This is a genomic window from Acidipila rosea (genome assembly GCF_004339725.1).
Lineage (GTDB): Bacteria > Acidobacteriota > Terriglobia > Terriglobales > Acidobacteriaceae > Acidipila > Acidipila rosea.
In genome coordinates this window covers 288,357-344,615 of sequence record NZ_SMGK01000004.1, presented here as the reverse complement: position 1 = coordinate 344,615, position 56,259 = coordinate 288,357, and the positions used below count along the sequence as shown (strand labels likewise).

58 protein-coding genes (2 of these 58 running past the window's edge) are annotated in these 56,259 nt (G+C 60.1%); 41 read left to right on the top strand and 17 right to left on the bottom strand.

Annotated features, from left to right (window positions below):
• Positions 1–861: the 3' portion of a sigma-54-dependent transcriptional regulator gene (locus C7378_RS13630; protein ID WP_131997791.1), read on the top strand. The gene continues 606 nt to the left of window position 1, outside the view; 861 of the gene's 1,467 nt are visible here — the last part of the coding sequence; its start codon lies off the left edge, out of view; the stop codon is at positions 859–861.
• Between the two features lie 39 nt (positions 862–900).
• Complete coding sequence (locus C7378_RS13625; RefSeq protein ID WP_131997788.1) at positions 901–1,407, top strand: hypothetical protein; 507 nt, start codon at positions 901–903, stop codon at positions 1,405–1,407.
• Here the strand turns inward: C7378_RS13625 and C7378_RS13620 are convergent.
• The 5 genes from C7378_RS13620 to C7378_RS13600 are packed head-to-tail and all read right to left on the bottom strand — an operon-like array spanning position 1,404 to position 8,964.
• Positions 1,404–2,126, bottom strand: coding sequence for a copper homeostasis protein CutC (locus C7378_RS13620; RefSeq protein ID WP_207901438.1), 723 nt, complete (start codon positions 2,124–2,126; stop codon positions 1,404–1,406). The genes C7378_RS13625 and C7378_RS13620 overlap by 4 nt on opposite strands.
• 26 nt (positions 2,127–2,152) lie before the next feature.
• Positions 2,153–3,706, bottom strand: coding sequence for a glutamine-hydrolyzing GMP synthase (gene guaA, locus C7378_RS13615; RefSeq protein ID WP_131997782.1), 1,554 nt, complete (start codon positions 3,704–3,706; stop codon positions 2,153–2,155).
• 1 nt (position 3,707) lies between these two features.
• The gene (locus tag C7378_RS13610) at positions 3,708–4,649 is read right to left on the bottom strand and encodes a hypothetical protein (protein ID WP_243648255.1); all 942 of its coding nucleotides are present in this window, start codon (positions 4,647–4,649) and stop codon (positions 3,708–3,710) included.
• Positions 4,636–7,281, bottom strand: a complete 2,646-nt coding sequence (leuS, locus tag C7378_RS13605) for a leucine--tRNA ligase (protein WP_131997776.1) — start codon at positions 7,279–7,281, stop codon at positions 4,636–4,638. The genes C7378_RS13610 and leuS overlap by 14 nt, the downstream gene beginning before the upstream one ends.
• A gap of 39 nt (positions 7,282–7,320) precedes the next feature.
• Positions 7,321–8,964 carry a cellulose synthase family protein gene (locus C7378_RS13600; protein WP_207901442.1) on the bottom strand — a complete coding sequence of 548 codons (1,644 nt, stop codon included), beginning with the start codon at positions 8,962–8,964 and terminating at the stop codon, positions 7,321–7,323.
• 147 nt (positions 8,965–9,111) lie between these two features.
• On the opposite strand from C7378_RS13600, the gene C7378_RS17750 reads away from it, so the two are divergent.
• The 8 genes from C7378_RS17750 to C7378_RS13565 all read left to right on the top strand — a co-directional run bounded on the left by C7378_RS17750 (position 9,112) and on the right by C7378_RS13565 (position 14,966).
• Complete coding sequence (locus C7378_RS17750; RefSeq protein ID WP_165876812.1) at positions 9,112–9,285, top strand: hypothetical protein; 174 nt, start codon at positions 9,112–9,114, stop codon at positions 9,283–9,285.
• Positions 9,278–10,057, top strand: a complete 780-nt coding sequence (locus C7378_RS13595) for a septal ring lytic transglycosylase RlpA family protein (protein WP_131997773.1) — start codon at positions 9,278–9,280, stop codon at positions 10,055–10,057. Before C7378_RS17750 ends, C7378_RS13595 begins: the two co-directional genes overlap by 8 nt.
• Before the next feature lie 122 nt (positions 10,058–10,179).
• On the top strand, positions 10,180–11,076 hold the full coding sequence (locus C7378_RS13590; protein WP_131997770.1) for an isocitrate lyase/PEP mutase family protein: 897 nt from the start codon (positions 10,180–10,182) through the stop codon (positions 11,074–11,076).
• Between the two features lie 42 nt (positions 11,077–11,118).
• Positions 11,119–12,351 (top strand): M48 family metallopeptidase, encoded by a 1,233-nt coding sequence (locus C7378_RS13585; RefSeq protein WP_131997767.1) that lies wholly within the window; start codon positions 11,119–11,121, stop codon positions 12,349–12,351.
• A gap of 9 nt (positions 12,352–12,360) precedes the next feature.
• A complete protein-coding gene (locus C7378_RS13580; RefSeq protein ID WP_279388604.1) occupies positions 12,361–12,711 on the top strand; it encodes a histidine triad nucleotide-binding protein in 351 nt (116 codons plus the stop codon).
• 4 nt (positions 12,712–12,715) lie between these two features.
• Positions 12,716–13,345, top strand: coding sequence for a TMEM175 family protein (locus C7378_RS13575; RefSeq protein WP_131997764.1), 630 nt, complete (start codon positions 12,716–12,718; stop codon positions 13,343–13,345).
• Positions 13,346–13,383: 38 nt separating this feature from the next.
• On the top strand, positions 13,384–14,175 hold the full coding sequence (locus C7378_RS13570) for an SDR family NAD(P)-dependent oxidoreductase (RefSeq protein WP_131997761.1): 792 nt from the start codon (positions 13,384–13,386) through the stop codon (positions 14,173–14,175).
• Between the two features lie 14 nt (positions 14,176–14,189).
• Entirely contained in the window at positions 14,190–14,966 is a 777-nt protein-coding gene (locus tag C7378_RS13565; RefSeq protein WP_131997758.1) for a hypothetical protein, read from the top strand.
• Between the two features lie 7 nt (positions 14,967–14,973).
• Here C7378_RS13565 and C7378_RS13560 read toward each other — a convergent pair whose 3' ends face one another.
• Positions 14,974–16,404, bottom strand: a complete 1,431-nt coding sequence (locus C7378_RS13560) for a DUF5666 domain-containing protein (RefSeq protein ID WP_131997755.1) — start codon at positions 16,402–16,404, stop codon at positions 14,974–14,976.
• A 94-nt stretch (positions 16,405–16,498) separates the two neighbouring features.
• On the opposite strand from C7378_RS13560, the gene C7378_RS13555 reads away from it, so the two are divergent.
• The 15 genes from C7378_RS13555 (at position 16,499) to tsaE (ending at position 30,447) form a co-directional block, all read left to right on the top strand.
• Positions 16,499–17,074, top strand: a complete 576-nt coding sequence (locus C7378_RS13555) for an RNA polymerase sigma factor (protein WP_131997751.1) — start codon at positions 16,499–16,501, stop codon at positions 17,072–17,074.
• The gene (locus C7378_RS13550; RefSeq protein WP_131997748.1) at positions 17,071–17,481 is read left to right on the top strand and encodes a hypothetical protein; all 411 of its coding nucleotides are present in this window, start codon (positions 17,071–17,073) and stop codon (positions 17,479–17,481) included. The genes C7378_RS13555 and C7378_RS13550 overlap by 4 nt, the downstream gene beginning before the upstream one ends.
• Complete coding sequence (locus C7378_RS13545; protein ID WP_131997745.1) at positions 17,478–18,041, top strand: periplasmic heavy metal sensor; 564 nt, start codon at positions 17,478–17,480, stop codon at positions 18,039–18,041. Before C7378_RS13550 ends, C7378_RS13545 begins: the two co-directional genes overlap by 4 nt.
• Positions 18,042–18,085: 44 nt before the next feature.
• A complete protein-coding gene (fabZ, locus tag C7378_RS13540; protein WP_131997742.1) occupies positions 18,086–18,613 on the top strand; it encodes a 3-hydroxyacyl-ACP dehydratase FabZ in 528 nt (175 codons plus the stop codon).
• Positions 18,610–19,386, top strand: a complete 777-nt coding sequence (gene lpxA, locus C7378_RS13535; RefSeq protein ID WP_131997739.1) for an acyl-ACP--UDP-N-acetylglucosamine O-acyltransferase — start codon at positions 18,610–18,612, stop codon at positions 19,384–19,386. Before fabZ ends, lpxA begins: the two co-directional genes overlap by 4 nt.
• Entirely contained in the window at positions 19,387–20,244 is an 858-nt protein-coding gene (locus tag C7378_RS13530) for an LpxI family protein (RefSeq protein ID WP_131997736.1), read from the top strand.
• A 58-nt stretch (positions 20,245–20,302) separates the two neighbouring features.
• The gene (locus tag C7378_RS13525) at positions 20,303–20,857 is read left to right on the top strand and encodes a peroxiredoxin (protein ID WP_243648254.1); all 555 of its coding nucleotides are present in this window, start codon (positions 20,303–20,305) and stop codon (positions 20,855–20,857) included.
• 185 nt (positions 20,858–21,042) lie between these two features.
• Entirely contained in the window at positions 21,043–22,005 is a 963-nt protein-coding gene (locus C7378_RS13520) for an aldo/keto reductase (protein WP_131997730.1), read from the top strand.
• A gap of 58 nt (positions 22,006–22,063) precedes the next feature.
• Complete coding sequence (locus tag C7378_RS13515; RefSeq protein ID WP_131997727.1) at positions 22,064–23,101, top strand: aldo/keto reductase; 1,038 nt, start codon at positions 22,064–22,066, stop codon at positions 23,099–23,101.
• A gap of 175 nt (positions 23,102–23,276) precedes the next feature.
• On the top strand, positions 23,277–24,407 hold the full coding sequence (locus C7378_RS13510) for a cell division protein FtsQ/DivIB (protein ID WP_131997724.1): 1,131 nt from the start codon (positions 23,277–23,279) through the stop codon (positions 24,405–24,407).
• A complete protein-coding gene (gene ftsA / locus C7378_RS13505) occupies positions 24,404–25,621 on the top strand; it encodes a cell division protein FtsA (protein ID WP_131997721.1) in 1,218 nt (405 codons plus the stop codon). The genes C7378_RS13510 and ftsA overlap by 4 nt, the downstream gene beginning before the upstream one ends.
• A gap of 22 nt (positions 25,622–25,643) precedes the next feature.
• Complete coding sequence (gene ftsZ / locus C7378_RS13500; RefSeq protein WP_131997718.1) at positions 25,644–26,960, top strand: cell division protein FtsZ; 1,317 nt, start codon at positions 25,644–25,646, stop codon at positions 26,958–26,960.
• A gap of 163 nt (positions 26,961–27,123) precedes the next feature.
• Positions 27,124–28,338, top strand: coding sequence for a penicillin-binding transpeptidase domain-containing protein (locus C7378_RS13495; RefSeq protein WP_131997715.1), 1,215 nt, complete (start codon positions 27,124–27,126; stop codon positions 28,336–28,338).
• A 64-nt stretch (positions 28,339–28,402) separates the two neighbouring features.
• A complete protein-coding gene (locus C7378_RS13490) occupies positions 28,403–29,992 on the top strand; it encodes an NAD(P)H-hydrate dehydratase (protein ID WP_131997712.1) in 1,590 nt (529 codons plus the stop codon).
• Positions 29,989–30,447, top strand: coding sequence for a tRNA (adenosine(37)-N6)-threonylcarbamoyltransferase complex ATPase subunit type 1 TsaE (tsaE, locus tag C7378_RS13485; RefSeq protein WP_131997709.1), 459 nt, complete (start codon positions 29,989–29,991; stop codon positions 30,445–30,447). Before C7378_RS13490 ends, tsaE begins: the two co-directional genes overlap by 4 nt.
• A gap of 3 nt (positions 30,448–30,450) precedes the next feature.
• On the opposite strand, the gene C7378_RS13480 is transcribed toward tsaE, so the two are convergent.
• The 6 genes from C7378_RS13480 to C7378_RS13455 all read right to left on the bottom strand — a co-directional run bounded on the left by C7378_RS13480 (position 30,451) and on the right by C7378_RS13455 (position 35,349).
• Positions 30,451–31,077, bottom strand: coding sequence for a YukJ family protein (locus C7378_RS13480; protein ID WP_131997706.1), 627 nt, complete (start codon positions 31,075–31,077; stop codon positions 30,451–30,453).
• 11 nt (positions 31,078–31,088) lie between these two features.
• Positions 31,089–31,856: an enoyl-ACP reductase FabI gene (locus C7378_RS13475; protein ID WP_131997703.1), complete on the bottom strand. Its 768-nt coding sequence runs from the start codon at positions 31,854–31,856 to the stop codon at positions 31,089–31,091.
• A 35-nt stretch (positions 31,857–31,891) separates the two neighbouring features.
• Positions 31,892–32,692 (bottom strand): glutamate racemase, encoded by an 801-nt coding sequence (gene murI / locus C7378_RS13470; RefSeq protein WP_131997700.1) that lies wholly within the window; start codon positions 32,690–32,692, stop codon positions 31,892–31,894.
• Complete coding sequence (locus C7378_RS13465; protein ID WP_131997697.1) at positions 32,689–33,300, bottom strand: GerMN domain-containing protein; 612 nt, start codon at positions 33,298–33,300, stop codon at positions 32,689–32,691. The genes murI and C7378_RS13465 overlap by 4 nt, the downstream gene beginning before the upstream one ends.
• Positions 33,297–33,908: an N-acetylmuramoyl-L-alanine amidase family protein gene (locus C7378_RS13460; RefSeq protein ID WP_207901437.1), complete on the bottom strand. Its 612-nt coding sequence runs from the start codon at positions 33,906–33,908 to the stop codon at positions 33,297–33,299. Before C7378_RS13460 ends, C7378_RS13465 begins: the two co-directional genes overlap by 4 nt.
• A gap of 106 nt (positions 33,909–34,014) precedes the next feature.
• The gene (locus C7378_RS13455) at positions 34,015–35,349 is read right to left on the bottom strand and encodes a DUF1015 domain-containing protein (RefSeq protein ID WP_131997691.1); all 1,335 of its coding nucleotides are present in this window, start codon (positions 35,347–35,349) and stop codon (positions 34,015–34,017) included.
• A gap of 122 nt (positions 35,350–35,471) precedes the next feature.
• Between C7378_RS13455 and C7378_RS13450 the strand changes: the two genes are divergently transcribed.
• The 3 genes from C7378_RS13450 (at position 35,472) to C7378_RS13440 (ending at position 39,253) form a co-directional block, all read left to right on the top strand.
• Positions 35,472–37,016 carry an ArnT family glycosyltransferase gene (locus C7378_RS13450; protein WP_131997688.1) on the top strand — a complete coding sequence of 515 codons (1,545 nt, stop codon included), beginning with the start codon at positions 35,472–35,474 and terminating at the stop codon, positions 37,014–37,016.
• 85 nt (positions 37,017–37,101) lie between these two features.
• Positions 37,102–38,166 (top strand): VWA domain-containing protein, encoded by a 1,065-nt coding sequence (locus tag C7378_RS13445; protein ID WP_131997685.1) that lies wholly within the window; start codon positions 37,102–37,104, stop codon positions 38,164–38,166.
• Between the two features lie 55 nt (positions 38,167–38,221).
• Positions 38,222–39,253, top strand: a complete 1,032-nt coding sequence (locus C7378_RS13440; RefSeq protein WP_243648253.1) for a VWA domain-containing protein — start codon at positions 38,222–38,224, stop codon at positions 39,251–39,253.
• Positions 39,254–39,271: 18 nt separating this feature from the next.
• Here C7378_RS13440 and C7378_RS13435 read toward each other — a convergent pair whose 3' ends face one another.
• Positions 39,272–40,960 (bottom strand): GGDEF domain-containing protein, encoded by a 1,689-nt coding sequence (locus C7378_RS13435; protein ID WP_131997679.1) that lies wholly within the window; start codon positions 40,958–40,960, stop codon positions 39,272–39,274.
• A gap of 176 nt (positions 40,961–41,136) precedes the next feature.
• On the opposite strand from C7378_RS13435, the gene cysK reads away from it, so the two are divergent.
• The 3 genes from cysK to C7378_RS13420 are packed head-to-tail and all read left to right on the top strand — an operon-like array spanning position 41,137 to position 43,916.
• Complete coding sequence (gene cysK / locus C7378_RS13430) at positions 41,137–42,090, top strand: cysteine synthase A (RefSeq protein ID WP_131997676.1); 954 nt, start codon at positions 41,137–41,139, stop codon at positions 42,088–42,090.
• Positions 42,091–42,102: 12 nt separating this feature from the next.
• Entirely contained in the window at positions 42,103–43,257 is a 1,155-nt protein-coding gene (locus C7378_RS13425) for a trans-sulfuration enzyme family protein (RefSeq protein WP_131997673.1), read from the top strand.
• Positions 43,254–43,916: an adenine nucleotide alpha hydrolase gene (locus C7378_RS13420; RefSeq protein ID WP_131997670.1), complete on the top strand. Its 663-nt coding sequence runs from the start codon at positions 43,254–43,256 to the stop codon at positions 43,914–43,916. The genes C7378_RS13425 and C7378_RS13420 overlap by 4 nt, the downstream gene beginning before the upstream one ends.
• A gap of 60 nt (positions 43,917–43,976) precedes the next feature.
• Here the strand turns inward: C7378_RS13420 and C7378_RS13415 are convergent, their stop codons facing one another.
• Entirely contained in the window at positions 43,977–45,050 is a 1,074-nt protein-coding gene (locus C7378_RS13415) for a glycoside hydrolase family 172 protein (protein ID WP_165876811.1), read from the bottom strand.
• A 249-nt stretch (positions 45,051–45,299) separates the two neighbouring features.
• On the opposite strand from C7378_RS13415, the gene C7378_RS13410 reads away from it, so the two are divergent.
• Positions 45,300–46,493: an acyl-CoA dehydrogenase gene (locus C7378_RS13410; protein WP_131997664.1), complete on the top strand. Its 1,194-nt coding sequence runs from the start codon at positions 45,300–45,302 to the stop codon at positions 46,491–46,493.
• A 25-nt stretch (positions 46,494–46,518) separates the two neighbouring features.
• On the opposite strand, the gene C7378_RS13405 is transcribed toward C7378_RS13410, so the two are convergent.
• Positions 46,519–46,983 carry a superoxide dismutase family protein gene (locus tag C7378_RS13405; protein ID WP_243648252.1) on the bottom strand — a complete coding sequence of 155 codons (465 nt, stop codon included), beginning with the start codon at positions 46,981–46,983 and terminating at the stop codon, positions 46,519–46,521.
• Positions 46,984–47,204: 221 nt separating this feature from the next.
• Between C7378_RS13405 and C7378_RS13400 the strand changes: the two genes are divergently transcribed.
• The 9 genes from C7378_RS13400 (at position 47,205) to C7378_RS13360 (ending at position 54,391) form a co-directional block, all read left to right on the top strand.
• Positions 47,205–48,980 carry a DUF885 domain-containing protein gene (locus C7378_RS13400; RefSeq protein ID WP_131997658.1) on the top strand — a complete coding sequence of 592 codons (1,776 nt, stop codon included), beginning with the start codon at positions 47,205–47,207 and terminating at the stop codon, positions 48,978–48,980.
• 3 nt (positions 48,981–48,983) lie between these two features.
• Positions 48,984–49,952 carry a methylmalonyl Co-A mutase-associated GTPase MeaB gene (gene meaB, locus C7378_RS13395; protein ID WP_243648251.1) on the top strand — a complete coding sequence of 323 codons (969 nt, stop codon included), beginning with the start codon at positions 48,984–48,986 and terminating at the stop codon, positions 49,950–49,952.
• Positions 49,953–50,360 carry a methylmalonyl-CoA epimerase gene (gene mce, locus C7378_RS13390; RefSeq protein ID WP_131997652.1) on the top strand — a complete coding sequence of 136 codons (408 nt, stop codon included), beginning with the start codon at positions 49,953–49,955 and terminating at the stop codon, positions 50,358–50,360.
• Positions 50,353–51,018: a tRNA (adenosine(37)-N6)-threonylcarbamoyltransferase complex dimerization subunit type 1 TsaB gene (tsaB, locus tag C7378_RS13385; RefSeq protein ID WP_131997649.1), complete on the top strand. Its 666-nt coding sequence runs from the start codon at positions 50,353–50,355 to the stop codon at positions 51,016–51,018. The genes mce and tsaB overlap by 8 nt, the downstream gene beginning before the upstream one ends.
• Positions 51,015–51,482: a ribosomal protein S18-alanine N-acetyltransferase gene (gene rimI / locus C7378_RS13380; protein WP_165876810.1), complete on the top strand. Its 468-nt coding sequence runs from the start codon at positions 51,015–51,017 to the stop codon at positions 51,480–51,482. Before tsaB ends, rimI begins: the two co-directional genes overlap by 4 nt.
• 63 nt (positions 51,483–51,545) lie before the next feature.
• A complete protein-coding gene (locus C7378_RS13375) occupies positions 51,546–51,767 on the top strand; it encodes an HP1242/YdcH family protein (RefSeq protein ID WP_131997643.1) in 222 nt (73 codons plus the stop codon).
• Between the two features lie 67 nt (positions 51,768–51,834).
• Positions 51,835–52,515, top strand: a complete 681-nt coding sequence (locus tag C7378_RS13370; RefSeq protein WP_341539150.1) for a phosphatidylserine decarboxylase family protein — start codon at positions 51,835–51,837, stop codon at positions 52,513–52,515.
• Between the two features lie 38 nt (positions 52,516–52,553).
• The gene (gene pssA, locus C7378_RS13365; RefSeq protein WP_131997637.1) at positions 52,554–53,366 is read left to right on the top strand and encodes a CDP-diacylglycerol--serine O-phosphatidyltransferase; all 813 of its coding nucleotides are present in this window, start codon (positions 52,554–52,556) and stop codon (positions 53,364–53,366) included.
• Positions 53,366–54,391: an Asd/ArgC dimerization domain-containing protein gene (locus C7378_RS13360; RefSeq protein ID WP_131997634.1), complete on the top strand. Its 1,026-nt coding sequence runs from the start codon at positions 53,366–53,368 to the stop codon at positions 54,389–54,391. Before pssA ends, C7378_RS13360 begins: the two co-directional genes overlap by 1 nt.
• Positions 54,392–54,398: 7 nt before the next feature.
• Here C7378_RS13360 and dgt read toward each other — a convergent pair whose 3' ends face one another.
• Together dgt and C7378_RS13350 are read right to left on the bottom strand one after the other, a co-directional pair.
• Positions 54,399–55,535, bottom strand: a complete 1,137-nt coding sequence (gene dgt / locus C7378_RS13355) for a dGTP triphosphohydrolase (RefSeq protein WP_131997631.1) — start codon at positions 55,533–55,535, stop codon at positions 54,399–54,401.
• Between the two features lie 2 nt (positions 55,536–55,537).
• Positions 55,538–56,259: the final stretch of a tetratricopeptide repeat protein gene (locus C7378_RS13350; RefSeq protein ID WP_131997628.1), read on the bottom strand. 1,378 nt of this gene lie beyond the right edge of the window; only the last 722 of its 2,100 coding nucleotides appear in the window; its start codon lies off the right edge, out of view — the gene reads right to left on this strand; it ends in the stop codon at positions 55,538–55,540.

The window sequence follows — 56,259 nt, the reverse complement described above, 5'->3', positions numbered from 1 at the left end:
CTGATTGCGAAGACCATCCACGCCAGCGGGCCCTATGCCAGCAGGCCGTTTCTGCCGGTTGACTGCGGCTCGCTGGTGCCGACACTGATGGAGAGCGAGCTCTTCGGCTACGTAAAGGGCGCATTCACGGGTGCGAACCGCGCCAAGGACGGATTACTCGCAGCCGCCGAGGACGGCACCATCTTTCTGGACGAGATCGGCGAGTTGCCCCTCGACCTGCAGGCCAAGCTGCTGCGCGCCCTGCAGGAGAAGGAGATCCGCCCGGTGGGCGCAACCCATCGGATTCCCATCCGCTGCCGTATCCTGGCGGCGACCAACCGCGACCTGGTGGCGATGGTCGAGCAGGGACGCTTCCGCAAAGACCTCTACTATCGCCTGAATGTCGTGAATGTCCGGCTGCCCGCGCTGCGCGACCGCAAGGAAGACATCCCCTTGCTGGCAGCTCATTTCCTTAAAAAGAACGGCCCCGAATACAAGAAGGACTTCACCCTGGACGATGAAGCGCTCCGGCTGGTGAACCTCTATCCGTGGCCAGGCAATATCAGGGAGCTCGAAAACGCCATCACCGCAGGCTGCTCGACCACGTCGGGCGCCCGTCTGCAGGTGAGTGATCTTCCCTCGCCGTTGCAAAACTTCTGGATGCACGCGCGTCATCACGTCATCCGGCCGGCGAGCGACGGCATTGCGTCCGATCTTCCCGTCACGACCCTGGCGGAGCTGGAAAAGAAGACCATCCTCACCACCATCGATCAGCTGCGCGGGGACAAGCTGATGGCTGCCAAGCTGCTCGGCATCGGCAAGACGACCCTCTACCGGAAGCTGAAAGAGTATGGCATCGGTGAAGGCGCAGCCGAAGCATAAGCTATCCCCTGCTGAACATTGACCGAGGAGAATAAAGTGATGAGTCAGAGTGTTCTGATGATTACAGGAATCAGCGGCGCGGAGAACTGCGCCGCCAGCATCGCCAAACAGCTGGGCTTCGCGGTTGAGATCGCCCCCAGCCGCCGCGCCGGTCTCGCCGCGCTGCGTCGCCGCGAGTACACGATCGTGGTCGTCGATACCTCTGTCGCCGAGTCAGACCCGGAAGGGGCGGAGCTGCTGTGGAAGCATACGGGGCTGGCTATTCCCCTCGAAATCAACTTTGCCATCTCGGGGTCGAACCGGCTGGTGCGTGAGGTGCGCGCTGCACTTGTCCGACGCGAACAGGAGCAGGCCCTCGCCATGCGTGCGGCTGCGACAGCGATGGAGAGCGAGCTGCGCGATACGGTTGCCGGGCTGCTGCTCCAGTCCCAGCTGGCGCTTTCAGAGCCGTCTGTGCCGCCCCAGATCGCAGTCAAGCTGCGCGCCGTGGCGGAGCTGGCCGGAAGCCTGCGCCAGCAGCTTGAACGGCCGCATGTCGTCAACTAGCCGCTAATAGTCGCAACCAGCTCCGCGACGGCTGCCTGGGCGGTGAGGAAGCGCAGATATTCGCGGCCTTCGACGCCCCCCATCGGAATCTCCGGCTTACGATAGGTCATGCCGCTCGGCAGCGGCTCTTCAAGAGCCACATGCACTTCATGCGCACCGGTCGTGGCGAGAATGCTCCGCACATTCCCCGTGGTGATACCGCAGCCCGGCATGACAAGGATGCGGTCTCCGGCAGCACGCACCATGCGGGCAACAACTTCGGCTCCATCGACCACCGAGGGCTCACCCCCTGAGGTCAGCACGCGTGCACATCCGGTCGCGATCACCGTCTCCAACGCCTCCATCAGGTCGCGCGAGACGTCAATGGCGCGATGGAAAGTGACTGGCAGCGGTGCAGCCAGCTCCACCAGGCGGCTGGTGCGCTCGCGGTCGACCGTACCGTCGGCGTTCAGCAGGCCAAAGACGATTCCGTCGGCGCCAAGGTCTTTGGCTACGCGAATATCGTGCTGCATCGCCTCGAACTCCGCATCGGTGTAGAGAAAATCACCGCCACGGGGGCGAATCATGACCTGGATCCCAAGCTTCACCCGCGCCCGTGCCGCAGCGATCGTACCGGCGCTGGGGGTCGTGCCGCCTTCAAGGAGGTTGGCGCAGAGCTCGACCCGCTGCGCGCCGCCAAGGTCGGCAGCAACGGCTGACTCTACGGACTCAATACACATTTCCAGCTTGATTGGCTCCAACTCTCTCACTCCCACTCGATGGTTCCGGGCGGCTTCGACGTGATGTCGTAGACGACGCGGTTGATACCGTGAATCTCATTGACGATGCGGCTGGAGATCCGCTTGAGCACTTCGTAAGGCAGCGGCACCCAGTCCGCGGTCATGCCGTCTTCCGAATGCACGGCGCGGATCGCGCAGGTATACGCGTAGGTCCGCTGATCGCCCATAACACCGACGCTCTTCACCGGCAGCAGCACGGCGAAGGATTGCCATATCTGCTGATAGAGTCCTGCGGACTTGATCTCGCTGACAACGATGTCGTCCGCCTCCTGCAGCAGGGCCACGCGCTCCGGCGTTACTTCACCAAGGATGCGGACAGCAAGTCCCGGGCCCGGAAACGGCTGCCTCTGAAGAATATCTTCGGGCATCTGCAGGTCGCGGCCGATGCGCCGGACCTCATCCTTGAAGAGATCGCGGAGCGGCTCGATGAGCTTGAGCTTCATATTCTCCGGCAGGCCGCCGACGTTGTGGTGGCTCTTGATGGTCTGCGAAGGCCCCTTGACCGACGAAGACTCAATGACGTCCGGATAGAGTGTTCCCTGCACCAGCCACGCCACTTCATCGTTGTTGCTCTCAAAGATGCGGCGCGCTTCGTCGTCGAAGACGCTGATGAATTCGTTGCCGATAATCTTGCGCTTGCCCTCCGGATCGGTCACGCCGGAGAGACGCTGGAGGAAGCGTGAGCTTGCATCGACTGCGACCAGGTTCAGCCCGAGCTTGTCACGCATTGTCTGCTGAACCTTCTCGAATTCGTTCAGCCGCAGCACGCCGTTGTTCACGAAGATGCAGGTGAGCCGGTCGCCGATGGCGCGCTGGACGAGAACAGCAGCGACCGAGGAATCGACGCCTCCGGAGAGGGCACAGATGGCGTGGCCATCGCCTACCTTTTCGCGGATTGCTGCAACTGTTGATTCGATAAAGTGCGCCGGCGTCCAGTCGGGCTTTGCTCCGCAGATGTTGAAGAGAAAATTCCGCAGCAACTCGGTTCCCTGCCTGGTGTGGTGAACCTCAGGGTGAAACTGCACGGCCCAGATGCGCCGTTCAGGGTCGGCGATGCCCGCCACTGCATTGGCCGTCTGCGCGGTGAGATGGAAGCCGGGCGGCAGCTCCAGCGCCTCATCGCCGTGCGACATCCATACGCTGAGCGACGCTGTCAGCCCGCTGAAGAGCGCATTTCCACTGTCCACCAGCGAAACCTCGGCGTGGCCGTACTCACGCTTTTCAGCAGAGCGGACCTTGCCCCCGAGATGGTGGGTGATGAACTGGAGCCCGTAGCAGATGCCAAGCACCGGAACGCCGAGCGCGAGAACACGCGGGTCTGCCGGCGGCGCATCGGCGTCATAGACAGAGCAGGGGCCGCCGGAGAGGATAACTCCGAGGGGCTTGAGGGCCTTTATCTCGTCGAGCGAGGCCGTGCAGGGAAGCACGGCGGAAAAAACATTCTGTTCACGGATGCGGCGCGCGATGAGCTGCGTATACTGCGAGCCAAAATCAAGGATGACGATCGAGGACGTGTCCACACTACGAGTTTTTCAGGGATGAGGACGCATGTAAAGCGGGGTCGCTCTCCACACCCGCTCTCAGGAACTCGACAAAGGCGATCGTACGTGCGACCTGGAAATAATCAGAGGCCACACAGTAGAGCAGAGTGACGAGAATCCACCAGGCGTATAGCGGCCAGCCGTTCACCACCGACTCAAACGGGAGCGGTGTGGCGGAGAAGACCATGGCGAGTACGATCAGGGCGAGTTTGACGATGCCCATGACCAGGTTGACTTCAACCAGCTTGCCCTTGAGCGAGCCCAGGCGAAGGCTGCGGAGGAGGCTGGATGCGATGCCGCGGCCCTCTACAATCGCGATCAGGGGCGCAATCGAGAACACCCAGCTCAGAAGCGCCCAGAGAGTAAAGATTCCGAGCGAAAGACAGATGACCCAGATGGAATAGCTGACCAGATCGGGTTCGACGCCACGCAGCGAATTTGCACCTGCCCAGCGAACGGCAACAAACCAGAGCAGGTAGCTCCCGACAAACATGCCGATGCGCAACAGTTGCAGTGCGACCAGCGTCACCGGGCGCCACGCAAGGACCGGGTCATAGCGGCGCAGAACGACATTGCGGCCAAAGCCCGAGGCGAACGAGGATACCGCCAGCGCGAGCGGCGCAAACCACAGAAGCAGGTGCAACGCCGGCGGCCATAGGATACCGAAGGCATTCGCCACCAGGACTGCCCCCTTCATAGGCTCGGCGAGCGAAAACTGGTCAAGGATTCCCGTAGCAGCCAGCGGCGCCTCTATCTGACGCCAGAGGCGGAACAGCTCATAGCTCAGCAGCAAGAGCAGCGGCGTCCCGGCAAGCCAGCGCCACAGCACTTCGATCGCAAGTAGCGACTTGCGCTTCCAGCACAACGCGAGTACGTGCACGAAAGACTGTGTCCCGCGCGCGATGCTGCTATTTGACGACAAGATTGACCAGCTTACCTGTGACGATGATGACCTTCACGACTTCTTTCCCCTCGATGGCCGCCTTGATCTTTTCATCGGCGAGAGCGGCATCGCGGATCGTATCCTGATCAGCCTCGGCTGCCACGCGGACGACGGAGCGCAGCTTGCCGTTGAGCTGAACGGGCACCTCCAGCTCATCCTCCTTCGCGAGCGCCTCATCGAACTGTGGCCACGGAGCGCGGAGCAGGTCACCCTGCCGACCGAGCTCCTGCCATAGCTCACAGGCAATGTAAGGCGCGAACGGAGCGAGCAGCAACACCAGGTTTTCGAGCAGGACGGCGACAGTTGCCGGCGGAACCTCGCCCGACGCAATCTTTTCGTCGGCTGCAGTGAAGGTGTTCACCATCTCCATGACGGCGGCGATGCAGGTGTTGAAGTGCCAGCGGCCGCCAAAGTCCTGAGTAATTTTGCGGATGGTCTGGTGAAGCTTGCGCAGCAACTGCTGCGAAGCCGGGTCAGAACCTGTGGCCTGGGCTGTGACGCCTCTGGCGATCGCAGCGTGACGCATCACGAAGCGGTAGACCTTGCCCAGAAAACGGCTCACGCCGGCGACGCCATCCTCCTGCCAGTCAAGATCACGATCAGGCGGCGCGGCAAAGAGAGCGTACATCCTGGTCGCATCTGCGCCGTAGCGGGCAATCATGTCATCGGGCGAGACCACATTGCCCTTCGACTTCGACATCTTTGCGCCGCCCTTGATCACCATTCCCTGGGTAAAGAGCCTGGCTGCGGGCTCGTCATTCTTCACCAGCCCGAGGTCGCGCATCACCCGCGTCCAGAAGCGCGAATAGATGAGGTGCAGGATCGCGTGCTCGACGCCACCGATGTACTGGTCGATGGGAAACCAGTAGGCAACTTTTGCCGGATCGAAGGGCGCGGAGGAGTTTTTCGCGTCTGTGTATCGGTAGAAATACCAGGACGAATCGACAAAGGTGTCCATGGTGTCGGTTTCGCGGCGCGCCGGGCCGCCACACTTCGGGCAGGTCGCATTCACAAACTCTGGCACGCGCCCCAGCGGCGAGCCTCCCTGCTGGGTGATCTCGACCTGCGGCGGCAGGATGACCGGCAACTGATCTTCCGGCACCGGCACAATCCCATCCTTCTCGCAGTAGAGCATGGGAATAGGCGTGCCCCAGTAGCGCTGGCGGCTGACGCCCCAGTCCTTCAGGCGAAAGGAAACCGTCGCCTGGCCGAATCCATGCTCCTGCGCGTAGGCGGCCATCCGGTGCTGCGCCTCTACACAACCCAGCATGTTGAAGTCGCCGGAGTTGATCAGCAGGGAGTCTTCCTCGGTATAAGGCAGCAGCGTTTCCTGCGGGCCATCGGTCTCCACCTCAACCGTGCGGCGCGGCAGCACGACGATGCGCATCTCAATGCCGTACTTCTTCGCGAACTCAAAGTCACGCTCGTCGTGGGCGGGTACGGACATGATGGCGCCCGTGCCGTAGTCGGCAAGAATGTAGTTCGCGACCCAGACCGGCAGCCGCTCATTGCTGAAGGGGTTGATGGCGTACCTTCCTGTAAAGACGCCATGCTTCTCGATGGCGCCGATGTCGCCGGTTTCGCGCGCCTTCTTCTGCTGCTCGATAAGGTCTTCAACTTCCTTCGCCAGCCTGGGGTTTTCGGCGGTGAGGGTCTTTACCAGCGCATGTCCGGGAGCCAGCTGAAGGCTGGTCGCACCGAAGATCGTATCGATGCGCGTGGTGAAAACCGCGACCTTTTCTCCAGAAGCCTTCACGTCATCATGCGCGGGAAGAACGTGGGTGCCAGCATGGCGCGTCAGATGCTTCTCATCTTCCGGAGCAGTTGCCGGATCTTCCATCGCGAACTCGACCGCCGCGCCTTCGCTGCGTCCGATCCAGTTGCGCTGCATGGTGCGGACCTTCTCAGGCCACCCATCAAGCTTGTCCAGCCCATCGAGAAGCTCCTGCGCGTAGTTGGTCGTCCGCAGGAACCACTGTTCCAGATCGCGCTGCTCGACAAGCGTGTCTTCATGGCGCCAGCAGCGGCCGTTGATCACCTGCTCATTGGCGAGCACGGTGGCGCACTCGGGGCACCAGTTCACCTTGCTCTTCCTGCGATAGGCGAGCCCCTTGTTGAACATCTGGATGAAGAACCACTGATTCCAGCGGTAGTACTCAGGCAGGCAGGTAGTGACCTCGGTCTGCCAGTCGTAGCTCAGGCCCAGCCGCTCCATCTGCCGCTTCATGGCGGCGATGTTGCTCAGCGTCCACTCACGTGGCGGGGTGTTGTTCTTGAGCGCGGCGTTTTCGGCGGGCAGACCGAATGCGTCCCATCCCATGGGGTGCAGCACGTTGTAGCCCTGCATCCACATGTAGCGCGCGAGCGCGTCGCCGATGGCATAGTTACGCACATGGCCCATGTGGAGCTGACCGGAGGGATAGGGCAGCATCTCCAGCACATAGTATTTCGGCTTGCCGGTTTCGCCCGGTTTCGGGGCGGCCTCTGCGGCGTAGAGGTCCGGCTGTGCAGCCCAGATCTGCTGCCAGCGCGGCTCGATCTCCGCAGGGTTATAGCGGACTTCATCAGCCGCGTGCGTCGCGGCCCCTTCACCTGACCTGTTCTCAACCATAGCTTGTTCTGATTCTAACCGGGAGCCGGGAAATGCCCCTTAAACCCCGACAGGAAAAGGCTTCGGAGACGACTCATCCGTATTCGCCCCTCCCGATCGCCAGCGCTCGAAGCGGCCTTGCAGCAGCGACAACAGCCCGGTGTACCAGTATCCGACGACAAACAGCAGCAGAAACGGGATCGTGAAGTAGTTCTCATTCACGATGGCGTACCAGATGGTCAGTGCGAAGTAGCAGCCAATGAGCAGTTCAATCCAGGGCACGATCCCCAACCGCTTACGATACTTCGCCGCCTGCGACTTCTCACCGCGCTTCTGGACACGGTATTTTGGAGTCCTCTTAAAGGAGCTTTGAATGCCGAAGAGGGCTTCCATGACGGCGCGGGTGTTTGTAACGGTCAGGCCGATGCCGAGCGACATCAGGAAGGGCAGATAGAGAAAGGTCTTGTACCACTGGCGCGGGTAGAGCTCCCGCTGCGACACCAGATAAAAAGACGAGATCGAGAACGTAGACGCCATGAAAAGCGGCAGGTCGATCAACAGCATCTGAAACCAGCCCTGGTAAAAGCGTATGACCATGGCGGGCATGAGGAGGGTGGAAAGCACCACCATGAGCGGATAGCTGAGGTTGGCCGTCAGGTGATAGAAGGCCTCGATCTTGGTGTGCAGCGGGGCATCGCTCTTGAAGACGCGCGGCAGGATCTTCTTCGAGGTCTGGATAAGCCCCTTGGCCCAGCGCGCCTGCTGCGTCTTGAAGGCCGTCATCTCGATGGGCACTTCTGCCGGGCACTCGACATCCTGCAGATACTTGAACTTCCAGCCGATCAGCTGCGCACGATAGCTCAGGTCGGTATCTTCAGTAAGCGTGTCATGCTGCCAGCCGCCGGCCTGGCCAATGACTTCGCGGCGCCACATGCCTGCCGTGCCGTTGAAGTTGAAATAGACTCCGGCGCGCGAGCGGCCGCCATGCTCCAGCACGAAGTGGCCGTCAAGCAGAATGGCCTCGACCTGGGTGAGAAAGCTGTAATCGCGGTTCAGGTGCGTCCAGCGTGTCTGCACCATGCCGACTTCAGGCTCGGCAAAGTGGTGGATCACTTTCATCAGCCAATCGGGCGGCGGCACAAAATCAGCGTCAAAGATGGCGACAAACTCGCCCTTGGCGCTCTTAAGCCCGTGGTCAAGGGCGCCGGCCTTATAACCATAGCGATCGGTGCGATGGACATAGTTGATGTCGTGACCGAGTTCGCGATAGCGGCTGACGATCTCCGATGCGACAACCGTGGTCTCGTCGGTGGAGTCATCGAGCACCTGGATATCGAGGAGCTCGCGCGGATACTCCAGGTTGCAGCAAGCCTCGATCAGCCGGTCGATGACGAACTGCTCATTGAAAATCGGCAGCTGGATGGTGACACGCGGGAGCTGCTCAAAATGGCGCGGCGGCTCCTTCGTCGCGTTCTTCTTGTGCTTGTAATAGAGATAGACGAGCTGATAACGGTGCATGCCGTAGAAGGCAAGAATCACCATCACGACGAAGTAGGGCACCAGCAGCATCGCATCGAAGGCATTCAGTTCGTAGAGCCCCTGAAAGGTGCGGTCGCCGTAATGGGTGTGCAGGTAATGCCCCAGCCCATGCTGCGTGAGCATCGCGATAAGTGACGGAATCGATGAAGGATAGGCCAGGGACATGGGCGGCAGCGCAGCTACTTGATCCTCATTGTACTTGTAACCTGCACGATTACCGATAGGGCACACCCAGTCAAAAGAGGTCCTGATCCTCCATTGACTGCTGCCGGAGCCTCACCGAATATTAGAAAAGCTGTCAAGGGGGATTGCATGATCGAGAGTGCGGCGCAACGCATCGAAGCCGAGGTGAAGAAGGTGATCTCCTACCTGAACGACGAAGTAGTGCCGAAAGTCCGGCAGGACTCCTCTGAGGGGCTGCGCGTGGTTGCGGGACAGCTTAGACGGCTGGCCGATCATCTGGAGCACAGCCAGAAGAATGACTAGGAACTGCCGCCTCTCCTTCGCCGTGGCGCTCGCCTCCGCCGCGATCTTCATCCTCACAGGCTGCAGCCACAGAAGGCCGATCACCGCATCAGCCCCCCCGCCACCCGTCTTGACGCCGGGCCCTGCGGCCGAACCGGTTCCTCCAGCGCCCGGCAGTGAGGCTTCTCCGATTGGAAGCTTGCCGGCGGGGAATCCTACCGACGCGGAGTTTGTCGCCTCGCACAAGCCCGTCTACTCGGAAGTAGGGATGGCCAGCTGGTATGGGCCTCCGTATCACAATCGCAGGGCTGCCAATGGCGAAATCTATGACGAGCACATGCTCTCCGCAGCGCATCGCACGCTGCCCATGGGCTCACTGATCCGTGTGACCAACCTTGCAACCGGACAGTCAGCCGTCATGCGAATTACTGACCGCGGGCCTTTTGTGCCGAATCGTATCCTGGACCTCTCGCTCGCCTCCGCCAAGGCGGTTGATGTATGGCGCCCCGGGGTTGCCAAGGTCCGGGTGGACGTCTACGCCGCGCCGAAACCACTCGATACCGGTGGCCGCTGGTGCGTCCAGATTGGCGCCTTCAAGAGCGAACATGACGCGACCAAGCTGGAACAGCACCTTGAGCGGAAATATCACACAGCCAATGTCATCGAATTTCACGGGCCTACTGGCTACTGGGTGCGTATCCGGCCTGCCGCAGACGAACATGGCCGTGCCGTCGAAATCGCGAAGTCAATTGCGCCTTCTGAAGGCGAAGCGTATCTGGTCCGGCTGGACTAAGCAGCACATCGTCCCTCAAAAAACTTCATTCAGACTTCATGCTGGGTTAAGTTCAGCAGCCTAGGCTGGAACTTGTAAGCCGCTGCATGCCAGTCTGCCGCGGCTCGAAGAAGCGAGGGAATATGCATTCTGCCAGCCAGCTGCGCCGCACCCTGAACGGGCCGGGGCTCACCATCGCACCCGGAGCCATGGACTGCCTCTCTGCTGCCGCGGTCGAACAGAATGGCTTCTCGGCCATTTACATGACGGGCATGGGAACGTCAGCCAGTCGGCTCGGCCTGCCCGACTATGGACTGGCCACCATGACAGAGATGGTGACCAACGCTTCCGCAATGGCCTCCACGGTCAATATCCCGATCATTGCCGATGCCGACACGGGCTATGGCAATGAGCTGAACATGACTCGCACGGTGATGGAGTTTGAACGCAGCGGAGTCGCCGGAATCCATATCGAGGACCAGGTCTTCCCGAAGAAGTGCGGCCATCTCGATCGCAAGCAGGTCATCCCGCGAGAGAACTACATCCGCAAAATAGCAGCTGCCGTTTCTGCGCGCAGACATCCTGACTTCCTCATCATCGCCCGCACGGATGCGAATGCCGTTGTCGGCTTTGAAGAGGCTATCGCTCGCGCCAACGCGGCCCTGGACGTGGGCGCGGACCTTGCCCTGGTGGAAGCGCCGGAGTCTGTCGAGCAGTTGCTGCGAGTGCCTCAGCTGGTTCACGGCCCCTGCGTCCTCAATATTCTCTACGGCGGCAGAAGTCCCCTGCTCTCCTTCGCGCAAATCGAGGAGGCCGGCTACAAGCTCGCCTTTCTCTCAGACGTACTACTCGGTTCCGCGCTGGCGGCCTATGACAGCGTGCTACGTACCGTTCACGGGGCGAGCCACTCCACCAGCGCCTTGAACCTGCCGCATATTGTCAGTCCGCGCGAGGTCTTCCGTCGCCTCGGTTCGGAAAGATGGGATGAACTTCGAGGGGTGGAGGATGCGGGGAAGACGCCTCTCCGCCGCGGAGCCTGAAAAAGATCACCCTCGCGGCGCGCGCTGGTGTACCTTGTCGCCATGACAGCCGCTGCCCTCTTCTGCCTGGTTAACCCCTCGGGCATCTACACCCTGCCGCCCGAGAAGCTCGCGAAAGCCGTCGAGCTCTACCAACTGCATACAGCGATTCATTTCGGCGGCACAGCATGGAGCATTCTCCTGCTCTGGCTGCTTTTACGTCGCCGGGTGGGCGCGCACGTGCGCTCCTGGGCCGCGAGGCACACCGCCAGCCCGTGGCTGCAAGGTTTTCTGGTTGTGCCAGCGTGGCTGCTGCTGCTCTCCGCGATCGCGCTGCCGGTGGATCTCTTTGCGCAGCATGTCGAGCGCCACTTCGGACTATCCGTCCAGAGTTGGCCTAGCTGGTTCGGAGACTGGGGCAAGTCACTGCTGCTAACCCTGGCGATCGGCACGCTGGTCGTGTCTGTCCTCTACTGGCTGATGCGCCGCTCGCCGCGACACTGGTGGGTGTGGTTGTGGCTGCTCTCGATTCCCTTTGAGATCGCGGCCATCTTCGTCATTCCGGTCTTCATCGATCCCATGTTCAACCACTTCTCTCCGCTGGCCAAGGCCGACCCCGCGCTGGTGCAGCAGCTTGAGAAGGTCGTCGCGCGCGGCCATCTCGACATTCCCCCCTCGCGGATGTTCCTGATGGACGCCAGCACCAAATCCACGGGACTCAACGCGTATGTGACGGGCATCGGCGCGACCAAACGCATCGTGGTGTGGGACACGACCGTCAAGGCGGCGCCCACCGACGGCATCGTCTTCATCTATGGCCATGAGCAGGGACACTACGTGCTCAACCATATCTGGAAGGGGATTCTTTTCACCGCGCTCCTAACGCTGCTCTTCTACTGGCTGACCTATCGACTGATGCAAGGTCTGATCCGCAGCCGCGGACACGAGTGGCACATCCTCGCCACTGACGATTGGGCGTCGCTGGGGCTGCTCCTGCTGCTCTTCACCGTGCTCGGCTTTCTCGCAGAGCCCATCGGCAACAGCTTCAGCCGGGTGCAGGAGCATCACGCCGACATCTACGGCCAGGAGGTCATTCACGGGCTGGTGGCCAATCCGCAACAGACTGCCGCCAACGATTTCCAGCTTCTCGGCGAGGTCTGGCTGGAGACTCCCTATCCAAATCCATTCGTCCAGTTCTGGACGGGCAGTCATCCGTCCACGGCGGAGCGCAAACTCTTCGCGGCGCACTATGACCCGTGGCGTCCGGGGCAGCATCCGCGCTACTTCACAAAATGATCTAAGCTGATGCCATCGACTATGGATTGCCTCTTCTGCAAAATCATCTCCGGCGCGATCCCCTCCAAGAAAGTCCACGAGGATTCGCTCGCCTATGTCTTCGCCGATATTGATCCGAAAGCCCCGGTTCACCTGCTGCTGGTGCCGAAGAAGCACATCACCTCCCTGGCACACGCTGAGGCTGAAGACCAGGCTCTGCTTGGGCACCTGCTGGCGCTCACCACCAAGCTGGCCGCCGAACTGAATCTCGACCGCGGCTACCGCACTGTCATCAACACGGGCGCGGACGGCGGTCAGACGGTCGATCATCTTCACCTGCATCTGCTGGGCGGACGGGCGATGCACTGGCCCCCGGGCTAGCGCGATGGCCACGCCCTACAACCAGATTGCCGGGCAGAGTGTTGAGCGGCTCGCCGCGTTGAGCGACGGCATCTTCGCAGTCGCAATGACGCTGCTCGTGCTCGACCTGCATACGCCTCTCAGCGAGGCCATTCACGGCGATGCGGCGCTGTGGCACGCACTCGCGGCAATGGCTCCTCAGATGGTCGCCTACCTGATGAGCTTTCTGACGCTGGGTATCTTCTGGACCGGGCAGCAGGCACAATTGAACTGCTTCGAACGCAGTGACCGTCACCTGAGCTGGCTGCATCTCGCCTTTCTGTTTGCCGTCACGCTGATGCCCTTCTCGACGCACCTGCTCGCCGAGTTCATCACTCTGCGTGCGGCACTCATCGTGTATTGGGCAAATATTCTGCTGCTTGGCGCTGTACTCTTCGCAAGCTGGCGTTACGCCCTCCGCGCCAAACTCCTCAAGCAGGAGGTTTCACATGAGATCGAATGCGCGGTCGAGCGCCGCATCGTCGTCGCGCAGGCGCTTTACGCCGCCGGAGCTGCACTTTGCCTGGTAAACACCTACATCAGCATCGCGGTCATCGTGCTGGTTCAACTCAATTTCGCCATTGCACCCCGCGTCCGCTACCTTCAAGGGATCTAAACTTGCGCGCTACCCGTCACTCAATTAGCGTCTGAAGCATGAGCGTTGAGCTGTCTCTTACGGGCAAGGTTGCCCTTATCACCGGGGGGTCGCGCGGCATCGGCGCGGAAACCGTCCGGCTCTTCCGCAAGGCTGGTGCGCGAGTGGCTTTCAACTATCGGGCGGCGCAGCCCGCTGCACAGGCGCTGGTGGAGGAGTGCGGCGGCCCCAATAACTGCATTGCCTTCAAACAGGAACTGGCCTCGCCTGAAGAGGGCCGCGAGCTGGTCTTCAAAGCCATCGCCGCCTTTGGACGTCTGGACTGCCTGATCGTGAACCACGGCATCTGGCCGCCGCACGACGCGCCCATAGCAGAGATGACGGATGCGCAGTGGCGCGAGACGCTTGGCGTCAATCTCGACAGCGTCTTCGGCCTGGTGCAGACGGCTACGGGGCAGTTCCAGAAGCAGGGGCGTCCGGAGCCGGGTAAGGCTGCGGGGCATATCGTGCTTATCAGCTCGACCGCCGGGCAGCGAGGCGAGGCCTTTCACGCAGACTATGCCGTGACCAAGGGCGCGCTTATCAGTTTCACCAAGAGCCTTTCGAGCGAGCTCGCTCGCGATGGCATCTATGCAAACTGTGTTGCGCCGGGCTGGGTGGCGACAGAGATGTCCGCTCCAGCGCTGGACCACCCGGAGATTGGACCGAGGGTCTTTGCAGGGATCCCGGTGGGCCGTGCCGCAACGCCACTTGAGATTGCGGGGCCTATTCTCTTCCTCTGTACGCCCTATGCGGGGTTCATGAGCGGCGAGATCGTAAACGTCAATGGAGGGGCGGTGCTGGTGGGATGAGGGCGCTCCGGGTGATGGCCTTAGGTTTGCTGCTGGCCCCGTTGCTCTGTGCGCAGACTCCTGCGCCCCCTGCGGCGTCGGCTCCTACGGACAACTCGAAGCAGGCCCGCGCCGTACTCGATGCGATGGTCAAGGCGCTCGGCGGCGATGCGTGGCTCAATCTGCAGGACACCTACTACGAGGGCCGCACTTCAAGCTTCTATCAGGGCAGGCCAACCGGCATCGTCATCGACTATTACGCCTTCCATGAGTTTCCAGACAAAGATCGTACCGAGCTCACGAAGAAAAAGAATGTCATCGAGATGTTCGTCGGCAACCAGGGCTGGGAGATTACCTATAAGGGCAAGCGGGCGATCCCGGACAAAGACCGCGACGAATTTCTGCGGCGTCGCGACCACTCCATCGAAATCGCAATTCGTGTCTGGCTCAAAGATCCGCATACGCTGCTCATCTACGATGGCCAGAAGCTGGCCGAGCGCCACCTGAGCGACCAGGTGACGCTGATCTCTTCAACCAACGACTCCATCACGATCCAGACCGATGCGGATACGCATCTGCCGCTCAGCCGCACCTTTGAATGGCGCGATCCGGTCTACAAGGACAAAAACGTCGAGGTCGAGGAATACGCGGATTACCACACGATCCAGGGCTTCCCGACAGCGTTTTCGATCACCCGCTTCCACAATGGCGATATGACCAATCAGCGCTTCCTGTCAAAGGCCGGATACAACTTTCCGATGCCGACCTACATGTTCAATCCCGATGCTGCGGCGGCGAAGATCCACCGCTGAATCGTCTCTAATTCCCCGACTCCTGGTGAATGATCTTCGCTGCCTTGCTGTCGGCTGTGCGCAGCATCGCCAGCACCTCCTGGTACTCGGCTTCCCTGGTCTTCAAGCCGGCAAAGTCGGCGGCATCGTAGTTCCTGGACAGCACGCCCTCGAGATAATTCGGGAGGAGCGGGAATTGCTTCAATGGATCACTCTGGAACTTCTCAGGATGCTTCGCGCTGAGTCGCAGCATCGCGACGGGAGCTTCTCGGGGATCGTAGCCTGCATCGATGACATAGTGCAGGCCTACGCGGTACGCGCTCTCCGTCAAAGGTACCCAGTAATTGTGCTGATAGAGACCATTCGTCGCCACCATCGCCAGCGCACTTCCTTCCAACATGAATGGCATCATGGCGACATTGATCGCCTCTTGAGAGCGTGCCGTCGAGAGGTTGGAGTAGATGTATCTTTCCAGGACAACTGCAATGTCGGCCGACAACAGACAGGCCAGTTGCGCTTCATTATTCAGCCGGGCCAAAACATTGGCAGGAATCAGTATTGTGCCCGCCTGATCCAATGTAGTTACTGGAAAGGTCTTATTCGCCTCAAGCACGATGAAGTGAAAGGAGATCTTTGCAGGATCATTATCCGGAAGGTTTTTCTGCCACTCCGGAATAAGCTTGTTTCCGACAGCGGCTACACGCTTCTGCAAAGCGAGATCCGGCAAGATCCGGATACTATGCAGCAGAAATTTTACCCGTCCGTACTGGTGATGATCGTAGTCGGGATCCTGGATGTGGAAGTCACTCGACTGCTGAAAATGATGCTCCTTTTCACCCAGATCCAGTCTCATGAAATTTACTTTGGTTGCAATGACCTGCCCATTCGCATGGAGTTCCGCTGTATAGCGAATCTGCACATGCGGATCCAAGGTGGTCAGCTCCTCGCCTGTCGGCAAGAGATTTAAAACTGTAGCCGGTGTCACCCGAATCGCGTTGCCGTCGGCATAGATGGTGCCACTCAGATGGCCGTTCTGAACAACCAGTTGCGGCGCCCGATCTTCGATGGCAGCGCCATTTATATGCCGGGGAGCAGTGGCGTGGATTTCAACCTTCGACGCCAGGAACTCATGCGACTTCTTATCAACCCGTCCATAAACTGTGACCTCAGTGCCCCTGCGTAGAAAAGGCGGCCCGCTTTTTCGTTGTTCAATCCGAGCCCCCTGGGCGCCTTCTCCGTTGTCTGGGAGGGAATATGCGGTTGCCTCGGTGAGCCGCACCGGATGTAAGTTGACCTCGATTTCTTCAGCGGAGTGGATACTTGTCACGTAGCCCGTAAAGTTAGGGAGTTGGTCTTCATCCTGTGCAGATACCGGAATTGCAAGGCAGAGAAAAACCAGGAGTGCAGATAAAGGAAAGCGGTTCGCCATAAGTTGACGCGAGTATAAAGGCTCACACATCTTGTATTGCTACTTTTTTCGCCGCCAGCGTTACCAAAGTTGACCTGCATTTCTGCGTAAACTTGCCTGCGGCCTTCCGCGTCTATGCCAGTGAATGGAAGAGATTGCCATCACGGACGCACAGCTCCTACCGCAGGCTGCCCTGCTGAACGCGGCGAACTTCGACGAGGTCTTTCGACTCTACAGTCCTCGCGTCTTCCGCTTCCTGCTGGGGGCGCTCTCTGACCGGGACGCAGCGGAGACGCTGACCCAGGAATGCTTTCTTAAAGCCCATTTGGCCGCAGACGGCTTTCGTGGCGAGTCGAGCCTGCAGACCTGGCTGATGAAGATTGCCGTTAACCTGCTCCGCGATCACCTGCGCAGCCAGCGCTTCCGATTCTGGCGGCGGGCCCAGTCTTCGGCGCTCGACCCGGCTGAGGTAAGCGACTGGCTTGCCGACAGGCAAAGCTCTCCCGAGGCAGCATGCATGGCTCGCGACCAGGTAGCAGGGCTCTGGAGCGCGGTCGCACGGCTGCCCGCAAAGCAGCGCACCGTCTTTGTGCTGCGCTTTATTGAAGACATGGAACTGCAGGAAATCGCCGCAAACACAGGTATGCAGCTCAGCACCGTCAAAACTCATCTCTACCGCGCGACCGCAAAGCTGCGCGAGCAGCTGAAAGGAGGACTATGAAGCACGCCGGACAGCAACTCGACAATAACGTCGAGCGCGCTATCGAACTCTTTCGCGGCGCAATCCATCACGCCGCGGCCCACCCTTTGCCGCAGGCGCCCAGCGCAAAGCAGCTGCAGGAGTATTCGAGCAGAAAACGGCGCCGGCATGTGTCTCGGATGGTGATGACGTGGACGCTCGGACCTGCACTGGCAGCCATGCTGGTGATTGGCATGGTGGTGCGGCCACGGCCAGCTTCGCAGCCAGCTGCCTCGACTTATGCCTCCGACTCTGCACTTCTGGAGCAGGTCAACGAGGACCTGTCGCAGACTGCGCCGGACTCTCTCCAGCCGCTCTATGGACCCTCCGACGGGTCCGCAACCTCAACCACCCACGAGAACGCAACCAATCAAAAGGTGACCCGATGAACGTACTCTTCTCGCGGAAAACACTCACGGCTTTCGGCCTTGCACTTCCGCTCGCTGCCTCTTCCCTTTACGCCCCTGCACTGATGGCACAGATGGGGCCCGGACCCCGCGGAGGCGGTCCGCCGCTGGATCGCGCCCTGGCCGCAGGCCGGCATGGGCGATGGTGGGACAACCCTGCCACAGCTCAGCAGATCGGCATCACCAGCCAGCAGCAGGCGAAGATGGATTCGATCTTTCAGGAGCACAGGCTCAAGCTGATTGACATGCAGGGTGCTCTCGAAAAGCAGGAGACGATCCTTGAACCCCTGCTCCAGCCATCGCAGCTTGACAAGTCCAAGGTGCTGTCGCAGATCGACGCGGTTGCCGACGCACGGGCGGCGCTCGAAAAAGCCAACGCACGCATGCTGCTCGACCTGCGCGAGGTGCTGAGCCCGGAGCAGTGGCAGAAACTGCAGGCCATTGCCCCCATGCCGCCGATGCGGGGACCCGATTTCAGGCATCATGGGCCCGGCGGACCGGGCGATGGCCCGCCGCCTCCCCCTGCTCCACCGCAGCAATAAGGTCTCCACCGCTGCAAGGGGATTTATAATCGCCCCTTGCAGCCATGGATAACCTGAACTTACTCGCCGACGGACGCCAGACGCTCGACATCAATGACCTGATGGCGATTCTGCCGCACCGCTACCCTTTCCTGCTGATCGACCGCGTAGTGGAAGTCGAACGCCGCAAACGCATCGTCGCCATCAAGAACGTAACCATCAACGAGCCTTTCTTCCAGGGTCACTTTCCCGGTTATCCCATCATGCCGGGCGTACTCATGGTTGAGTCGATCGCGCAGGCAGGCGGCGCGCTGCTGCTCACCGAGATTCCCGATCGCGAAGATAAGCTCATGGTTTTCACCGGCATCGAGCGCGCAAAGTTCCGCCGCCCCGTGACCCCCGGCGACCAGCTCCGCATTGAGATCACGGTACTCAACTGGAAGTCACGTGCGGTGCGCATGGAAGGCCGGGTGACGGTCGAAGGCAAACTCGTCTGCGAGGCTATTGTGATGTGCCAGCTGGTACCGCGCCGCCGCGAGGCCGCACCAGCCGAAGTCGCAGAGCCCGCAGCCGCAGTCGTGACTGAAGCGTGAGTATTCATCCCACAGCGATCCTTGCCGAGGGAGCACAGGTTCCCGCGTCGTGCATTGTCGGCCCCTATTGCACGATCGGGCCGAATGTCATCCTCGGTGAAGAGTGCGAACTGGTCTCGCACGTCGTCCTCGATGGACATCTGACCGCCGGGGCGCGCAACCGCTTCTACTCCTTCGCCTGTGTCGGGATTGCGCCGCAGGACCTGAAGTACAGGAACGAGCCCACCGGCGTCGAACTCGGCGACGACAATGTCATCCGCGAATACGTCACTATTTCGCGCGGAACGGCGGGCGGCGGCGGAGCAACACGCATCGGCAGCAACTGCCTCATCATGGCCTACGCGCATATAGGCCACGACTCGATCATCGGCAGCCACTGCATCCTCGCGAATGCTGCAACCCTCGCCGGTCACGTAATCGTCGAGGACTTCGCCACGGTTGGCGCACTCTGCCCAGTTCACCAGTTCTGCCACATCGGGCGCTACGCCTACATCGGCGGTGGCACGACGATCACCCAGGATGTGCTGCCCTATTCGCTGACATCAGCCAGGCGCGAAACCCACGCCTACGGGCTCAACAAAGTGGGGCTTGAACGGCGGGGCTTCTCACGCGAACGCCTGCGAGCGATCCAGCATGCGTACCGGCTGCTCCTCGCCGCGAAGATGAACACTTCGCAAGCCATTGAGAAGCTTCGGAGCGATGGCATTGCCAATGAAGATGTTGCTTACCTGGTCGAGTTCATTGAACGGTCCGAGCGCGGAGTGCTGAAGTAAATGTCGCGCAGGCTCGGTCTAATCGCCGGTAATGGACGCTTCCCTTTTCTACTCCTCGATGCGGCCCGCGCTCGCGGCGTCGAGGTCGTGGTCGCGGCGATCAAGGAAGAGACGGATGCGGAGATGGACGCGCGCGCCGCTGCCGATCCGGGCATCCGCGTCCATTGGCTTTCACTCGGCGAGCTCTCGAAGCTCATCGACACCTTTCATAAGGAAGGTGTCGCAAACGCAGTCATGGCCGGGCAGGTCAGGCACAAGCAGATATTCTCGAGCATCCGGCCGGACTGGCGGCTGGCCAAGCTGCTGCTCTCGCTCAGCACCCGCAACACGGATATGCTGCTCGGGGCGGTGGCCAAGGTCCTCGCCGATGAAGGCATTGAACTCATCTCCTCGACTGCCTACCTGGAACCGCTGCTCGCGAAGTCCGGCGTGCTCACCGCTCGCGCTCCCAGTGAGAATGAAGGCCGGGATATCGAATATGGCCGGAAAGTCGCTGAGGCCATTGCCGGCTTCGATATCGGCCAGACGGTCGTCATCGCCAGCCAGGCCTGCGTGGCGGTCGAGGCTATGGAAGGCACCGACGATGCCATTGCCCGCGCCGGAGCAATCATGCGCTCCCTGTCCGGGGAGGCGTCGGCGCTCGATCGCTCTCTGACAGTCGTCAAGACAGCCAAGCCCCGGCAGGATATGCGCTTTGACGTTCCGGTAATCGGGCTGAAGACAATCGAAACCATGAAGAGTGCAGGAGCAACCTGCCTGGCCATCGAAGCAGGCCGGACCCTGATTTTTGATATGGAGATACTTCGTTCGACGGCAGACGCCGCAGGCATTGCGATTGTAGCCACCGAACGCCGATAATGGAGCGCGCCCGGAAATAGTCGCCGCTATGCGTTCCCGGGCCCCAAGGAGAACGACCGTGTCCAAGATTTCCGCTTTGTTTGCAGCCATCGCTCTGGTTGTCGTCGGCATTGGCGTCTTCACCGTACGCGCCCGCGCCGCTGATGACAACATGCCCCAGGTCGGCCAGATGGCCCCTAATTTCAGCCTGCCTTCGCAGGAAGGCAAGGACGTGAGTCTCAGCAGTATGAAGGGTAAGTGGGTTGTCCTCTATTTTTACCCCAAGGACATGACGACCGGCTGCACCATCGAGGCGCATAACTTCCAGAATGATCTTCAAAAATATCGCGCCATGAATGCCGAGATCGTCGGCGTCAGCGTTGATTCAGTCAACAGCCACAAGCAGTTCTGCGCGAAGGACAGCCTGAACTTTACCCTGCTCAGCGATCAGGACAAGAAGGTCGTAGCCGAGTATGGCTCGATGGCGAACTACATGGGCATGAAGATCGCCAAGCGCAACACCTTCCTCATCAACCCCGAGGGCAAGATTGTGAAGGTCTGGACCGGCGTTGACCCGAACCACCACAGCCAGGAAGTGCTCGCAGAACTCAAGAGCATGCAGAAGAAGTCGTAGAGCCAACTCCTCCGGGCGACTTCGGCAGCGCTTTACCGAAGTCGCCGGATGTATCTCCGCCTCGCCGACCAGAGCCGCTCCGCACTTTATTCGTTTTCGCCCGTGACGCAGGCAATTCAAATCTGAGACAATTCCTCCATAGGCAAGCAAGCCCCGGCCGACCTCCATTTCATGAGGTGTCAACCATGCAACGCCGCGATTTCCTGAAGCAAGCCGCACTCACCACCGCCGCAGCCACCGCCACCAAGCTTTCTGCCGATACAACCTCGGCGTCCCAGGGCAAGATCCCGCGCCGCCCGCTTGGGAAAACGGGCGAACACCTCTCGATCATCGGCTTTGGCGGCATTGTCGTGATGAACGAAACCTCGGACCAGGCCAAGAACATCGTCGCCGAGGCGGTCGATCGTGGCGTCAATTATCTCGACGTGGCCCCGAGCTATGGCGATGCTCAGGAGCGTCTGGGACCCGCACTCGCTCCCTACCGAAAGAATTGCTTCCTCGCCTGCAAGACCGATGGCCGCATGAAGGCGGACTCCCAGGCAGACCTCGATAACTCGCTCAAGCTGCTCAAGACTGACTATCTCGATCTCTACCAGTTTCACGCGCTTACCAAGATGACAGATCTCGATAAATGCCTCGGCCCGGGTGGTGCAATCGAGACGATGGAGGCGGCCAAGAAGGCAGGCAAGATTCGCTACATCGGCTTCTCCGTTCACTCGGTTGAAACGGCGATCGCCGCCATGGATCGCTATCCTTTCGACACGGTCCTGTTCCCGCTGAACTGGGTGCTGGTTTCGCAGGCGAACTTCGGACCGCAGATTGTCGAACACGCGCAGAAAAAGGGCGTAGGTATCCTTGCATTGAAGTCAATGGCCAAAACCGTATGGCCTGCGGATATGAAGAAGGACCACCCGGAGCCGAAGTGCTGGTATCAGCCGGCGAGCTACCCTCACGAGGCATCGCTCGGGCTGCGCTGGACGCTTGGCCACCCCATTACCGCGGCTCTGCCGCCCGGCGACGAACGCTACTTCAGGCTGGCGATGGATGTGGCGCAGAACTACAAGCCGCTCGACCACGGCGAAGAACAGGCCCTGCTTGGGCGCGCGCCCGGGGTGGAGCCGATCTTCCACCTCGGCAACGACGTCTGATCCCTTCGGATCAGACGTCTCTTGCATCGCAGCGGCGTTTCGTTTCATCTATCCAGCTATGGAATACAGACAGCTTGGCGGTTCAGGATTAAAGGTACCGGTGCTCTGCTTCGGCACAGGAACCTTTGGCGGCAGCAACGAGTTCTTCAAGGCATGGGGCGAGACAGACGTCGCAGAAGCGACACGGCTGCTCGATATCTGTCTTGAAGCCGGCGTAAACTTCTTCGACACGGCAGATATCTACTCCGATGGAGTCTCTGAGGAGATTCTCGGCAAGGCGATCGGCAAGCGCCGCGCAGATGTCTTGATCTCGACCAAGACTACTTTTCGCTTTGGAAAAGGCCCAAATGACGCGGGTTCGTCACGGCACCACATCCTGAAGCAAGTGGAAGGCAGCCTCAAGCGGCTCGGCACCGACTATATCGACGTCTACCACCTGCACGGCTATGACGCGCTCACCTCCCAGGAGGAGACGCTGAGCACGCTGAACAATCTCGTGCAGAGCGGGAAGGTACGCTATCTTGCCTGCTCCAACTTTTCCGGCTGGCACCTGATGAAGGCGCTGGGCATCTCGGATAAGTTCGGCTGGGAGCGCTACACCAGCTACCAGGGTTACTACTCCCTGCTCAACCGCGAGTATGAGTGGGAGCTGATGCCGCTGCTGCTTGACCAGAAAGTCGGGACAACCGTCTGGAGTCCGCTGGGCTGGGGACGTCTGACCGGCAAAATTCGCCGGGGACAGCCCATTCCTGAACAGAGCCGCCTGCACAAAACCGCCGACTACGGTCCGCAGGTCTCAGAGGAGCACCTCTATAAGGTCGTCGACGCGCTCGACGAAGTGGCAGAGGAGACAGGCAAGAGCGTTCCACAGATTGCGTTGAACTGGCTGCTGCAGCGGCCGACGATTTCCAGCGTCATCATCGGTGCACGAAACGAGGAGCAGCTGCGACAGAACCTTGCCGCGGCCGACTTCACACTGACTGCCGAACAGGTGGCGAAGCTGGACAAGGCCAGCGAGGTAAAGCCTATCTACCCCTACTGGCACCAGCGCCAGTTCGTGGAGCGGAATCCAACACCGGTCAAGTTTGAGCTATAAACGCAGCGCCTGATGGATCTGTCCGGGGATGCGGAAGCCGATTTCCGCGTCCCTGGGCGGACAGCACATTCCCATCGGAATGTTTCCTCTGCAGATTCCCCGACGCATTTCCTTCAGACACTGCCCCGGCTCGGGTTATAGTCGGAAGTGGCGACTCTCCTGACCTGGCTCGTGCGTGGCAAAACTTAGTGCATTCCCAAGCCGTGCTGCAGCGCTCGACGAAGACGGGCAGCTGGACGATTATCTCCGTCCGGAAGAGGCCTCTACTCCGCGTTCCCGCCGCAAAATTCCTCGTGTGGATGAAGCCTTCGCTGACACTTTTGCCGATACAGATGACGTCAGTGCACTTCCTCGCCCGCGCCGCCGCGTGCCTGTCCGCAAGGGATTTTCTGTAGCGGCGTTTGCCCGCACCCGTGCCGGGCGAATCATGGCAGCCGCATTGGGGCTGGCGGTGCTCGGAGCGATCGCAGCTGCTCTCTTCGCCTTTCACTACTTTCTCGATACTGATCCGCGATTTCTCATCGACTCCTCCGCCTCAATCCAGATTCAGGGCAACAGCGAGGTCACGCGGCCTGAGCTTCTTTCCGTCTTTGGCTCCGATATCGGGCGGAACATCTTTTTCGTGCCTCTGGCCGAGCGCCGTGCGGCACTTGAGCAGCTACCCTGGGTGGAGCATGCGACCGTGATGCGCATCCTGCCCGACCAGCTCCGCGTGGCGATTACCGAGCGCACGCCGGTGGCCTTTGTCCGGCTGGGAAACCATATCGAACTGACCGACGCGCACGGCGTTATCCTGACGATGCCCCCGGCCACCCTCGCCGCGATGCACTACTCCTTCCCGGTGGTTACCGGCATCAATCCCGGCGACCCGGCCTCGATCCGCGCTGCACGGATGAAGATCTATCAGCAGTTCATCGCTGCCATTAATTCCGGGGGCGAACGGCTCTCCGAGGAGCTGAGCGAGGTCGACATCTCAGACCCCGAAGATGTTCGCGCACTGGTACCTGCCGCTGGCTCCGATATTCTGCTGCACTTCGGCGATGACGACTTTCTCGCCCGCTTCCACAATTACCAGGCGCACCTGGCCGAGTGGCGGCAGCAGTATCCAAACCTCGCCGCAGTCGATCTTCGCTATGAACGGCAGGTCGTCCTGAAGATGGCGGACGGCACCGTACCCGGCGACAATTCGCAGCAGGCCGCGAATCCGCCGGCTGCAATCAAACCGAAGGCCGCCGCGGCGCCGGTCCACCATGCGCGCGCGGCACAAGCAGCTCCACGACACCACCCCACAAGGAAGCACGCATGAGCCAGAAGACCAGCCACCTTCTCACCGTGCTCGATGCCGGATCCTCAAAGACCCGGGTTCTCGTGGCAGAAATTCATGAAGGCGCACTTCGCTACCGCAGCCACGCCATCCTAGATGCAGCCGGAATACGCCGTGGGGTGGTCGCAGATCTGAAAGCCGCAACCGGCTCGATCAACAAGGCAGCCATGCTCGCTGAGGAGCAAGCCCAGGAGACCATCGACCAGTGCGTGATCGGGGTGGGCGGCGCGCATGTGCGAGGCCTCAACACCAGTGGCGGCATCAGCCTGGGCAGCCGTCTGCGGGAGATTACCCGCGAAGACGTCCGCGCTGCCGTGGATCGGGCCCGCTCCATTTCCCTGCCGGCCGAGCGTGAGATCCTGCACCTGTTGCCGCAGCAGTTCATCCTCGATGAACAGCCGGGAATCCATGACCCCGTCGGCATGGTGGGCAATCGTCTTGAGGTTAACCTGCACCTCTCCACCTGTTCGGCAGGCGCGCTGCAGAGCATCGTCACCTGCGCCAACAAAGCCGGACTTGAGGTTACGGAGACCGTCTTCGAGGGCGTGGCGGCAGCCGAATCCACTGTCTCCTCCGATGAGCGGGAACTCGGTTCCTGCCTGGTCGATATCGGCGCCGGATCGACCGAACTGGTTGTCTTCTTCGAGGGCTCGGTCGCACATACTTCCGTCATTCCCATCGGGGGCGACCACTTCACCAATGATCTGGCGGTCGGACTGCACCTCTCAGTCGAAGAGGCTGAGTGGATCAAGTGCCGCTACGGCCATGCGGTCGTCACCTCGGTTCCATCGGAAAATGAGCTTGAGGTCACCGGCCTGCCCGGCCAGCAGCCCCGGATCGTGCGCCAGCGCAACCTTGCTGAAATCCTCGAGCCCCGGGCGCGTGAGCTTTTCCACATGCTTCGCGATAACCTGAGACAAGGTGGCGTGCTCGAAGCGCTGGGAGCCGGCTGCATCCTTACCGGCGGAGGAGCGCAGTTGCCGGGCATGCTCGATACTGCCGAGAGCCTGCTGCGCGTGCCGGCTCGTATCGGCACCCCGGTGCCGCTTTCGCGTATGCCGGAAGAATTGATGACGCCAGAATGCTCGGCGCTCGTAGGATTACTGCTGTATGCCCACCGCACCAGTGTGACCCGTGCGGCGGAAGACCATAGTCTGCGCGCCAAGCTGCGCGCCATTTTTGCCGGGAGCATCTAAGCCCCGACCGGAGTTTTTGCCCATGAGTGAGTCTGAAGAGATCCGTATCCAGTACCAGGACGAGATGCCCCGCGGCGCGAAGATCAAGGTCATCGGCGTGGGCGGCGGCGGCGGCAATGCTGTCAACCGTATGATTGCGGCCCGCGTCGAAGGCGTTGAGTTCATTGCTGCCAACACTGACGTGCAGGCGCTGAAGCTCTCCCAGGCACCCGTCAAGCTGCAGCTCGGCGTCAAGCTGACCAGCGGCCTGGGCGCAGGCGCCAACCCCGACGTGGGCCGTCGTGCAGCCCTGGAAGACTCCGAGAAGATCATCGAAGCCCTCGAAGGAGCCGATATGGTCTTCGTGACGACCGGCCTCGGCGGCGGCACCGGCACCGGCGCCGCGCCAGTCATCGCTTCGCTTGCAAGCGAAATGGGCGCACTCACCGTTGCCGTCGTTACCCGCCCCTTCGGCTTTGAAGGCAAGCGCCGCATGCAGCAGGCCGAGCGCGGCATGCAGGAGCTCCTCGACGCGGTCGATACGATGATCGTCATTCCCAATGAGAAGCTGCTCGATGTTGCCAAGGATGCGGGGTTCTTCGAGTCCTTCCGCATTGCCGATGACGTGCTTCGCCAGGGCGTGCAGGGCATTTCAGACATCATCACCATCCCCGGCATCATCAACCGCGACTTCGCCGACGTGAAGACCACCATGGCCGGCATGGGCTATGCCGTCATGGGCACCGCAGTCCGCTCCGGGCCAAACCGCTCGCTCGAAGCAGCGCAGGCGGCAATCTCTTCCCCGCTGCTCGAAGACGGCGCAATTGACGGCGCTCGCGGCATCCTGATCAACATCAGCGGCTCCAGCTCGCTCAAGCTGAGCGAGGTCAATGAAGCCTCTACGCTCATCCAGAACGCTGCCCATGAGGATGCGAACATTATCTTCGGCGCAGTCCTGGATGAAACGATGGGCGACGAAATCAAAATTACGGTCATCGCCACCGGCTTCCGGCTGGAGGCTGGGGAGCAGCGTAATGTTGAGCGCCGCGACCACTCGATGGGCAGCCCGGCCCGCCCCACGCATGCACCGGCACCGCACTATGAGCCCAAGGCTGCGCCTCGCTTTGCCAGCGAAGACATGGACGAAGAGCCGGAGCCCGTTCGCACGGCTGTCTATGCAGAGCCTGAAGACGAGTTTGTGCCGCTGCCGCAGGAGCAGATTTCGACTCCCGCAGCCACTTCGACTGCTGCCGCTGAGCCTGCAGCTCCCGAGCACCACGGCAACTTTGAAGAACGCCACGAGGACGATCGAGGCCAGAGCCTTGACATCCCCGCTTTCCTGCGCCGGGGTGGACTGTAAAGCCGCCCTCGGAGGAAGATACTTTGCTGCCCTGAGAATGTTCCCGTACCGGGACGATTCACTTTTGGGGTATTGCTTTTCTACCCCAGGTCATGAAGACTGCGCTTAGTATTCTGTTATGAAATAGCGGACCTGGAACCGCCCACGCGAAGCAGGAGTGCGGATGAAATATTGGATCAATCTGATTGCGGTGCTGTTGACCCTGCCGGTCTTCGCCTCCACTTCCACCGTCACCACCCACCATCATCGACGGGCCCATACCTCCGCCTCCGTCCAGGACCCCAAGGCAGCCCACACCCACCTGGCCAAGTTGCAACACAGCCGTCGCGTGGTCCGCACGGGCCGCTCTGCCCACCTGCGGCGCACTCATTACACTCACCGTCACCGCTACTATGAGCGCTTTACCGGAAACTCATTTGCGGATGGTGACCTGACGTCCGGCGATATCGTTACAGGGGAAGATCCCGTGGTGCGCCAAGCTGCAATCGATGCGCTCGGCAACATGAACGGCACCGCCGTGGCAATCGACCCGAGCAATGGGCGCATTCTGGCGATGGTGAACCAGAAGCTCGCTTTGTCCAGTGGCGCTGAGCCCTGCTCGACTATCAAGCTTTCAGTAGCACTGGCCGCTCTTGAAGAAGGCATCGTCACCAAAGACACCCCGGTCAACCTCGGCGGCCACTACCACATGAACATGACCGAGGCCCTGGCCCACTCGAACAACCTCTACTTCGAGACGCTCGGGCGCAGACTCGGTTTTGAACGTGTGCGTCACTATGCCAATGAGTTTGGCCTTGGCGAGCTGGCTGGGTATAACATTCCCGGCGAGCAGCTCGGGGTCTACCCCAGCCAGGTACTGCCTGCAAGCGAAGGCGGCGTTGGCCGGATGTGCTCGTTTGGCGAAGGGGTTTCGATGACTCCGCTGCAGCTCGGCGCCATTGTCGCAGCGATCGCCAACGGAGGCACCCTCTACTACCTGCAGCATCCGACCACTCCGCAGGAGGTCGCCAATTTTCAGCCGCGGATCAAGCGCACGCTCGACATTGGAAAGCTGATCCCGGAGATCAGCGACGGCATGCACGCTGCCGTGGAATATGGCACAGCACGGTCGCTCAAGGCGAACTTCAACCAGTTCCCGGTGATGGGAAAGACCGGCACCTGCTCGAATAATGGCACCCGCTTCGGCTGGTTCGCCTCCTATGCAGACACGCAGTACGGCCGCATTGTCACCGTATTCTTCCTCGAAGGCGGACGACCGACCTTCGGCCCCAAGGCCGCTGAGCTTACCGGCTACTTCTATCGCAACCTGTGGGACCACAGCTACTTTGCCGAGAAGCAGACGACCGATGTTCCAACGGCCTCGGCTCCCATGCCGTAACTTTGGCATCCAAATGTAAACAACAGGCCTCCGGATCAAGGAGGCCGTTTTACTCTGTGCCTATATGAAGATCCTCTCTGCGGAAGAAATGCGCGTTACCGACCGCGTCACGATGGAAGCTCACGGCGTCCCCTCGCTCTCGCTGATGAACCATGCTGGTGAAGCGGTTGCAAGGTTCATCCTGCGTGAGTTCCCTGCAGCACGGTGCATTACCGTTCTCTGCGGCAAGGGAAACAATGGTGGAGACGGGCTGGTCGCTGCCCGCGCGCTTGCAACTGCGGGCTGTGACGTAGGCGTCTTGTTACTGGGGAATCCGTCGGATCTCAAAGGTGATGCGGCTGAGATGTTCCGGCGCATGCCGCTGCCTGTGACGATAGTGGAAGAAGAGGCGGCGCTTGCAACCCCTGAGGTCGGTCGGCTGCTTGACAGTACCGAGCTACTGGTCGACGCAGTGGTCGGCACCGGCTTCAAGCCACCGCTTCGAGGACCGGCAGCCGCGCTTCGCGACCGCATCCGAACACTCACGAGTCCGATTGTCGCTGTGGACCTACCCTCTGGGTGGGATGCTGACTCGCGTAATTACGACGCCGAGGGAGCTTTTCGAGCAGATGCTGTCGTTACCTTTACCGCACCTAAGCTGGCGCACGCCTGCGGGAACCTGACAGGCAGCGCCTACAGGCCAATCGTGGTCGCGGCCATCGGCTCGCCGGAAGCCGCTGTCCGCTCCGACCTGAACCTTACCTGGGCTGGCTCCTCAAAAAAAATAGCTGCGGCTCCGCGGGCTGCCGACGACAACAAGGGGCGCCACGGTCATGTACTGGTCATCGGCGGCTCCCATGGCAAGGCAGGAGCGCCATCCATGGCGTCGCTCGCCGCCCTGCGCACCGGAGCTGGGCTGGTCACCGCAGCAGTTGCCGGATCCATGCTTTCTCTGGTCGCGAGCACGACTCCGGAGCTGATGACGGTCGGCCTCTCTGAGGGGCAGCGCGGCGAGATAGACGCTCGCAACCTGGAATCCACTGCACTGGATGCGCTGCTTGCGCGAAAAACCGTCATCGCGCTGGGGCCGGGTCTCGGGCAGGAGCCCGCTACGGAAGAGTTTGTTCTCGGACTGCTTGCGAGAACGCGGTTGCCGATGGTCATCGACGCGGACGCCCTCAATATTCTGGCGAAGCATAGAGAGCTTATCGACGGACGCGATCGCACGCTGATACTGACTCCTCATCCCGGCGAAATGAGCCGGCTCGCCGGCCTCAGCGTGAAAGAGGTGCAGTCGGAGCGCGAGCCGCTGGCACGTGAGTTTGCCACTCGGCATCAGTTGACCCTGGTGCTCAAGGGATGGCGCACGCTTATCGCACACCCTGACGGCTCCATCGCCTTCAACACTACCGGCAATCCCGGCATGGCGAAAGGCGGCAGTGGAGACATTCTTACCGGCATCGTTGCGGCAATGGTGGCACAGTACCCGGATCAGCTGGCCGATGCTGTCAACGCCGCCGTCTATCTGCACGGCCTGGCTGCCGACTTTGCGGTGCGCGAACAGGACGAGCACACCTTATTGGCCACGGACACCATCGCGCATCTTTTTCGCGCATTTCGCTTCAATCCGCACGACCCGGCAGGGTATGTTTGGTTTGAGGGTTTGCCGCGATGACAGCTGCCAGCACGATGCGCCAGTTTGAAACCGATAGCAGCGCGGCGACCATTGAAGCCGGCCAGGAGATCGCAAAACTGCTCCCGCCGCCGAAACTGCTCATTCTGCGCGGCGATTTAGGTACAGGCAAGACCACGCTGGTGAAGGGAATCGCGCAGGCACTCGGCGCTGCAGACCCTGATGAGGTCACAAGCCCCACCTTCACGCTTATTCACGAATACGAAGGCACTCGCGACGGCAAGCCGGTCCTGCTCTACCACCTCGACCTCTATCGCATCGAGACAGAACGGCAACTGGAATCGCTCGGCATCGACGAACTCACAACGCCGGATGCACTGGTGCTGGTCGAGTGGGGAGAAAAGTTCCCCAGCATCGTGAGGCGCAGCAACGGTGAAATCATGATGCAGACCACCGGGGGAGATTCACGCAGGATCACGTTGACGCTGCACAGTTGAGCTTCAAGCCGGCTCGCCGTTCCCATCGGTTGACCATGACTCAGACTGGAAGGCGATGAAGACTGCCGCCCACTGATTGCTTCCGGGCATGTGAAAGACCAGCATTCCATCCTGCCAAACGCCATTATCCCGCGCATAGTTGACGGGATTGCCCTGGTTCAGGTGGATGTCATGGATGCCGGTGCCATCCGTGTACTGGCTGCCGAAGGCATAGATGGTGCCGTTCTGATCAGCGACAGCCCGGTTCAGGAAGTCGATCACCGCATTCTGCAGATTTCCGGAGCCTGCTCCACCTGGCAGGGGCAGCAGCGTCATGGCGGACCTGGTGACGATCGGGCGCCCGCCTGCACGGCTGCGGACGTAGTCGACAGCAGGATTGCCATCGACTCCGGCCAGCTGGGTCATGCCGGGGGGCAGCGTGGTCAAGGCAGAGGTATCGGGCGGCGTGTAGGCATCGTTGATGAGATACAGAACCTCGGAACCATTCGCCGACTCGATGTTCACCGCCACCTGATATCGCACACCACCTGCGAGGACCTCAATGTGGTAGTGCGGTGGCTTGTCTGCAGGTCCTGCAACGCGGCCTGACTGCGGATCCCCCTTGAGCACGCTGTACTTGTAGACCGGCACCGTTCCTCCGTTTAGAAGCCCATGATGTTGTAGCCGCTGTCGACGTAGATTGTCTCGCCGGTGATCCCGCTCGCCATATCCGAGGCGAGAAACGCCGCCGTGCCGCCTACTTCAGACTGCTCTGTATTTCGATGCAGCGGAGCGCGCTCAGCGTGTGCCTTGAGCATGTCGCCAAGGCCGCCAATGCCGCGAGCCGCCAGCGTCTTGATCGGACCGGCGGAGATGGCATTCACGCGGATATTCTGCGCGCCGAGGTCGGCGGCCAGGTAGCGCACCGTCGCTTCGAGCGCAGCCTTGGCGACGCCCATTACGTTGTAGTGCGGCACTACCTTTTCCGCGCCGTAATACGTCATGGTGATGATGCTGCCGCCATTCGTCATCAGCAGAGCAGCTGCGCGGCTGACCGCGATCAGCGAATAGACGCTGACGTCGTGCGCCATGCGGAAACCCTCGCGCGTCGTCATCACGAAGTTATTCTTCAGCTCTTCCGCAGGCGCGTAGGCGACCGAGTGCACCAGCACGTCAAGCCTGCTGTAGCGCTCTTTCAGTTGCTCGAAAAGGCTCGCTATCTCGGCGTCATTGGAGACATCGCACTGAAACGCCTCCGCGCCCGGCAGATCGGCGATAAGTCCTTCAGCCTCAGACTTCATGCGCTCGTTCTGATAGCTGATGGCAAGCTGTGCGCCCGCCTGCTGCAGCTTCTGCGCGATCGCCCATGCGATGCTGCGCTTGTTGGCCAGTCCAAAGATGACCGCGACCCGCCCACTCAAATCAATCATGATCACTGCTCCTTAAAACGCAAGAAACAAGGATATCAGCCTCCCAGGTCAACAAGTTCCACGTGGAGAACCGGCTGCCCCAGAAACCTTGAACCCAGGCGACGAAACTTTTCAACTGAATCGGTAGCGTAGAACCTGCAGACGGCCCCGGTATCCCCAGCGGGAGTCTTTACGCCCAGCCTCGCGGCTACGCCCTCTGCGGTCGCCTCGGCGGAATCAATCACGCTGATGGAGGAGGGCACCGCGCGCTCGATCTGCTCGCGCAGCAGCGGATAGTGCGTACAACCGAGCACCAGCGTGTCGGGATTCATACCTTGCCGGGCTGTATCCTGCATCAACTCTGACAGGTAAATCTCGAGCACCTCCCGCGTCACCGGGTGGTCGATCCAGCCCTCCTCGACCAGCGGCACCAGCAGCGGGCAAGCTTTCTCGATTGCATGCAACCCTCGCTCGCGACATGCGGATGAATAGGCATGGCTGGCGACCGTTGCATCGGTTGCAATGACCATCACGTCGGCGGTAGAAGAGCTGCGCCGGGCTGCATCCGCTCCGGTCTCAATGACTCCCACCACGGGCACAGAAACTGCCTGGCGAATGTCATCAAGCGCCAGCGCACTGGCGGTATTGCAGGCAATTACGAGGAATTCAGCTCCCCGTGCGGCGAGAAACTGGGCGCTCGTGGTGGCATAGCGCGCGATGGTCGCCTGCGACTTCGAGCCATAGGGCAGCCGCGCCGTATCGCCGAGATAGATGTACTCTGCTGAGGGCATGCGCGGCAACAACGCCCGCAACACGGTCAGGCCGCCCACTCCCGAATCAAAGACGCCTATCTTCATGGTTGAGCAGCCTTCGGCTCAGGCCCTGCTGGAGTTGTATCCGTCGCCAGGTAGATGCGCGTCAGGTCAGCATGTCCGGCAAGGGTCTGCCGCTCGCGGCCATCGACGAGAAAGCGCACCTCAGTGATGGAAGGAATATTTGCATGCAGTGTCGAGATGATCGACAGCAGGGTAAGCGTCTCGGGCTCGATGCCCGAAGGATGAGCCTCCACAAATGACTCGGTAAGATTCACAACGGCCGTTCTTCCACCCTTGGTGGGCATCAGATAAATTTCTTCAAGGCCTGCCGCATCTGCAATCGGATGCGGCGATTTCGCAGCTGCATACTCTGCGAGCAACTTGCCGATCAGCACTCGGGCGCGCTCATTCTCATCCTGCGGCATGGGATAGCTGCGCTCGACCTCAACCAGAGAATCATCCAGATCGTTCGCGAGGAAAAGCGTAACCTTTTGGGGAGCAGACCCCGCCGGAACCGTAAGCGGCACATCGTCCACGACGGCTGAGAGCCTATCCTGCGCCCCCTCGCGCAGGCGTATCAGGATCGCAGCCATCACCACCACTGCCAGCAGCAGCAGCGCGAAGAGTAGACGCTGAGCGCGGGATATCATGGCTGCTGCCGCCAATCGCTACGCCACTGCTCAAGCGCAGCAGCAAGGGCTTCCACGATACGGGTCTGGTAAGCAGAGTCAGTGAGCGGCGCTGCCCTGGTCGTGTTTCCATGGGCGAGTGGCGCAAGTTCAACGGCAACTGCCGGGCAGGTGAAGTTATCCATGGGAGGCACAGAGGCGCGCCCCAGCGTAACCGGCACCTGAACGTGGCCGAGCGCGGAGGCAATCTCCGACGACAGACGCAGACTTTGCGGAGTGTAAGCTGCCTGCGCCGTCTGCCAGGGCAGAAAGCGCCCATTCGGAACAGCCGCAAGCGAAGAGGTGAATAGATGAACTCCGCTGCCGGTCGTCGTCGCGTGCAGCATAATGCAGGCGGCTGCCATGGAATGATTGGCAAGACCGGCTCTGTCATCCGCTGCCACGGTCGTGTCCGACTCCCGGGTAGTGATGACTGAGATGCCGCGGGCAGCCAGGAGCGAGCGCAGCCGCACGGAGAGCGCCAGCACCAGGTCCTTTTCCATCAGGCCGGAGGTTAGCTTTGCACCCGTGTCCGCTCCTCCGTGGGCCGCGTCAATCACCACGGAGAATCGAGGCTGAACGGATGCCATGGGAGACGGGGGAACCACCGGCTGTGTCTGCGCCGCCACAGAGGCGAAGCACAGCAGCAAGGCGCCGAGTGCCGCGAAGGCGCTACACCACCGTCCGTTCCCACTCTCAGTCCAACGCATAAATGGCAAGACCGCTCAGTAATTTGGGATAGAAATCCGTCGACTTCTGCGGCATCACTTCTCCGGCAAAGGCGACCTCTCGCAACTGGTTCAGCGTCACCGGGTTCATCAGCAGGCTGACATCCGCCGCTCCGCGCACAGCCTGCTCCACGGCCTCAGCCGCATCGCGCAGATAGCGCAGGTTGCGCTGTTCGCGGATCGCCTCTGGCGTGATGCCGAGCAACTGCTCCAGCACCAGCGCATGCAGTTGTACTACATCAAGTTGCCGCTGCCGATCAGAAAGGTCAGCTAGCGCCTCTGCGACCGCCTCAGGCTTTGCAGTCAACAGGTAAGCGCCTTCCCTGGTCACGGCTGCGAAAGCGGTTGCGCCATTGCCCACGGCGGCGAGCTTCGCGGTCAACGCCGAAGCATCTGAGGTTTCGCATGGTTCAATGGCAAAGTAAGCCTTGGCCTTGTCGAGGAATGCCGCTGTCTTGAAACTCTCAAGCCCGGAAACGACACGGTGGGTCGGCAGAATCACCAGACCTTCGGCATCCATATTGACAAACGTCATCATCACGGCGGCTTCAGGATGTGGCGGCTGTGCGATGGTATTCGTGTTGCGCTCGGTGCGTTCCGCGCCTGCGGCGGGAGCGCACTCCCTGGAGTAGTTCAGCGCCGTCTCATACCGATGGTGGCCGTCGGCAATGATCAGCTTCTTGTCCTCGAGTGCCCCGGCAAGCATATTGATCGTGGAGGGATCGCTAACCTTCCAGACCCGGTGCTGGACGTCGTACTCATCGGTCACCTCAATATCCGGCACATAATTGCCGGAGAAGAGCAGCTTCTCTGCAGTTAACCCCGGGTCGGAGTAAAGCATGAATATCTGTCCGAAATGGGCACGTGTGGCCCGAAGCAGGTTCAGCCGGTCGCTCTTCGGCTTGGAAAGCGTCTGCTCGTGGCGAAAGATGACATTCTGGGCGTAGTCATACAGTTCGCCCAGCGCGATGAATCCGCGTCTCTCTGCGACCGCGCCGTTCGATCCAGGCACCGTAAAGCGCTGGGAATAGGCGAAGATGCACGGCTCAGGTTCCGCGGCCAGCACACCACTCTCGCGCCACGCTGTGAAGTCGCGCGCCGCGCGCGTATAGACATCGCCACCATTTTCGTCGAACAGTTCGGGCAGCCCGAGGATGATTCGCACCAGGTTGTAAGGGCTCTTCTGGTAATACGCCTGCTGCATGGCGGGCGTGATCTTGTCATACGGCTGAGTTACGCAGTCTTGAACTCGAACGATGGTCGGATTGTAGCGCAGGCCGCGAAAGGGATAAATACGAGCCATGAGAAAGATTGAACCCCGGGTTTGCCGGCTACGACCGGACTGATTTAACAGTTGCTTTGCTCCTGCGATTGTAGCGCAGCGGCTTGGCGAAACTATTCCCAGTCAACTAACGTAAGGGCTTGATGCGCCTGTTCAAGATCGTGATGAGCACCGCGCTGGCCGCCTGCGCGGCATGGTTCGTGGCGCACTCCTGGCGCTGGCCGCTGGTCAGTGACGCATCGGTCATCCACTATGTCGTTTTCCTCACGCACCATGGTTTCGCGCCCTATCGCGACATCCTCGACATGAACTACCCCGGCTGCTACCTGATGGAAGATGCCGCAATACGCATCTTCGGCGGCGGCGCGATGGGCTGGCGGCTTTTCGACTTCTCCCTCCTGGCTGGGGCTGCTGCCGGAATGATGGTCCTCACAAAGGACTGGTTCGGAGGCATCCTGGCCGCCTCGCTCTTCGCCCTGCTGCATGGGCGCGATGGCATGCCGCAGGCTGGCCAGCGCGATCTATCCATGGCGGTGCTGCTCATCCTGGGGCTTGCGTGCCTCTTCCTTTGCCTCCGGCAGAAGCGTTGGGCGTGGATGCTGCCCTTCGGCTTTCTCACCGCCCTCGCGGGCATCGTGAAGCCAATTGGTCTCCCGCTCGCCGTTGGCCTGCTGGCGCTGGCAATCCACGAGCTACGCCGCGGCGGCACACCTTGGCAGAAATACCTGCTGGCCGCCTGCGCCGGATTAGCATTGCCGCTGGCCATCGGACTCGTCTATCTGGTCCACTATCAGGCTCTTCTGGCTTTTTTCGAGATGCAGCGCCATCTCGTCCCCTACTATGCCTCCCTCGGCAGAAGACCCCTCGCTTACCTGCTGCAGCATTCAGCCGCACCGGCATGGCCGCTGCTGCTGCTGTGGCTGCCCCTGGCCCTGTTCCCGGTCCCGGCCCGCAAGGAGAGGAACTGGGAACGGACGGCGCTCTTCACCACTGCTGCCTTCGGGCTGTTGTCTTACTGCGTACAGGGCAAGGGCTATCCCTACCATCGCTATCTTCTGCTTGCCGCACTCCTCACGCTTGCAGCACGCGATCTGGCTGCCTGCCTTGCGGAGAAAAATTGGCGGCGCACCCTGGCCGTCGTCACCGTCTTGTTTGCCGTCTGCTTCCTCGCGCCTGTGTCTGCCGCAAAAACTGGACGCTTCACTTACTGGAACCAGCAATTTCTGGCGCACATGGAAGGAGACCTGGCGACCATCGGCGCTCCCCGGCTCTCGGGAAATGTCCAATGCATGGACATGACGGTCGGCTGCATTACGGCGCTCTACGATATGCGGCTCGTCCAGGCCACTGGCATGATTTCCGACTGCTATGTTCTCGCATCCGATGCAACGCCTGCCATCGAGGCTGTACGCCGCCGCTACTGGGCCAGACTTATACTGCATCCGCCCTCGGTCTTTGTCGTGACCGATGAGGATTGCGCCACCCGCGCCGGTGCATTTCAGGTGAGCCGCGACCCTGACTACCAAAAACTGCAGGCATGGCCGCGCTTTGGGCGCTATCTGGCAACCCACTACAAGCTGGTACGCGCCTGGACACCCCTGCCGCCGCCTGTCGACCCTCGCCAGGTTTCGCCCTTCGGATACAGAATGTACGTCCGCAACGACTTAGCGTCGCAACCTGCACCTTGAACCTGAACACATTGTCATCTCGCCGCAAAACTACGCCTCCGTCCACTTGAAAAGCGTGCTACGCTACCGCCAAGAGGGCAAAACGATGCCTCTCACATGCAAATTCCTCCGCAATGCAACTCGCAGTTCCCTTCCTAAACTGAGGCGGCTACACCCTGTCGCACTGGCGTTCGTCCTCGTTTTCACCGCTGGAAGGTCCTTTTGTCAGGAAGATCAGCTCAACCGGGTTCACGTAAGCCCACCTCCCCCGGTCGTACCTGCGAATCCTGGACCACCACCGCTGGAGGGACGGGCTGCGCTCAACGCCCGCTCCAATGAACGCATCCGCGTGGATGTGAACCTGGTGCTCGTGCCGGTGACGGTCACCGATGGCGCCGATCGACTGGTGACGGGTCTGGAGAAGGAAAACTTCTTCCTCTATGAAGAAAATCGTCCTGAAACGATCAAAACCTTCTCCCAGGAAGACGCCCCAGTTTCCATCGGCATCATCTTTGACATGAGTGGCAGCATGGCCAACAAGATCAATCGCTCACGCGATTCCGTCTTCCAGTTCATGAAAACGGCAAACCCTCAGGACGAGTTCTTCGTGATCGCCTTCAACGACCGCCCGGAACTGGTCTCGGACTTCACCTCTTCGGTCGATGACATTGAGGAACAGCTCACCAACGTGCATCCCGGCCATCGGACCGCACTGCTCGACGCAATCTATTTTGGTATCGCAAAAATGAAGCAGGCGAAGTATGAGCGCCACGCACTGCTGATCGTCTCCGACGGCGGCGACAACCGTAGCCGATACACGGAAAATGAGGTGCGCACCGCCGTGCGCGAATCCGCCGTACAGATTTACTCCATCGGCATCTTTGACCCGTATGCCCCCACCACAGAGGAGCGAATGGGACCGCAACTGCTCGCAGACATAAGCAACGAGACGGGCGGCAGACTCTTCAAAGTGGATGACGTTGCCGAGATGGGCGACATCGCCACCAAGATCAGTGCCGAACTTCGCAATGAATATGTACTCGGCTACAAATCCGACGATGCGAGACGGGACGGCAAGTGGCGTAAATTAAAAGTAAAGCTCGTGCCCCCTCCGGGACTTCCGCAACTCGCGGTGCACGCGCGTAACGGATACTATGCGCCTTTGCAGTAGCTTTCTGGGTACCTTGCTCCTCGCCGCCTTCACCCTCCCACTCGCAGCTCAGCAGGTGCCCATACCTGTGCCTGCCGAAAAGCAGCCCTCGCTGACCGTCGATACCGACCCTGTACCGTCGCCCGATGCAGCGGTTCCCGCACCCCCTATGCAAAAAGAGCAGCAGGGGGGAGCAGCCGTCCAGCGCGGCGCAGGAGGCGGCTACACGATACGCCGGGATGTGGAGGAGGTTGTTCTTAACGCCACGGTGCTTGACCAGAACGGCCGCCTCGTCAACACGCTGACCAAGGACGACTTCAAGGTCTATGAAGACAATGTGTTACAGACCATCGCGGCCTTTCAGCACTCCGACCTTCCCGTTTCCATGGGCATCCTGGTGGACAACTCCGGCTCGATGCACGATAAGCGGGGAGCGGTAAATGCTGCGGCGCTCGACCTGGTAAGAGCCTCCAACCCGGAGGACGAAGCTTTTATCGTCAACTTCTCTGACGAAGCATTTATCGATCAGGAATTCACTTCGAATATCTCCAAACTACAGGATGGCCTGTCACATATCGACGCCAAGGGAGGAACAGCGCTCTATGACGCAGTCGTCGCGTCTGCCGACGAACTCTCAAAGGGCGCAAAACAGCCGAAGCAGGTGCTGCTCGTCATCACCGATGGCGAGGACAACGCCTCCAGCCTGACCCTGGAACAGACCATCAGGCGCATCCAGGATCTGCAGGGACCGGTGGTTTACTCCATCGGGCTGCTCTTCGGCTCCGACAGCAGCCGTGAATCGCACCGCGCCCAGCGTGCGCTGCAGCTGCTTTCGGACGAAACCGGTGGAATCGCCTTTTTCCCTAAGAATCTCGGCCAGGTGGACGCTATCGCCAATGAAGTAGCGCGCGATATTCGCAGCCAGTACACCATCGGCTACCACTCCACCAAGCCGGCCAGTCTTGGCGGATACCGAGTGGTTCGTGTGGAAGCGCACGCTCCCCATATGAAGCTGATCGTACGCACTCGCAGCGGCTATTATCCCAGGTCGGCTGGCAGCAAAACGGCGCAGGGGAGCGGGATAACCCTCCAGAGCGGCCAACAGTAGCGCCGCACAGGAAAGCGGCTATGCGTTGACCCTGCTTTGCGCTGTCACCACGCAGTTGCGCCCGCGATGCTTCGCATCATAGAGCGCGCGATCTGCCTCTCGCAGTAGCTCCTCCAGCGTGTCGGCATCCGCGGGATACATAGCCAGCCCTAGAGAGATCGTGACCTCCCGCAGGCTCTCTCCCCGATGCCGCACACGAATCTCTCCCACCTTGCGCCGCACAGCTTCCGCGCGCTCCCAGGCTTCGCTCGTAGTGATCTCCGGCAGAATGATGACAAACTCTTCGCCGCCGTATCGGCAGATAATATCCTCGGCGCGTACACACTGGCGGAACGTTTCAGCTACCTCACGAAGCACGTTGTCCCCCGCTTCGTGCCCATAGGTATCGTTGAACTGCTTGAAGTGATCCACGTCGAGCATGAACACAGCCAGGGAATTCCGCGACCTGCCTGCGCGCAGGATCTCGCGCTCGAGGGCAATCTCCATGAAATGACGGTTAAACAGGTTTGTCAGCCCATCGCGGATGGACTGATTCTCCAGGCGCATGCGCAGGTTGAGTCCGGCAATCGCCATCGAGGCCGTCTCCACAAGCTCCTGCAGTGCAGCCTCCTGCGACTCAACAATCGTCGCCATGCGGCGGTTGGGACACTCCACGTAGACAAAGCCCAGCGTGTCTCCCTGCGCCGCGAGGGGAATGCAGAGATAGTTCTCGGGCTGCTCGCCATTAAAATGCGTGCAGTGCACCTCAGACTGACCGTCCTTGCGCCAGCGTGCGCGACCCGAGCGAAGTCCGCAGCAGGAGTCCAGGGCGAAGCAGTCAATCAGAGCCTCAGGATCGCCCCAGGATGCCCTGAGTTCAACCATCTGGCGAGAATTGTTGATGACCAGCACGCCGCCGCGTGTCCCCGTCAGCAGCCGCTCGCAGTAGCGTGCAGCGCAGGTGTGGGCATCCGACGGGGAGATGCAGAGCTGCATCTCATCGCGCGCGGCAGTCAGCAGAGCAGCTTCGCGGGCGCGCGATTCCAGCTGACCGATCGTAAGCTCGAGCTGCGAATTTGCGCGTGACAGCTGATCTTCAAACTGCTTACGCCTCAAAATGTCGCGGAGCAGACTGCCGAAAAGCATCAACACCACTGCCAGCGAAAGAAGGACATAGGCTATCGCCGTCCCCAGACTGCGATAACTCTGCTCGCGGGCCTGGCGCTTTCTGGCGGCGAGCAGGGCCTGCTCATACACCTCCATCTGGCTGAGGGCCTCGCGGGCCAGCATCAACTGATGCACAGGAAAGGAGGACTTCGCATCCAGGTCTTCCAGGCTTTCGTTCAGGGCATGTGCTGCCCCGACAATCCTGTTAGCTCTCTTCTGCTGAGACACGTCATCCGCCACGAGATTTTGCAGCTGAATGGAGGCAGCTTCCAGCTGAGCGGCAGTCCTCTGTACATTCTTCAGGTCGCCATCGGAGCTCGTTTTCTGATAAAGACGGATCGTCAGGTCGATATCGCCGATGCGCCGCGAGATGAGCTGGAGTGCAGACAGCACGTCATTCGAGTGGTCTTCCAAATCACGCCGTACGATCAACTGCCTTGCGCTCGAATAGACAAGCACGCTGCCGGCGCAGATAAATGCAGCAGAACCCAGCGCCGCCAGGATGACGAGCATCACGGCGCTGCTTCTCTTGCGGATCGTGTTGGGGTAGACCAGATTCATCCTTAATCGGCATAGCCCTCCAGATGGAGAGGTTTAATCCGAAGAGTGCTTGCCAAAATGTTATTTGAAAAAGAACCTAATCCCTCTCTATTTGCAATCGAAGAACTACATCTTTTGTGTGAGTTCGCTCCTGACAGGTGGCCGGCCCCTCGCTCCTGCTAAACTTAAGAGTTTTTATGCGTATCGTCGAAAACTCAATCGCCCCTCTCCGCGTTGCAGAAGACATTACCGAACTCATGGGTCACACTCCCATGCTGCACCTTCGCCGCGTCGCCACCCCGGAAATGGCCGATGTCTACGCCAAGCTTGAATTTTTGAATCCCGGTGGCAGCGTCAAAGACCGCGCCGCCCTGGGAATCATTCTCGATGCGGAGCGACGCGGGCTGCTGCATCCCGGCTCCACGATCGTCGAGGCCACTGCGGGCAACACCGGGGTGGGACTCGCCCTGGTCGGCGTGAACCGTGGCTACAAGGTCCTGCTCTTTGTGCCGGAGGGCTTTGCCGAGGAGAAATGCATGCTGATGCGCGGCTTCGGCGCCACCGTGGTTCGCACTCCGGAGGCCGATGGGATACGCGGCGCCATCCGCAGCGCCCTCGCCGTTGCCAAAGAAGACCCCAATGTCTTTCCCTCCATGCAGTTCGACAATCAAGCCAATCCGCAGTTTCATCACGATACAACCGCGGTTGAAATGTGGGATCAGATGGAGGGCCGCATTGACGCCTTCGTCTCAGGTGTAGGCACCGGCGGCACCTTCACAGGCATCGCCCGGCTGCTGAAGGAGAAAGACCCTTCCATCCTGACCGTCGCTGTAGAAACACAGGGTTCGGTGCTCGAAGGCGGCGAACCGGGACCTCATAAGGTCGAGGGCATCGGCGTTTCCTTCATTCCGAAGACTTTTGACCGCTCAGTTACGGATGAGATCGTCCGCGTAACCGACGAGGATGCGTTCGCCATGGTCAAGCGCCTGGCTGCGGAAGAAGGAGTGCTCGCGGGGTCGAGCGCGGGCGCTATCGTGTTCGCTGCGATCCAGATCGCGCAACGCCTGGGACCCGGCAAACGGGTCGCGACCATTGTGCCCGACTCTGCCGAGCGCTACCTCTCCAAGAACATATTCGATGGCGGCAAGTAAACTGGATTTCTGATGACCAAAAGCAAAGCAGGCTTCGCTACCCGCGCCATCCACGATGGCCAGTCTCCTGACCCTCTCACGGGTGCCGTGAATGTGCCCATCTACCTCTCCTCCACCTATGCGCAGGAGGAGATCGGCAAGAATAAGGGCTACGAATATTCGCGTGTCTCGAACCCGACCCGCGACGCGCTGGAAACAAACCTCGCATCACTCGAGGGCGGCTCCAGCGCCCATGTTTTCGCCAGCGGCATGGCCGCCATCATGGCCATGATCACCCTCTTCAAGACGGGCGATCACGTCATCTGCGGCGAAAATGTGTATGGGGGCACCCCGCGGCTTTTCAACCAGATCGTCACCGGCTACGGCATCGAGTTCACCTACGTCGATACATCCGATCCCGAAAATGTGCGCAAGGCGCTCCGGCCAGCGACGAAGCTCGTCCACATCGAAACACCCACCAACCCCATGATGACCCTGACCGACATCCGTGCGGTGGCCGATATATGCCACGAGGCGGGCGTTGAACTGAGCGTCGATAACACCTTCATGTCGCCCTATTTCCAGCGGCCCATTGAGTTTGGCGCGGATATCGTCATGCACTCGACGACAAAGTTCCTCAATGGCCACAGCGACAGCCTTGGAGGCGTGCTGGTCGGCACCAAGCCCTCGCATGCGGAGCAGTTCGCATTCGTGCAGAAATGCACCGGCGGCATCCTTTCTCCGTTTGAGAGCTGGATGATCCTCCGGGGCGTCAAGACGCTTGCAGTGCGCATGAGACAGCACGACGAAAGCGGCCGCAAGGTTGCGGAGTTTCTCGCGAATCACAAAGCGGTAGGAAAGGTCTTCTATCCAGGCCTTACGACGCATCCGCAACACGAACTTGCGAAGAAGCAGATGACCGGCTTCGGCTCCATGATCACCTTTGAGCTAGGCTCTCTCGACCGCGCAAATACTTTTCTGAAGGGACTGAAGATCTGCACGCTCGGCGAGTCCCTCGGCGGCGTCGAGACGCTGATCTCTCATCCGGCGACGATGACCCACGCCGCCCTGGGCGAAGAGATGCGCGCCGCGCTAGGCATCACCGATGGAATGATTCGGCTTTCTGTCGGCATTGAAGACACCGACGACCTGATTGCCGATCTCGAACAAGCATTGGGTGGTATTTGAAGCGAGCACTCGTCTCCTGGAGCAGCGGTAAGGACAGCGCCTGGGCGCTCCACCTGCTGCGCCAGGCCGGCGACTACGAAATAGCAGGACTGCTCACCACCCTCAATTCTGCTTTCGACCGCGTCGCGATGCACTCCACTCGCCGTGAACTGCTGGAAGCGCAGGCTGCGGCGGCTGGTCTCCCGCTCTGGAAAGTCCCTCTGCCGTGGCCCTGCTCGAATGAAGCCTATGAGGGAGCCATGCGCCAGGCCTGCCAACGCGCCAAAGGCGAAGGCATAGAAGCCATCGCTTTCGGCGATTTGTTTCTGGAGGATATCCGCCGCTATCGCGAGGAGCGCCTTGCCGATACAGGCCTGACACCGCTCTTCCCGGTATGGGGCCTGGAAACGCGCAAGCTTGCCGAAGCTATGATTGAGGCCGGTCTCAAAACGCGCATCGTCTGCGTCGATCCCAAAAAGCTGTCGCCCAGTTTCGCCGGACGCGAATTTGACCACTCCCTGCTGGCAGACCTGCCATCTGAGGTCGATCCATGCGGAGAGAATGGCGAGTTCCACACCGCCACGTACGCAGGGCCAATGTTTATGCACCCGATACCTGTCGAGAATGGTGAAATTGTGGAGCGCGAAGGCTTCGTCTTCGCGGACCTGAAGCTGAGCTGATTTCGCCGCGAGCGAACAGCTCGCGGCGAAAAGCGGCAACACTCCAAGAGCATTGAATCCCTATCGCGGCTGCAGACTTCCCGGCGAGTACTGCCCTTTCGAGTTCCCTGGACCGCCCACAAATTCGAGCGTAGGAATGCGGTCATCCACGTCCGGCAAAGGAGGGAAAGCCATATGAGGCTCGGCCTGGTACCAGTAGGCAACCGAGTAGAAGTTGTCGGAGCGATGGTTGGCGTTGCCATGCTCGATCGTTGCCTTGAACGACTTCGTGAAAGGAATGGGCGAGTCCAGATGAAAGCGATAGACGCTGGAGCGCCCTCCTGCCAACTCCTTCCCCACCACCGGCGCGCCGTGCAACATCAGGTCTGACGGACCACCGAAGCCCCATGCTCCTAGAAAGTAATCCTCTGCGCCGGTGCCGATAATTGCCGGTTTGCTCGGGTCGTCGATGAAGAACATGTCGTCCCCCTCACCCCACCACCCGTCCTGGTTCTGGAGGATCGACATAGTTACCCCAACGAACTGGCCATGCCCCTGCGCCTCCATCCAGACGTAGTTATCTTTGCCGTCGAGGTTGCGGCGATAGTTCACCATCGGATCGCCATTCTCGTACCACTCGCCTGTCCAGCCATGGTTAGGCTGCGCCTGCCTGTATTGCGCGTGGAAGTAGAGGGTGTGCGGAGGCAATGGTTGGGCATTCACCCGGTAATCGATATTCCAGTAGAGGTGCGTGAGTGATTGCTTGCCCTCGTTGGTAATGGTGACGCGCGCGTGCTTCGCATACGGCATCGGGAAATAGCTATTCAGCGACCTGTCTCTCCCTACTGAGAGCACAGCCGATTCCCATGCGTAGTAGATCCCATTGCCGAGTCCAAAGAAATCGCCGATCGGGGTTTCAACGCTCGGGCTCTTTTCCCCATCCCAGTACATGCGCAGAACAATCCTCTTCAGGTGGTAGGGCTCCGGATCATCGAGGGTAAACCAGATGTGCGAAATTTCTCCCGGCCCATCTGCGTCGAGAATGGTCATTGTCTGCCCCGGAGTGAGAGTGCGATAGTCCGCATTGGCGCCAGTGGATTCTCGGCTCGACGAGCGATGCAGCGTATAGGTCTGCTGCTGGGTAGGGTTAGGCATCCAACTGGGAATCTGGCCGTATACGGATATCGTCAACAGGAACAGGAAGGGTAGAAACCGTTTATGAACCATCGGATATGAGACCTAACCTCTCGCGAATGAATGTCAAATCGTCTACGGTTCACCTTTGCTACGAAAGGCGACCCCGGCGATTCTACCCCCGCGCAAAGGTTCCGGCTTGATGAAACACACCCGCGACAAACGTGCACAGAAGGTGCTATTGTCATGGGTTTTCGCAATGGAGCCTCAATGAGCACAGTTTCCCTCGAACCCGTCCTGTCCACCTACCCCTTCACCCTCACCGAAGACCAGGAGCAACTGCGCAAGGAAGTACGCGAGTTTGCAGCGCGAGAAATCGCACCCAACGTGATGCGCTGGGATGAAGCAAGCGAGTTCCCCTCTGAAGTCGTTAAGCAGCTTGGCCAGATGGGGCTGCTGGGAATGATCTTTCCGGCTGAGTATGGAGGCGCAGGTCTTGGCTATGTTGATTATGTGCTGGCCATCGAAGAGCTCTCCGCCGTCGATGGCTCGATCGGCATCATCGTTGCAGCACACAACTCGCTCTGCTCCAATCACATCTTTCTCGCGGGTAGTGAGGAGCAGCGGCGCAAATATATCCCGAAGCTCGCGAGCGGCGAATGGCTCGGCGCGTGGGGGCTCACCGAGCCCGGCTCCGGCTCAGACGCAGCGGGCGCGCGCATGAGCGCGACGCGCAAGAGGGACAAGTGGGTACTCAACGGCAACAAGACCTTTATCACTAACGGCCATTATGCCGACGTCGCCGTCGTCATCGCCGTCACTGACAAGGCGCAGGGCACGCATGGCCTGTCGGCCTTCGTCGTCGAAAAGGGCACACCCGGATTTCGCCCCGGCAAGAAGGAGAACAAGCTCGGACTGCGCGCAAGCGACACCTCCGAGTTGATCTTCGAGGACTGCGAAATTCCTGAAGCGAACCTGCTCGGCAAGCTCGGCGAGGGCTTCGTCGACTCAATGCGCATTCTCGACGGCGGCCGCATTTCCATCGCGGCGCTCTCCCTCGGCATCGCACGCGGCGCGCTCGATGCATCGCTGAAGTATGTAAAAGAACGCCGCCAGTTCGGTAAGGCCATTGCTGAATTTCAGGGTATTCAATGGAAGCTGGCCGACATGGCCACTGAACTCGACGCCGCGCGCCTGCTGACGCAGCGCGCAGCAGTACTCAAGGACGCCGGCCACAAGGTGACGCGCGAGTCCTCCATGGCAAAGCTCAAGGCCAGCGAAGTCGCGGTGAAGATCTGTGACGAAGCCGTGCAGCTTCACGGCGGCTACGGCTTCATCAAAGACTATCCGGCAGAGAAGTTCTATCGCGACGTCAAACTCTGCACCATTGGCGAAGGTACCAGCGAGATTCAGCGAATGGTCATCGCGCGGGAGATCCTCAAGGTTAGCCCGTCGCGCGGCTGAGCTGCCTCGACGTTGGCCGGTCCTGCTACATCGGCATGGACTGAGGCATGGTGATCGTGCCGCAGGCAATGCGCGCGCCTGCATTGCCGGTAGGATCGGTCATCATGTCGTCTGCCTTGTCATGAATCACAATCGATGTGCCGCCATTTGCAAACACCGAGTTGGCAGCCCCCGGCGCCAACGTCACATCTGCGGCGAGAATGTGAGTTTTCACTTTGCCGTTCGGCCCAACCGTGAGGTTCTCAGGCAGGTCTCCATTGTGATGACCCTCAGGATTCTTGATGCCATGCTTCTTGTCTGCAGGATTGAAGTGTCCGCCCGCGGAGGTGAAGTCCGGAGGATCGCACTTCGCATTCTGATGGATATGAATGGCATGTTCGCCGGGCGGCAAATTCTTCAGGGCGAGCCTGATTTGAACACCGGCTTTCGTTTCCATCAGAGTCGCGCTACCCGCATCTTCTCCGCTGGAGGTCTTTATCTCAACTTTCACGCGCCTGGGTGCTGCGCTCTGAGCCACTATCGGCATTGCGATAGCGCAGGACAAAATCGCCACAAGGTATTTCCCTGTCGTCTTCATTTGTTCCCTCTTAGGGCCTCGGACAGGAAGCCATCCCAGGCACGGCACAAAGCATACACGAACAGTTCCCTGTTATGCCGAAGCCGGGCCGCGTACTATGCTGGTGAAGTCGTATCTATTTCAGGAGATATCACTTGCTGAAGAAATTCGCCGCCGTGCTGGCTCTCACTGTTGCAGCACCCTGTCTCGCGCAGACCGCTCCCAATCCTACTGACAGAAGCTGGATCACGAAGAGCAATCAGTATACGGAACTCCTGATCGACATCAGTAAGGAGCATGAACCGGAAGACGCCTCCTCTGAAGGGCTCAGCCATTATGATCCGCTGATTGCCCAGCCCACGAAGGCCGACGAGGACAAGGAGATCGCGGAGACCAGAGCAGTGCTCGCCAAGTATGAAGCGGCACTGCCAAAAGAGAAGAACAAATATGTTGCAGAAGACCTGCATATCCTGATCCACAGCATCCAGCTTGAACTCAAGCAGCATGACTACTCGGAAGCGCACGAAGTGCCGTATCTCAACGCGAGCAGCTACGTCTTTAGCGGCCTGCGCTCGCTGCTCGATGACCAGGTGGCCGCCGACCGTCGCAAGGCTGCGCTCGTCCGGCTGCGTAAATATGCCGGGCTCGAGCCCGGTTACCAGCCCATCAGCGACCTGCTCAAACAGCGCACAGAAGAGCAGATGGCCAAGCTAGGCATGATCTATCCGGCCAAGGCCAGGATTGAAACTGATCTTGCACGAAACGCGATGTATCTCGACGGCATTCCTGCGCTCTTCAAACAGTACGGCATCACGGGATGGGAGGCACCCTACGCGAAGCTTAAGACGGAGCTGACGGACTACGACGCGTGGGTCCGCAAGCAGTTACTACCCAAGGCGCGCACTGACTTCCGGCTTCCGCCGGCGGAATACGCGCTCGATCTTGAGAGCTACGGCATCGATATTCCACCTGCGCAGATCGCTGCCATGGGCCACAAGGCGTTCACGGAATACCAGGCGGAGATGCAAACCATCGCCGCACAAGTGGCCAAGCAACATGGCTGGCAGCAGACAGACTATCGCGATGTCATTCGCCATTTGAAGCAGGACCAGATCACAGGCGACGCAATTCTGCCCTACTATAAACAGCGGCTTAAGGATATTGAAACAATCATAGTTACAAATAGGCTCGTCAGCCTGCCCAATCGGCCCGCACGCATCCGTCTCGGCACGCCAGCCGAGAGCGCGCAGGAGCCCGCGCCACACATGGACCCGCCGCCACTTCTTAATAACACCGGACAGCAGGGCGAATTCGTGCTGCCGCTCAACATGCCCTCCGGCGCGGGATCGGGTAAGAGCCAGAAGGTAGACGACTACACCTTCGGCGCAGCTGCATGGACGCTGATCGCGCACGAAGCACGCCCGGGCCATGAGCTACAGTTTGACTCGATGGTGGAGCACGGCGTCTCGCTCGCTCGCGCCCTTTACGCATTCAACTCAACGAACGTTGAGGGCTGGGGACTCTATGCCGAATACATCACGCAACCCTACATGCCCCTCGATGGGCAATTAATCTCGCTGCAGTTCCGCCTGCTGCGCGCAGCCCGCGCATTTCTCGATCCTGAACTGCAGATGGGCAAGATACAACCCGCGGATGCAATGAAGGTGCTGACGCAGGACTGCGTCTTTTCGGTTCCCTTTGCCAACCAGGAGGTAGAGCGCTACACCTTCCGCATGCCGGGACAGGCAAACTCCTACTTCTACGGCTATACGAAACTATTGCAGTTACGAAAAGACACGCAGGCAAAACTAGGCCCGAAGTTCGACCAGAAGAAGTTTCACGATTTCATCCTCTCGCAGGGCCTGCTGCCACCCGACCTCATGCGTAAAGCGGTGATGGAAGAGTTCATTCCATCGCAGCAGGGTGCTTAGATCTTGGACGCGACAACCCTTGTCGAGCGATTGCGCGCGGGCGACATCCGCGCGCTCGCCCGCGCGGTGTCCCTGGTTGAAAATGACGCTCCACTGGCAGCGGATCTTCTTTCTGCCTGCTTTCCCTACACTGGCAGCGCTCTCCGCATAGGCATCACCGGCGCTCCCGGAGCGGGCAAGAGCACCCTGGTCGATCGCCTCGCCCGCCATTATCGCAAGCTCAATCAGCGCATCGGCGTTCTCGCCGTTGATCCAACAAGCCCGTTCACCGGAGGCGCAATTCTAGGCGACCGCATCCGCATGCAGGAGCGCGTTGCAGACCCCGGCATTTATGTCCGCTCAATGGCTACGCGGGGAGCGCTCGGAGGCCTCGCGCGGGCCACCGCAGATGTTGTCTCGGTAATCGAAGCCAGCGGCCGCGACACGATTCTCATAGAAACGGTCGGAGTCGGCCAGGACGAGATCAACATCGTGCGGCTGGCCGATATCACCCTGGTCGTTCTCGTTCCGGGCATGGGCGACGACGTGCAGAGCATCAAGGCAGGCATTATGGAGATTGCCGACATCTTTGTCATCAATAAAGCAGACCGCGAAGGCACAGACCGCATCGAAAAGGAGGTCCGCGCCATGCAGTCGCTCGCGTCGCATCACGGCGACTGGGTTGCTCCCGTAGTACGAACCGTAGCCTCTACCGGCGAGGGTGTCGATGCACTTGCAGAGCAGATCGAGATCGCACGCACTGCGTTCCTCCAGAGCGGAGAGTTTGAGCGGCGCAGGATCGCACGCTGGCGAGAGCGCATCGAAGAAATGATGCGGGAGGCTCTTCTGAAGCAGGTGCGTGCGCACGGAATCTCATCCAATCAACTCGATGACTACGCCACCCAGGCCAATAAAGGGCAGAAAGACCCCTATCGTCTGGTACCCCGCCTCATTCAAAATATGTTTGTGCCCGAGAAGGAACAGGAGAAGTAAATGGCGAAGATCGACCATATCGGAATTGCAGTGAAGAGCATCGCATCTGCGCGTAGCCTCTACGAAGCGCTGGGCATGCGTGTGCTGAACATGGAAACAGTCGAGCACGAGCAGGTCCGCACGGCCATGATCCCCGTTGATGAGAGCCGCATCGAGCTGCTTGAACCGACAGCCGAGGATTCGCCGGTAGGACGGTTTCTCGCGAAGCGCGGCGAAGGATTGCATCACATTGCGCTCCATGTTGATGACATCTCGACTACGCTTGAATCCCTGAAAAGCAAGGGCATTCGCCTTGTCTCGGAAGATATCCAGATCGGCGCCGGCGGCCACCTCTACTTCTTTATCCACCCCTCGAGCGCAGGCGGGGTGCTCGTCGAAATCTGTCAGGACTCTATCTCCGATGTCTAAGCTCCTGCTCGCAATCGACACCTGCGGCACAACAGGAAGCATCGCAGTGGCGCGTATCTCCGGGGACCAGGTTCAGGTCGTCGCAGATGCGGTTCTTGCGGGCAGAACCTACGCCGCTGTGCTCGTTCCTCGCATTAAAGAAGCACTCGGCGGCAGCAGGCCCGATGCCATCGCCGCCGTGAATGGCCCGGGTAGCTTTACCGGCGTACGCGTAGGTGTAAGCGCAGCAAAGGCGTTGGCTGAGGCATGGAGTACGCCGCTGATCGCCATCTCCCGGCTTGACGTGCTGGCGCGCAAAGCCGGGACACGGCATGCAGCGCTTGACGCTGGCCGGGGGGAGTTCTACTTCAGCAGTAACGGCAAGGAATTCCTCGCCACTGCAGACACGATTCGCGAGCACATCTCAGGCGCCTCCGGGCAGATTGCCATCTGCGAAGACATTCCTTTCGGCCTCGGTGTAGATGCCGAGGTCCAGCCCTGCCTGATTCGCGTGGAAACCCCGCTCGCCGTTGATGCGCTCATCCTTGCGGTGGAACGATATCGTGCAGGCAGTTTCGACAATCCCGCAACCCTCGATGGCAACTACCTCAGACGATCCGACGCGGAACTATTTGCCCGGCCAAAGGCCCCGGCCCAGCCTGCAGAGCAGCACCCTTGAGCTTCCTCCTCCGCGCCGCCTTGCCAGCCGATCTGGAAGCAGTTTCCCGTCTCGCCCGGAGCAGCCCCCAGGCTCCGCAGTGGAGCCTGGCACAGTATGAATCCCTGCTGGTTAACTCCGCTGTGCCTACCTGCTGCCTCGTCGCGGAGCTCGAGGAGCAGATTGCAGGGTTTGTCATCGCCCGCCTCGTCGCGGAAATTTGCGAGTTGGAGTCGATCGCCGTCGCCCCGAAGGCGCAGCGGCGTGGCATTGGAGCGGCCCTGCTGAACTCAGCTCTCCAGTGGGCCGCCTCCCACGGCGCGCTACGTCTGCAGCTTGAGGTGCGCGCTTCCAATCTCCCGGCTATCCTCCTATATCAGCAGGCAGGGCTCCAGCGGGAGGGGGTGCGCAGAGGGTATTACAGCCACCCTGATGAGGACGCCATCCTCATGGGAATCGAGCCCCTCAGCGACCATTCGAAATAAAAAGTTCGTTACAACCAGGCTTCCCGGTGCTAGCGTTAATCGTCTCAGTAACAGGAGGTCAACATGGATACAGAAGTAAGCTTTACCTCGCCGACCAGCGAACTCCGCCAACTGGAGGAGCAACACAGACGCTACTCCGAACAGCTCGAGACTCTGCTCCAGAAGCCCTACCTCTCCGCCGAAGAACAACTCGAAGAGACCCGCCTTAAAAAACTCAAGCTTCAGGTGAAAGACAGGCTGATGGCCCATCGACAGCCCCCGCAGAACGTTTACAACGTAGCCTGACCTGTAGTCCTTGAGTACGGCCCCTGGCAAAGGGGGAGTTCTGCGCGAAAATGGCGAAGAACCTATAATGAGGGGACTTCCCATGGTACGTGACGGATACTTCTACGGATTAGCCTTGATTGCGGTCGCTGTGCTCGTTTGGTTTCTGACGGGCAGCTTGGCGTGGCCGGTGTTTCCACTCCTGCTGGCGGCTTTCTTCCTCTGGTTTTTCCGCGATCCCGAGCGTCAAACGCCGCAGGAGCCGGGGTTGATCATCTCGCCCGCGGACGGCAAAGTCACCCGCCTGGAACGTGTTCGCACGCCTGAGGGGGAGCGCATTCACATCAGCATCTTTCTGAGCGTTTTCAACGTTCACGTGAACCGCTCACCCTCCTCCGGCGTACTACGCAACGTGACTTATCAAAAGGGTCTTTACCTCAATGCCCTCAACCCCGACTCCGCGGAGAAAAACGAGCAGATGCGGGTCGTTCTGGATTCGGATGAAGGATACAGCGTCTCCTTTAAGATGATCGCCGGCCTGCTCGCCCGCCGTATCGTATTCAATTACAAGACTGGAGACAGGCTCCAGAGAGGCCAGCGCGTGGGTCTCATCAAGTTCGGCTCCAGAGTGGACGTAATGCTGCCGTCGAATGCCCTTACACGGATCAAAATGGGCGATACGGTCAAAGGAGCCTCCACTGTGCTGGCTGAGATACCTAACGGCGTGTCGGGAGTGGATGATGCCATGCTGGCGGAGTCGCTCGCCTGATGAACGGCTCAAAACGCCAACTGCAGCGGAGACGCGGGATGTTCCTGCTCCCGTCCATGTTCACTGCAGGCAATATCGCGGCCGGCTACTATGCCATCACTCAGAGCCTGCAGGGCTCTATCCTGGAGCCTCACCACTTCGACTACGCAGCCTTGGCGATCGGCTTTGCCATCCCCTTTGATGCCCTCGACGGGCGCATTGCACGGATGACGAACACCACGAGTGAATTCGGCAAGGAGCTCGATTCCCTCGCCGACGTCATCACCTTTGGCGTAGCGCCGAGCATTCTGGCATTCACCTGGGGCTTTCACATGCTTCCGGCGACCATGGATCCGATGCTGCGCCAGCGGCTCGTTCAGATCGGAGGCTTTGTCTGCTTCCTGTTCCTGCTCTGCGGAGCCAGCCGCTTGGCGCGCTTCAACATCAGTCACGACCCCGTGCCCAAGAATCCTGGCCGGCCGGATCGCAAGTATTTCGTGGGAATGCCGATCCCGGCAGCAGCCGGTATTCTAGCGGCTGTAGTGCACTTCTTCGGGGGAGTGCCGATCTTCAACTGGTGGCTTGCCATCACCTGGATCGCGCTGGTGGGCATCATAGGCTTCCTGATGGTGAGCACCTGGCGGTTCTGGAGCGGCAAGGAAATCAACTTGTCGAGCCGCCGCCCCTTCCGGCTCATCATCCTCATCGGGTTGATTATCTACCTGATGGTTTTCTTCTCAAAGGAGGTCCTTTTTACGATGGCCTTCATCTACATGTTTTCCGGCATCGTGGCGCGCGCAGCCTATTCCTGGCAGCGTAATCGCCATGCATCGCTCCATCAACCTCCCAGCACAACAGGATCAACTCACTGATGGCAACCCACTCCAGAATTGCAATTACCGGCGCAGCGTCTTTACTCGGCAAAGAGATGAATGAAGCACTCGCGGACTCCTCCTTCTGCACCGCGGAGTTTCTCCTCTTTGACGATGAGGAAGCGCTCGGGCTGCTTGAAGCGGTAGGAGACGAGGTTTCCGTCGTGCAGCGTATCGAGGCCGATTCCTTCAACAATGTCGACTTTGCCTTCTTCGCTGGCGCCCCGGACTTCACCCGCCAGCACTGGCAGAGCGCCACGCATGCTGGCGCCAGCGTCATCGACCTCACCGGCGCGCTTGAGGATCAGGAGGGTGTGCTCGTACGCGCTCCATGGATCACCGAGGCCGGTGCCCCTGATCTTGGTACGCCAGCGGTGATTGCCGCCCATCCAGCCGCCATCGCAGTCGCTTTGCTGGCCAAGGCTGCGGCCTCAGCCGGAAAGCTGCGCAGTGCCTCAGCAACCGTGCTGATACCGGCGTCAGAGCATGGACGAGCCGCCATCGACGAACTGCAGCAGCAGACGATTGGGCTGCTCAATTTCCAGAACCTTGCCAAGAACATCTTCGATACTCAGGCTGCCTTCAACCTGAGCCCGATTTTCGGTGAGGAAGGCAAGTTGAACCTTCCGGCGCTCGAAGCCACCGTCCGCAAGCACTATGCCCTGCTGCGGAACGAAGCGCTGCCCGAGACCGCCATCCAGCTGGTACACGCACCGGTCTTCCATGGCTATGGCATTTCCATGGCGCTCGACTACGAAGAGCCGGTAAGGCAGGTGGATATAAAGAAGGCCTTCCGCAGCGACCATCTCTCACTGCAGGATGACGATGCGGAGGCGCCCACCAACCTCAGCAGCGCGGGACAGGAGAATGTACTTGTAAGGGTACGCAGCAGCGAGGCAAACGCTGATCCCACACGCCGCTACTGGCTATGGGCAACTGCAGACAACCTGAGAATCGCTACGCTCAACGCCATCGCCTGCGCCACCGAACTGGGCCGCCTGCGACCGCTGGGCGAGGTACAGTAGCTAACGCTTATCGCAGCATCTTCCACTCGGCATACTGCGCGAGAATAAAATTATCGGTCATCCCCGCGATGTAGTCCGCCACCACGCGGGGAGCGCCCTCTTCCTCGACGCGGGAGCTATAGCTCGGCGGCAGCAGAGCTGGATTGGCGCACCAGGCAGCGAAGAGATCCGTCACCACCTGGGCTGCCTCTTCATGGTCGCGAGTCAACTCGTCGCAATTGTATAAGTTGCCGTAGAGAAATCCCTTCGTCTCGCGCCGCGCCGCCTCCATGGGCTCGGAGAAGGCTGCAAGCCTCTCCGGCCACAGTCGAATCCCGGCAAGCGTCGTAATTTGCGCCGCAGCCACCCGGCGGCGCGTCTCCTCGATCAGATCATCCACCAGCGCATTGAGCATCCGCTTAAGCGCTTCGTTGAAGACCAGCTTCGACGGTGAGGCCGGAAAGCGCTCAGCCATCACCACATAATGTCGCTCAAAGATTCCCACCCCGGCGCGAATCCTGTCGAGCGAAAGCATCTCGGCCTCAAGCCCGTCGTCAAGATCCGCAGTGAGATAAGCGATCTCGTCGACCAGGTCAATCAACTGCGCCTCCAGCGGTGGCCGCTGGTCAAGAAGGTATGCGCGCAATTCAGGATGCTGCTCGGCGGAATAATCGCGTGAATGCTTGATGATGCCCTCACGCACGCCCAGCGTAAGGTTAAACCCGCGAAACTCCACATACCGCTGCTCGAAGTATTCAACGATTCGCAGGGCATGCAGATTGTGATCAAAACGCAGCCCGTGCGCCTGCATTGCCATGTCCAGGGCGCGTTCCCCGGCGTGACCAAAGGGAGGATGTCCAATGTCGTGGACCAGCGCCAGCGCTTCGGCCAGATCCTCATTCAACCCAAGCGTGGATGCGACAGTACGGGCAATCTGCGCAACTTCCATGGTATGCGTCAGTCGGCTGCGGAAGTGGTCAGAGTAGCGATGAGTAAAAACCTGCGTCTTGCCGGCAAGACGGCGAAAGGCCCGCGCATGAATGATGCGCCCACGATCCCGCTCAAAGGGGGAACGGTAGGCATGGGCTCCTTCCGGATATACACGAGCTGTAAGCGGTGCGCCTTCCGTGCCATCAACGGCGCAACCGGCAGGCAGGCTCAGCACGCTCAGGGCTTCGCCGCCGGCGGCATAGATGATTCCTTCGCCAGCCGCACCCGCGCGTTATCTAGCTTCTTCTGAACCTTGCTCATCTCGCCAGGCTCAGCATCTGCGGGAATCGTGCGCTGATACTGGTTCAGCGACTCTTCCCACTGCGCCGCAGCCTGCTTCAACCGGCCGGTCTTCTCGTAGAGCTCGCCCAGATGGTCATGCACAGTCGGGTCCGTCGAGTTGCGCTCGCTTGCCTGGATGAGGCTTTGCTCCGACTGCGTGTAATTGCCCAGCTTGAAATAAGCCCATCCCAACGAGTCAAGGAAGGCATAGTTCTGAGGGTCAAGCTTAACCGCCTTCTGGATCATGGCCAGCGCATCATTGAGACGCACTCCGCGGTCAGCCAGCATATAGCCGAGATAATTCAGCGTCATGCTGTTATTCGGATCGATGGCGAGCACCTTGTTAAACCACACCTCAGCCTGGTCGTAGTGCTTTTGCCTCTCTTCCAGTGCCCCGCGCAGGAAGTCTGTATACAGCTTGTCTTCAGGCTTGGTGGAAAGCGCATCCGCCTTATCCAGCTGTTCGGACGCGTCCTTCCATTTGCGCAGCCGGGTATAAATCTGCGCCAGGGAGAGCTCAACTTCGCGATCCTGCGGGGTTCCTTTCAGCAGCGCCTTTGCAAGAGAGATGCCTTCGTCAGCATGACCGGTATCGGCGAGTTGTCCGGCAAGCATCA

What these genes read in the sequence shown, in the direction of transcription:
- C7378_RS13625 (WP_131997788.1), top strand. Translation starts at nt 901, where the DNA reads ATGAGTCAGAGTGTTCTGATGATTACAGGAATCAGCGGCGCGGAGAAC.
- C7378_RS13620 (WP_207901438.1), bottom strand. Translation starts at nt 2,126, where the DNA reads ATGTGTATTGAGTCCGTAGAGTCAGCCGTTGCTGCCGACCTTGGCGGC.
- leuS (WP_131997776.1), bottom strand. Translation starts at nt 7,281, where the DNA reads ATGGTTGAGAACAGGTCAGGTGAAGGGGCCGCGACGCACGCGGCTGAT.
- C7378_RS13600 (WP_207901442.1), bottom strand. Translation starts at nt 8,964, where the DNA reads ATGTCCCTGGCCTATCCTTCATCGATTCCGTCACTTATCGCGATGCTC.
- C7378_RS17750 (WP_165876812.1), top strand. Translation starts at nt 9,112, where the DNA reads ATGATCGAGAGTGCGGCGCAACGCATCGAAGCCGAGGTGAAGAAGGTG.
- C7378_RS13595 (WP_131997773.1), top strand. Translation starts at nt 9,278, where the DNA reads ATGACTAGGAACTGCCGCCTCTCCTTCGCCGTGGCGCTCGCCTCCGCC.
- C7378_RS13590 (WP_131997770.1), top strand. Translation starts at nt 10,180, where the DNA reads ATGCATTCTGCCAGCCAGCTGCGCCGCACCCTGAACGGGCCGGGGCTC.
- C7378_RS13585 (WP_131997767.1), top strand. Translation starts at nt 11,119, where the DNA reads ATGACAGCCGCTGCCCTCTTCTGCCTGGTTAACCCCTCGGGCATCTAC.
- C7378_RS13580 (WP_279388604.1), top strand. Translation starts at nt 12,361, where the DNA reads ATGCCATCGACTATGGATTGCCTCTTCTGCAAAATCATCTCCGGCGCG.
- C7378_RS13575 (WP_131997764.1), top strand. Translation starts at nt 12,716, where the DNA reads ATGGCCACGCCCTACAACCAGATTGCCGGGCAGAGTGTTGAGCGGCTC.
- C7378_RS13570 (WP_131997761.1), top strand. Translation starts at nt 13,384, where the DNA reads ATGAGCGTTGAGCTGTCTCTTACGGGCAAGGTTGCCCTTATCACCGGG.
- C7378_RS13565 (WP_131997758.1), top strand. Translation starts at nt 14,190, where the DNA reads ATGGCCTTAGGTTTGCTGCTGGCCCCGTTGCTCTGTGCGCAGACTCCT.
- C7378_RS13560 (WP_131997755.1), bottom strand. Translation starts at nt 16,404, where the DNA reads ATGTGTGAGCCTTTATACTCGCGTCAACTTATGGCGAACCGCTTTCCT.
- C7378_RS13555 (WP_131997751.1), top strand. Translation starts at nt 16,499, where the DNA reads ATGGAAGAGATTGCCATCACGGACGCACAGCTCCTACCGCAGGCTGCC.
- C7378_RS13550 (WP_131997748.1), top strand. Translation starts at nt 17,071, where the DNA reads ATGAAGCACGCCGGACAGCAACTCGACAATAACGTCGAGCGCGCTATC.
- C7378_RS13545 (WP_131997745.1), top strand. Translation starts at nt 17,478, where the DNA reads ATGAACGTACTCTTCTCGCGGAAAACACTCACGGCTTTCGGCCTTGCA.
- fabZ (WP_131997742.1), top strand. Translation starts at nt 18,086, where the DNA reads ATGGATAACCTGAACTTACTCGCCGACGGACGCCAGACGCTCGACATC.
- C7378_RS13530 (WP_131997736.1), top strand. Translation starts at nt 19,387, where the DNA reads ATGTCGCGCAGGCTCGGTCTAATCGCCGGTAATGGACGCTTCCCTTTT.
- C7378_RS13520 (WP_131997730.1), top strand. Translation starts at nt 21,043, where the DNA reads ATGCAACGCCGCGATTTCCTGAAGCAAGCCGCACTCACCACCGCCGCA.
- C7378_RS13515 (WP_131997727.1), top strand. Translation starts at nt 22,064, where the DNA reads ATGGAATACAGACAGCTTGGCGGTTCAGGATTAAAGGTACCGGTGCTC.
- ftsA (WP_131997721.1), top strand. Translation starts at nt 24,404, where the DNA reads ATGAGCCAGAAGACCAGCCACCTTCTCACCGTGCTCGATGCCGGATCC.
- ftsZ (WP_131997718.1), top strand. Translation starts at nt 25,644, where the DNA reads ATGAGTGAGTCTGAAGAGATCCGTATCCAGTACCAGGACGAGATGCCC.
- C7378_RS13495 (WP_131997715.1), top strand. Translation starts at nt 27,124, where the DNA reads ATGAAATATTGGATCAATCTGATTGCGGTGCTGTTGACCCTGCCGGTC.
- C7378_RS13490 (WP_131997712.1), top strand. Translation starts at nt 28,403, where the DNA reads ATGAAGATCCTCTCTGCGGAAGAAATGCGCGTTACCGACCGCGTCACG.
- tsaE (WP_131997709.1), top strand. Translation starts at nt 29,989, where the DNA reads ATGACAGCTGCCAGCACGATGCGCCAGTTTGAAACCGATAGCAGCGCG.
- C7378_RS13475 (WP_131997703.1), bottom strand. Translation starts at nt 31,856, where the DNA reads ATGATTGATTTGAGTGGGCGGGTCGCGGTCATCTTTGGACTGGCCAAC.
- murI (WP_131997700.1), bottom strand. Translation starts at nt 32,692, where the DNA reads ATGAAGATAGGCGTCTTTGATTCGGGAGTGGGCGGCCTGACCGTGTTG.
- C7378_RS13465 (WP_131997697.1), bottom strand. Translation starts at nt 33,300, where the DNA reads ATGATATCCCGCGCTCAGCGTCTACTCTTCGCGCTGCTGCTGCTGGCA.
- C7378_RS13460 (WP_207901437.1), bottom strand. Translation starts at nt 33,908, where the DNA reads ATGGCATCCGTTCAGCCTCGATTCTCCGTGGTGATTGACGCGGCCCAC.
- C7378_RS13455 (WP_131997691.1), bottom strand. Translation starts at nt 35,349, where the DNA reads ATGGCTCGTATTTATCCCTTTCGCGGCCTGCGCTACAATCCGACCATC.
- C7378_RS13450 (WP_131997688.1), top strand. Translation starts at nt 35,472, where the DNA reads ATGCGCCTGTTCAAGATCGTGATGAGCACCGCGCTGGCCGCCTGCGCG.
- C7378_RS13445 (WP_131997685.1), top strand. Translation starts at nt 37,102, where the DNA reads ATGCCTCTCACATGCAAATTCCTCCGCAATGCAACTCGCAGTTCCCTT.
- C7378_RS13435 (WP_131997679.1), bottom strand. Translation starts at nt 40,960, where the DNA reads ATGAATCTGGTCTACCCCAACACGATCCGCAAGAGAAGCAGCGCCGTG.
- cysK (WP_131997676.1), top strand. Translation starts at nt 41,137, where the DNA reads ATGCGTATCGTCGAAAACTCAATCGCCCCTCTCCGCGTTGCAGAAGAC.
- C7378_RS13425 (WP_131997673.1), top strand. Translation starts at nt 42,103, where the DNA reads ATGACCAAAAGCAAAGCAGGCTTCGCTACCCGCGCCATCCACGATGGC.
- C7378_RS13415 (WP_165876811.1), bottom strand. Translation starts at nt 45,050, where the DNA reads ATGCCTAACCCTACCCAGCAGCAGACCTATACGCTGCATCGCTCGTCG.
- C7378_RS13410 (WP_131997664.1), top strand. Translation starts at nt 45,300, where the DNA reads ATGAGCACAGTTTCCCTCGAACCCGTCCTGTCCACCTACCCCTTCACC.
- mce (WP_131997652.1), top strand. Translation starts at nt 49,953, where the DNA reads ATGGCGAAGATCGACCATATCGGAATTGCAGTGAAGAGCATCGCATCT.
- tsaB (WP_131997649.1), top strand. Translation starts at nt 50,353, where the DNA reads ATGTCTAAGCTCCTGCTCGCAATCGACACCTGCGGCACAACAGGAAGC.
- C7378_RS13375 (WP_131997643.1), top strand. Translation starts at nt 51,546, where the DNA reads ATGGATACAGAAGTAAGCTTTACCTCGCCGACCAGCGAACTCCGCCAA.
- C7378_RS13370 (WP_341539150.1), top strand. Translation starts at nt 51,835, where the DNA reads ATGAGGGGACTTCCCATGGTACGTGACGGATACTTCTACGGATTAGCC.
- pssA (WP_131997637.1), top strand. Translation starts at nt 52,554, where the DNA reads ATGTTCCTGCTCCCGTCCATGTTCACTGCAGGCAATATCGCGGCCGGC.
- C7378_RS13360 (WP_131997634.1), top strand. Translation starts at nt 53,366, where the DNA reads ATGGCAACCCACTCCAGAATTGCAATTACCGGCGCAGCGTCTTTACTC.